This window comes from Nitrospinaceae bacterium (assembly GCA_018669005.1).
Lineage (GTDB): Bacteria > UBA8248 > UBA8248 > UBA8248 > UBA8248 > UBA8248.
The window spans coordinates 1-57,378 of the sequence record JABJAL010000020.1 but is presented as its reverse complement, the minus strand read 5'-3'; the positions used below and the strand labels follow the sequence as shown (position 1 = coordinate 57,378).

Sequence of the window (57,378 nt, the reverse complement as noted above, 5' to 3'; positions counted from 1 at the left end):
CGTGCGCTCTGGAACATGGGTGTGAATCCTTACCTTCTCCGGGTTTATCAAATCTGGAAGGGAATTAGCGACGATGAATACAGGGCTGCGCTTGAGGGGCTCTCTTTTTATGAGCCGCAGGGAGGTGTGAGCTGATGGCTGAGGTTGTCGGTGTTTATGCAGCTACCCATACCCCTCTTTTCCTTTTGCGGCATGATGAGCCTTCGCAAGAGGTGCGCGATGAGGTTTTCGCCTGCTACGAGGGTATCGGAAAGGCGATGCTGGATCGGGGCGCCCAGGCGCTAATCGTTTTCGAAAACGATCACCTCCACTCACTTTTCCTGGATCGGCATCCCTCGCTGGCGGTTGGTGTGCAACCCGTGTTTCGTAATGTGGCGAGCGAGGCGTATATGCCAGAGCCGGATGGCGGCCGGAGGGGAGATCCCGATCTCGGTCTACATTTAGTGGAATCGCTACTTGAAAGCGACTTCGATCCGGCGATGTGCCAGGAAATAGATCTCGATCATTCGATAGTCTCGCCGCTTGTCCTGATGGGCGACCCGGCAATTCCGTTGGTGCCGATACTGCAAAATACCGTTGCGCCGCCTCTTGCTCCGGCCCGCCGGGCCTATCAACTCGGAATTGCCGTGCGCCATGCGGTTGAGGCCTACGATAAGGTGGAGCGCGTGGCCGTTCTGGCAACCGGCGCGCCAGCGCATTGGATTGGCACCCCGGAGCTTGGCCGTATTGATGAAGAGTGGGACATGTCGGTCATCCGGCCGCTTGAGGCGGGTGATGCCAAGAGCCTTGCCGGATGGAGCCAGGAGCAAATCGATGCTGGGGGAAACGGTGGAAACGAGCTACGAAACTGGCTATCCGCCGCCGCTATGGCAGGTGACACGAAGGCGAAGCTTCTCTGTTATCGCCCGGAGCCCAAATGGTTCATAGGCGTTTCGGCCCTTGAGTGGCCAGTGGGTCCCGCGCTCAAATAATCCTTACGAAATAGTCTTAGTTTTGTTCTGCAAAGCCCTTAAAACAGCCTCAGGCGTTGCCGGAAGATCGGTGATCTCCGCGCCGATGGCGTCGCACAGCGCGTTTACAACAGCAGGAGCCGTTGGGTTTACGGATGGCTCTGCCACGCCCTTGACCCCGAAGGGGCCTCTTGGCTCGTTGGTTTGGACAATTATTGAGGTGAATTTTTCCGGCATGTCTGTCGGTGTTGGAATGTGATAATCCATGAAATAGGGGTTTTGCACACGCCCATCCTTCATCTGGATCTCTTCCATAAGCCCCAAGCCGTAGCCCATGCTCGCACCGCCTTCTATTTGCCCTTCAACGTTCATCGGGTTGATGGCGGTTCCCACGTCATGCGAGGCGGCAAGATGTAGAACGCGGTATTCACCTGTTTCTATATCCACCTCGACCTCGGCACACTGTGTAGCGAAAACATAGCACTCAAAGCCCTTGCCCTGATGGGTTGTCTTGTCCACGCCGAGGTCTTGCGACTTGTGGGTGCCCTCGCTGACAACTAATTCGGATGCCTTGTGGCAGGCTAGGGCGACCTCTTTAAGCGGAATCTTTCGATCTGGCGAGCCCTCGACATAGACCATGCTGTTTCTGATACGTAAATCCTCGGGGGCGGCCTCCATCATGCCGGCGGCTTTGTCTAGAAGCTGCGCTTTCACCTTGCTTACCGCAATTTTGACTGCCTTGCCGCCGAGATGGGAAATGCGGCTGCCCGTTGAGCCCGGATCAAACGGAGAAACTGAAGTGTCACCGTTGATAAGTGAGACATGCTCCATCGGGATGCCTAATTCCTCTGCGGCCACTTGTCGGAGGACAACGTTCGAGCCCTGGCCAACGTCTGTGATGCCGACGATGACGGTCAGGGTGCCGTCTTCGTTCACGCGGGAGAAGGCGGCGCTGGGTGTGGCATTGCCGAAACCGGCAACCGGATAAATCATCGCGGCCATTCCGCGTCCCCGTCGTTTCGTGCCGCAGGCGGATTTTGCGCCGCGACCAATGTTGTCCCAGTCCACCGCCTTCGTGGCGGTGTCCATCGTCTCGCCTAGTCCGCAACTCGTGATGGCATCGCCACTATGGGCCGGGTCGCCTGTTTTCATGGCGTTGCGACGTCTTAGCTCAAGCGGGTCCATGTTCAACTTGCGTGCTATGAGGTCCATGTGGCGCTCGCAGGCGTAGCACGTTTGGGTGGCGCCGAATCCCCTGACGGCGCCGGCGAAACCGTTGTTGGTATAGGTGAGAGCGAATTCGGCGCGAATGTTGTCTATCTTGTAGGGGCCCGGTCCCATGAGCGCCGCTTTGGCGGCCACGCCACCACCTGCCGAGGCATAGGCCCCGCCGTTCAGAAGCAGTTTGATCTCGACGGCGGTGATCTTTCCGTCCCGCGTCACACCGGTCTTGTAGTTCATCTTGAAGGGGTGGCGTACGGTCGAGGCGGTGAATTCCTCCTCGCGAGACATGCGAAATTTCACGGGTCGCCGGGTGCGCATGGCGCATATCGAGGCGAAGGCCTCAAGCATAATTTCGTGTTTGCCGCCGAAGGCGCCGCCAGCGGTGGCGCTCAGGACGCGAACCTTCGTGAGGGGCAGGCCAAGAACCTTGGCCAGATCGCCCCGGATACGAAACGGAGTTTGGGTCGATACGTGGATCGTCAGGCGACCGTTGCTTTCCAACTGTGCCATGCAAAGATGTGGCTCTATCGAGGCATGCTCCTGCGCCTGCGAGTGGTAGCACTCCTCGACAACGATGTCGGCCTCGGCAAATCCGGCCTCAACGTCGCCCCGAATTACTTTTCCCTCGGTAACGAGGTTGCCCGTGGGATGCGTTTCGTGGACAAGGGGGCTGCCCTCCTCCAAGGCTTGCTCTGCGGTCAGCACGGCGGGCAGGTCTTCGTATTTGACGTTGACCAGACGGGCCGCCTCTTCGGCCTCCTCCCAACTCTCGGCACAAAGGGCGACAACGGGGTCTCCCTCGTAGCGCACCTTATCATCACAGAGGAGTCGTTGATCGGGAAAGGAGGGTCCGTAGCGATTGTTGGGGATGTCCTCGGCGGTAAGGACACATACGACGCCCTTTGCACGAGCGGCCTTGGCGGTATCCACGTTGAGGATGCGTGCATGGGGCCTACCGGCACGAACCACTGCACCGTAAAGGAGCCTGCCTGGTTCGATGTCCTCAACGAAGAGTGCATCACCAGAGACCATATCGTTCCCATCATCGCGGGCATATCTTTTTCCGAGAATATCGTGATCTGCCACTTTTAAGGTCTCCGTTAAATAGAAAGATTAGGCTAGAAAACATCGAGACGAAGACGCTCGCCTTATAAGTATGGTTTATCATACCATATCCTACAGCCGGGAATCTGTCGTAGGTAGATGTGAAGCGTAAGTTATTGTTACTGAATAAGATAAGGTATTTTGCCCGAGGATAGGTTGACTCATGGTAGTTGAAGTCGGAAACTGAACTTACACATATAGATTGATGATGTACACATAATGTGAACGGCATGACAGGAGTTTTGGTATGGGAGAGGCGAATCGCTCCGAGGGCCTTAGACGGGGGCTCGAAATACTCGGTATCTTCAAGGAGCATCAGCCTGAGTGGGGGGTGAGCGATATAGCCCGGGAGTTGGGCCTGCATAAAAATCAGGTTCACCGCACCCTCAAGACCCTGGTGGATGCCGGTTTCCTTCAGATGTGTCCGGACTCGACCAAGTATTCACTTGGCTTTGGCGCGTTTGAACTCGGGGTTGAGGCGGGAAGGCGCATCAATCTGGTTCCCGAGGCGCGACCCCTTCTTGAAAATCTGGCTTCTGAGATTCAGGCAACCGTTTCCATTCGTGTGGAGGACGGTGATGTGACTGTGGTTGTCGAGACCATCGAGAGCCCTGGCAGGCTCCGTGTGCACTCGCTCCATGGTAATCGGCGGACGTGGCATTTCGTTGGCTCAGGGGCCAAGCTTTTCTCGGCCTACTTGCCCTTCGATAGGCTTGATCGATTAATCCGGGAACATGGTCTGCGCCGATACACTGAAAATTCAATTACGCGAAGAGAGGATGTTGAAAAGGAGTTGGTGCGGATTCGAAAGCAGGGCTATGCCGTGAGTAAGGGGGAGCATTATCCCGATATCTTCGGTGTTGCCGCGCCCATTTTGTGTCCAAATGGTAATTTGCTGGCAATACTCGTGGCGGCGATGCCCTATACGGGAATATCGAAAAGTCGCCAGGATCAGATTATTCGAAAGGTTGTTCAGACGGGAAAGAAAATTTCGGTTCTTTTCAGAACGCGAGCTAAGAATAATGAGATAGGCCACTCGCGCGCCCCCGTAAACAAGGAGACGCGCACCGCTGGTGCCTCAGTCTGACATCAATTTGATCCTCGTGTCCCATAGTTTTCATACGTTTGGCGGCGTTTTTATGGTGCCCACGGGGGGGAAGATTTTAAAAAAGGGGAGTATTTTGGGAGAAGAATCGGCTACAAAAGACGACAGGCCCGGGAGGCCGCCATTCATTCTAGGCACGCCCGAGAATTATGACGCGGTTATCGCCGCGCCCGAGCATCACGAAGTGGTTTTTGAAAACGATAAGGTCCGGGTGGTTAATGTCCTGGTGAAGCCGGGCGAGCGCGAGAATATGCACACCCATAGGTGGTCGAGTGTTTTCATCATCAATAGCTTTCCGGAGGTTAATTATTATCTTGAGGACGGCTCCTCCACCCCGCGCACCGGCGGGAGGCGGGAAGGGGTGCCCCACTGGATAGAGCCCGAGGGCATCCACGCGGTCGAGAATATCGATACTCGGCCTTTCGAGGGCGTTCGCATTGAACTGAAAGATTGAAGAATAATGGGGATTGTTTGAGTTAGATAATTCTCATTTCGATGAGCCGGGCGGTTGCAACCGGTTTGTTGTTTTATGCCGCAAGAAAAGGGCTGTTTTTGGTGTGTTCAAGGGTGCGGTATCTTTTAGCTGGTTGGAGGGATTATTTTGGAGCCAATGAATCTGCTCTTCATCATGTCGGATGAGCACAGCGTCAAGGCGTCGGGCTGCTACGGTCATCCGATCGTGAAAACGCCGAACATCGACCGGCTAGCTGCCTCGGGCACTCGCTTTGAGAACGCCTACACGAACTGTCCCATTTGCACGCCGGCGCGCGCCGGATTCGCTACCGGGCGCTACATCCACGAAATTGGAAACTGGGACAACGCGCATCCCTATATGGGAGAGGTGCCAAGCTGGGGGCACCGTCTTCAGGACAATGATGTTCCCGTCATATCCATCGGAAAGCTCCACTACCGCAACACCGAGGACCCCACGGGTTTCGATGAGCAGGTGGTGCCCATGCACGTGCGCGAGGGGGTGGGCAGCCTGCCGGGCTCGGTGCGTGACCCACTGCCGGTGCAGGGCGCCAAGGCGCTTGCCCGCGAGATTGGAGGCGGGCCAACGAGCTATTCGAACTACGATCTCGATATTGTAGAGAAATCCTGCCACTGGCTCGAGAACGTGGCGCCCACGCAAACAGACAGGCCCTGGATGACGTTCGTCTCGATGGTGAGCCCCCATTTTCCGATGAAGGCGCCGCAAGAGTTTTATGACATGTATCCGGTGGATGAGATTCCGATGCCCAAGATGCATCCGGCCAGGGAAGGCGAGCGCCACCCTTGGGTCGATGCGTTCAGAAATTGCATTGACTCAGACTATTACTTTGACGACGAAAAGCGCCGAATCGCCATCGCCTCATATTTTGGTCTCTGCACGTTCCTTGATCACAACATCGGCCTCGTGCTCGATAGCCTCGAAAAATCGGGTCAAGCAGATAACACCCGCATTGTCTACGTCTCGGATCACGGCGAGAATCTGGGCGCCCGGGGCACCTGGGGCAAGGGGACGATGTATGAGGAATCCGCCGCCATCCCGCTCATATTATCCGGGCCGGATGTTCCCGAGGGAAAGGTGGTTTCGACCCCGGTGTCACTCGCCGATTTTTATCCGACAATTCTTGAGGCGGTTGGGGTCGAACTCGATGATTATGACACCTCGCTTCCGGGTGAATCCCTTTACGGTTTCGTTCAAGGGCCCGATAACCCGGATCGGGTGGTCTTCAGCGAATACCATGCCGCCGGTGCCGATACCGGCTCATTTATGATTCGCCGCGGGAAGTTTAAATTTAATTACTATGTGAATTACGAGCCCGAGCTTTTTGATCTCGAGGCCGACCCCGAGGAGTTGAATAATCTCTCATCGAGCCCTGAGCATCAGGCGACGCTCAAGGAGATGGAGGCGGAACTCAGAGAAATTCTCGATCCCGAAGAGGTGGATCAGCAGGCGAAGGCGGACCAGGCGGCACTGGTCGAGCGGCATGGTGGCCGCGATGCCATCATGAACCAGCCCGCCGGCGCGACGCCGACCCCTGAGAGAGCTTCTGGCAACAATTAATTTCAACGGGCTTCGAATTTTCCTGCGAACATTCATTTTTTTAATAAGGAGAAGAGTATGGCCGAGTGTCCAAATTATTTTTGGCCCTGGTTTTCCGAGGAAGAATATCAAAGACGCTACACGCTCATCCGTGAGGGCATGGCGGCTGAGGGTCTTGACTGCCTCCTCGTCTACGGCGTCAGTCGGGGTATGGGCATGGAGCCCGGCCAGACGAACCTAGTCTACCTCACCAGTGTGGCCTCGTGGAGCCAGACCTACCTCGTATTTCCCCTAAACGAGGACCCGACCATGTTTATCATGAGTTCGAACCAGGTCAAAAATATTCGTGACAACTCGGTCATAAAGGACGTCAGGCCCGGCGGCATGTTCACGCGCACAGGCGGCATGGGCGGTTCCGCGGGCCCGGTGGCCGAGCGCCTCAAAGAACTCGGGCTTGAAAATAAGCGTATCGGAATCGTCGGCGACACGGGCTGGCTGAATATCAATTTGCCCCACGAGGCGCATGTGCTCATCACTGGGGCACTTCCCACAGCCGAATTCGAGGTTGTTACCAATTGGTATGAGAACCTTCGCCTGCCGAAGAGCGAGGAGGAAATCGAGCGCATGCGCCGGTCGGCGGCCGTCACCGACGCCGTCTACGATGTCATGGTGACGGCGGCGCGCCCGGGAGTTCGTCCCTGCGATCTGTATAAACTCATGGGCCAAACCGCGCTGGGCATGGACGCCCGGCTGACGCTGGGCCACGTGGGCCGCACCCCGATGAGCGATCCCGACATGGATTACCCTCATTACTATCCACTCACCACGCCCATCGAAATGGGCGATGTGGTGATGACAGAAGTATCGGCGGGCATCGGCGGCTACTACGGAAAAATTTGGGGGACTTTCTTCATGGGCGACCCCACCCCTGAGTACGAAAAACTTTTTCAACTAGGGACCAAGACCAGTCACGATCTTCATGCGGCCATCAAGCCGGGGGTCCGGGTCGGGGATCTCACATCAATTTGTCTAGACGACACCCAAAAGGCGGGCTACAAGGCCAAGACCAGCATTACCGGCTGGTCCACCTGGAACGAGCCCCCCGATGTGCGGGGCGCGGGGGACACCGTGACGGACCCCGATTTCGTATTCCGGAGAAATACCTGTCTCAGCGTGACGGGCTGGCCCTCGACGGAGGATGAGAAAATGGGCATCTGGCTAGGGGACGTCTGCCTCGTCACTGATAATGGTGCCGAGAATTTTCAGAAATACCCGATACGAGAGATTCACGTTGTGAAGTGAGATTTTGATATTCATGATGAAAGGCTAACTAGTATAACCCACATCAGTGGTAAAATGCCCTTCTAGTAGCTCTCCTTTTCCGGGACCTATCCATGACACAAAATTCATGAACGAGACGGCGCTGGCGGGGATGTTCTCGATCTTCACGGCGATGTCCACGGGAACGTTCTCGGTAATCGTGCGGCGGGGGGGCCACCACGCCAACGCGGTCACGGGTGTTTTGATCGGGCTTATGGTGACGGTGCCGCCGCTGGCGGCGCTGTGTTGGGCGCTCTGGGAGCCCGGCTGGTGGAACCCGAGGGTGTGGGTGCTCCTCGCGGCGGGGGGATTGCTGGGCCCGGCCATCGCGCGGGTGCTCTACTTCTCGGCGATTCACCACCTGGGGGTGGCGCGGGCGATGCCGCTGCTCTCGACGATGCCCCTATTCGCGGCGATCTTCGGGGTGGGGATGCTGGGCGAGCGGCCCGGGCCGTTTATCTGGGCGGGCACGTTTCTCATCGTGCTGGGCTGCATTGTCATCACCCACAAAAAGGCAGGCGATAAAAGCTGGAGCCGGGGCCACCTGTGGATTCCGATTCTGGGGGTGATGATGTTCTCGACCTCCCTCGTTTTCCGCAAAGCGGGGGTCGAGATGGTGGGCTCGCCCCTGATGGCGATCACGGTGATGAGCGCCTCGGGGATGGTGTTTCTCGCCCTGCTCGCGCGGCTATTGCCCGCCGGCCAGCGGCCTCAGCTCGACCGCCCGGAGGCCTGGCGCTTTTACACGGCGAGCGGGGCGATTAACGCGCTCGCGATGTTTTTTCTTTTTGTCGGGCTCAGCTACGGGGATCTGACCATCGTGACCCCGCTCTCGGCGACGGCGCCGCTGTTTTCATTGCTGCTGAGCCGGTTTGTGCTCAAGGAGGACGAGCGCGTGACGTTCATCATCGTCGCGGGCACCTTGCTCATCGTCCTCGGAGTGGGAATCATCTCCTGGCGCATTTTCTAGCCGTTCACCCCCGGTGCATCGCCGCCCTCTATGCGTCGCCCCGGGGGCGCATTTTTGCTAAACGGAGAGTTCTGCCGCTAGTTCGGCTTCGGACATATAGCGAATATCACGCGGGTCGTCTCGGTCACTTGGTGCCATCGTTGGTTCTCTTGCCTTCCATCTTCAGAGTTCTTCACCTAAATCTTAAAAAGCTTCTTCGCGTTGCCCGAGAGGATTTTCTCCTGATCTTCTGGGGAGAGGCCCGAGAGGCCGGGAACCTCCCGCGCGGGGCCCAGGTCGCCCACGTCCCAGGGGGCGTCGGTGCCGTAGAGTATCTGATCCGCGCCAATGGTTTTGACGGCAAACTCCAGGCAATCGGCATTGTGAATCACGGTGTCGTAATAAAATTTCGATAGATATTCATCGGGCGATTTAGCGCCTTTGGCCCTCGGCTCCCCGCGCACTTCCCATCCGTGATCCCAGCGGCCCCTGATCCACGGGGTGAAGCCGCCCAGATGGGCAAGAATGATCTTGAGATTCGGAAACCGGTCAAAAACCCCGCCGAACATCAGGCAGGCGGCGGCGATGGTGGTGTCGAGCGGGTTCGAGATTAGGTTGTGGAGGTAGTAGTCCTTCATCCGATTTTCCCGGCCAATGATGTCGCCCGGATGAAGCAGAATCGGAACGTCGAGTGAGACTACCTTGTCCCAGAAAACATCCAGCGCCGGATCGTCGAGGTTTTCCCCCCGGATGTTCGTGCCAATTTTTACGCCCTTGTGGCCAAGTTTTACCGCGCGATCAAGCTCGGCGGCGGCGGCGGGCGGGTCTTGCAGCGGGACGGCGGCGATACAGCTGAACTTGTCGGGGTATTTATCGACAAGGGCGGCGAGGCCCTCATTCTGCGAGGCGGCGATCTCTCCCGCCATTCCGGCCTCTAAAGGATAAAATGTCATTCCGGTAATGGCCGAGAGAACCTGGTGGTCGATGTCCATCTTTTTCATGTCCGAGAGGCGAATCTCGGGATCGACTGCCTCGGGCGGGATGCGATTCTGGGTCTGGCGAACCTTGCTGGAGAGTTCATCTTCGCGGACGAGGGTTTCCCATTTCTCGCCCTGCTCGATGCGTAGGATGGGTGCGTATTTTCCGGCGCGAAGGTCTTCCAGAATCCCTTCCGGGACGATGTGTGCGTGATGGTCGATGATCAAGCTGGGCTCCTTATCAATACGATACCAAAGACGTAGTTTATTCCACCGGCGGCCAGATTCGCTGTCCCAGGGTGGGCGATTTCGGTGCGTGGACGAGGTTATTCACAGCCTCTCTTGAGCGCGGCGTGCCCTCAGTGGTGAAATTCTTTTGTAGCGATTCGATGGAAGTCCATTCGTACATGATTGCATGATGGGCCCATCCGGCGACCGAAATGAGATTTCGCGCTCCGATGCAACCATCCATTTTCGTCAGGCGCGGCATACGCACCTGGGAGTACCACGAGCCGAGTTCTTCTTCGTACTCTAGAGGGGTGTTGAATGTGCCGACCTGGATGGCGGGGCCGGGCGTGATGCCGGGCGCACGGGTGCTAACCTCGTAGCCCTCGATGCGGTCGCGCTCCATGAAGATGCACTGGCGCGCGCCGATCCGCCGGGTGAGCATTTCACGCTCATCGCTGCCCCATTTCTCGGCGAGTTGGGCGGGGCTGGGGTCGAGGAAAGTGGTGGGGAGTTCGGCTCCGAACAGGAGGAGGTAGTCGTTTCCGGTGGGTATGGCGGGATCGTCGGTCCAGGTGAGGACTTTGGCTTTATGGGCTTCATGCGCCTCGTCCCAGATATTTTCGACATGGGCCGCCCATAGGTAGCCGGGCCGCTTGAGAGCCGCGGGGAGGTGCACTTCATGAAGCCAGGCGAGATATTCCTCGCGTCCCTCTTCGGGAAGATCGTACCAGATTGCCCAAATGCCTCGGTCCATCAGAAGTCTCCTTTAATAAGGTCTGAAAATTGAGTGAAAAAATTAATCGTTTGGCTCGGGGAATTTGTCGGGCCAGTTGTCGAGAATATTTTGCAGAAATGATTTGAGTTTGTCTGGATCCGGCCGGAGGCGACTGATGTCCCCGGCAACTTCGACCTCATCGAGGGGTAGCTGGAGCGAATCGTGGTAGCGGTTACGCATGTTGAAGTAGCTGGTCACGAAGGTGAGCTCGACAAACTCTTGGTCGGAGAAATGTTTTTGCACCTCGGCGGCGATGTCGTCGCGGTGTTTGGCTGTGTTGAGGGTGACGTGTTCGGCCCATAGGACGGTGGCCTTTTCACGATCAGTGAGCAGGGGCGAGTCCATATAGTTATCGGAACCAATGGCCTCGACCATTTCATCGGTGATGCCCAGCGCCCGGCCGAGCATGGTGTTGTGGAGAAGTCAGTAGTCGCAGCCGTTTAGCTGGCTGGTCTTGATGGTGGCAATCTCCTTGAGCTTTGAGGAGAGGACGGTCCCCAGGCCCTCGCGCATCAAGGTCTGTACGAGGGGGTAGAAAATCCGGGCGAGAAACGGCGAGTTGGCCGTTGCGCGCACGGAGTGGACATTGCGCTTCTGGAATTTGCCAAATATCTCGAAGGTGCGCGCTACCTCTCCTTGGGCATCCTCGGGGGTTAGCAGCGGAACTCTTGCCATCTTCGTTTCTCCTTATATCTGTTTTATGGCGATTTCGTAAAACCATCTTAATCAGGCCCGTCCTGGTTCCCGATGGCTCCAACTTCCTTTATGATAATCGGACTAAATAAAATTTTCGACTGACCCAATTATAGGAGCCCGAGACGTGTACACCGCCACAAAAGGCAAAGTGCTTCCGACCACCATGGCTGGCTCGCTCCCGCGGCCAGCTTGGTTCAACAGAAATCTAGCCGGCCAGCCCCTTCGCGCCGCGATGGTCGATAGTCTTCACCGCGAGCAGTACCTTGATGCGGTCTCGAGCTTCATTCGCGACCAGGAACGTGCGGGTCTCGATATCGTCTCGGACGGCGATGCGCGCTTCGACAACGACGTGGGTGGACGCTCGTGGGTCAGCTACGTCATGGAGCGCCTCGACGGTGTGTCGGATTACCATTCCGCACAATATAAATATCCACGGCGGAACTCACAAGCGATGGGCAGCCTTCTCTACGAAGTGCACAATTCGAGGGTGCTCCCTATTGTCATGGAAAAGATTGGCCCCGGCCACATTGAGCTTACCCAGCTTTGGCGCTGTGCCCAGCAGATGACCTCCCGACCCGTTAAAATTGGGATGGTGAGCCCCGAGCAGGTGGGCCGGATGATCCCCAACGTCTACTACGAAGACAAAGCCGAGCTCATAGGCGTTCTCTGCGACATTATGAACGCGGAGTTTCACGGGTTGGCTGCGGCTGGCGCCACCGTTTTTCAGGTTGAGGAGCCTTGGGTCCACCGTTTGGATTTTCAATCCTCGAATATTGAGGCCGAGGCCCAGGAAAGTATTGGCTTCTTCAACCGAAGCGTTCGCGGGCTCAGGGATAAACTTGAGCTTTGGGTTCACACAAGCTGGGGAAATCCTGCGCAGCAGCGCGGCGGGGGCTTTGAGGAAAGCTATGAGCCGGCCCTTGCCTACATGAACGAGCTTGAGGCGGATGTGCTCACCTTTGAGTGTGCGAGCACCGGTGGGATGGATCTTTCGTCCATCGCCGAGCACATCACCGGGCCCAAGATCGGAATTGGCGTCATCAATGCGCGCACCCTTGAGGTTGAGCGTCCCGAGGACGTGGCTTCTTTGATACGAAAGGCGCTTGAGGTTATTCCTGCCGAGCGGCTTTGTATTACGACCGACACGGGGTTCGGGCGCGAGGGAATGGGCCGGCGGCATGCCTTTTATAAGATGGTCGCTCTGGCCCGAGGCACGAACATCGTCCGCCGGGAGCTGGGCGTGCCCGAGACCTATGTGCCTGCGGCAGACCCCATGTTTGCCATCGTGGATGAGGAGTAGGGCGAGCCTCCTTAGCATTTGGAGATTCCGCCTCAATTTGTAGTGGGCCAGGGTTTTAAATTACGTTATTTTATCTGTCATCTTTTTACGCAATAAGGAAATGGGGGCGCTAATGGGCATCAAGGGGCTGACAAAGAATCCTATCGGCTTGGCGATTGTCGGCTGCGGTCGTGTGGGGCAGATTCGTGGACGTTGCGCGGCAGAATATCCAGGAGTCGAGTGGATAGGCTGCTGCGACATAGACGAGGGGCGCGCCAAGGCGGTTGCCGAGGAGCTGGGAGCCGATTTTTATTGCACCGACTATAAGGAGCTTCTGGGGCGCTCGGAGGTCAACGCCGCTGTACTTGCAACAGATGAGAACGAGCACGCGGGAACCCTATGGGCGGCCATCGAGCACGGCCACAGCATCCTCGTGGAAAAACCGCTGGCGACCAACGTGGTCGAGTCCGCGGGGATAGTCGAGGCCGCCGATAAGGCCGGCGTCGATCTCCTTGTGGGCTACACACAGCGTTTCCGTCGCCGCTGGCTGACCGCCCGCGAGCAGGTCGCCCAGGGCATGTTGGGCGATATTACCTCGGCCACGACCCGCGCTTTTTTAAACGGGTTGACGGGTCCCACCCGCCTCGAGGCCAACGAGGACCGCTCGAGGCTCACGCCGATGGTGGTCTCGGGCACCCATGCGCTGGACGTAATTTTCTGGGTGCTTGGTGAGGGGAAAAAGCCTGCCGAGGTCTATGCCCGCTCGGTCGATAAATCCTTCGCCGGCTTGGGCACCCAGGATTCGACCTTCAGCATATTTACCTTCGATGACGGGACCCTCTGGAGTATGTCCTGTTGCTGGGCGCTGCCTAAAGTCTGGCCTGCCTCGACCTACAGCCTTGAAATCGGGATTGTCGGGACCGAGGGCGTGTTAACCATCGACGACACCCACCGGGATATGGTGATGGCCTCCGAAAAACCATGGCAGAGTCATCGCGGCAGCAGCGACCAGAAGAACGTGACGTTCTTGTGCAGCTATCCGCCGGGCGATATGTCCAATGGTCAATTCTGGGGTCCCATGCGCGAGGAATCGAACGCCTGGCTCGCGCGGCTCTATACCGGTGTGGACACCCCCCACGCCACCGGAGCGGAAGGTCATCGCAATTTGATGATGACAATGGCCTGCGATCTTTCGGCGAAGCGGAAGAAGCCATTGTCGCTCCCCATTTCTCCCGAGGAGATCGAAGCGGAGCTTTAGGTTTATTTTCGATTGGATTGGAAAGTTTGGTACTTTTCTCTTTTTCGGTGAAAGGAATTCTCATGGCTAAGGTATTGAGTGTAAAAAATCTTCCTGTTGACGAAAAATATGAGCCTGGTTTCGAACTCACATTCGGAATCACCGACGAGACGACTGGAATCGAAACCGCCACGTTGGTGAAAACCCATTTCCCTCCCGCGAGCAGAAGCAAGCGCCACTACCATACCGATGGCGATTTGATCTGGTATTGCATTTCGGGAACGGCGGTTTGGTATATCGGCGAGGAGCTGGAGAAATTCGTGACCGAGCCCGGAGATTTTATGTTTATTCCGAGAGGCGAGGTCCACTGTACAGAAGTGGAGAGCGCAACCGAGCCCGTCGAGGGTGTCGGCGGCTACGGCGGCTGCTCGAATCCGTATAAAAGCGGCAAGGTGTTTATAGAGTAATTTCAGGCGAGATAAAAAATAGCTGATTTTGTGGAACTTATCGCTGAGGGTCGTTCTCCCATTTTCCATCGGGGAGGCGGCAGGCGGTGTCGTAGCCGCGCTGGATGAGCCTAGCGTCTCTTAGCTTCTGCTCGTATGCCCGGCAATACTGTCCCCTGGCATTTTTATAGGCAGGTCTGGCGACGACCGAACCCATAATTCCCGTTTCTGGGTTTGTCCATCTCACCTTCTCGCCCGAGCGGGCCGTTTCGAGTGTGTGATTGGTATTCTCCGATAGAAGGAAACGGTCGCTGTATTCAAGATATATCTTCGGTGCGTATGGGTAGTGGCCGTAATGGTGATGATGATGCCCGTAGTGGCCCAGAGCAAAGAGAAAATGTAGTCCCACGCCGAAATGTGTTCTACGCCGGGCCTCCGCGCTGCCAGCCGAAATCACAACAATAAGAAGTACAGCAAAAAAAATGGTAGACAGTATTTTCTTCATCGCCCCACGCTCCCCAGTTAAGCCAATTTGATACACAAATATCAGGCCTTCCCGCTTAGCTTCAGAGGTAGAATACCAAAAAATCGATGAATTTGGCAGGGAATTTTCCTGCTGAAAATTCCCTGCCGGTGGGGTTTTGTGACTTTAGGCTCTCGAGGGCGGGGTCTCGTAGGAAGGAAAAGCCTCTTCAATGGTGTCTTCGTATTCATTCCGCCGATTTTCAGGCACTCGAAGCAAAAAACCTATTTTCCATACGGGTGGTGTCGTCTTGTTTTCTGATATCCACGCCACCGTAGCCTCGCAGTCCATGAAGGTGTTGCCGTTGATCTGAATCGAGCATGGGATTGTGGTGCAAACCTCAAGAGGAATAGACGACTCAATCATCAATCCGCCAAAACTGATGTCCTTGTATGAAATGATTTTTCCGCTGAGTGCAGGTGCATCGAATATTGCTGTGTTTGCGTCAATGCTTTTTCTTTCGTGAACTCTTTCTTCTATCGTTGTAGGCATCGGGCGTCTCCATTTATTCGAGTATCATGTTCTTGCTAAGCGAAATGTTTTTGTGCATAAGGAAGAAGAAGACGAATACGGTCAGTGCAATTTCTTTTGCTATGGAAAATGCTCGATTACAATGTAGCAAGAAATTCAGGACAGGCTTTATGTTTTCAATTCAGATAATCAAAATAGTTTAAATATCAAAATGAATTTATTTCAAAAAAGAGATCGCCGTCACATATGTCATTATGGTGTATGATTGTAGTATGTTGTTGTTAAGTTTTATCGCGGATGTTTTAATCTGAGATGAGTGGCGAATGATTTCAACGAATCCCTAGAGGGGATAGTTTCCATGAGCGGTAACGTTGAAACCGAAAATGATCCTGCAGGAGCAAAAGCTCCCCAGGGACGCACCTTAAAAGCCCGTCCTATCATTCCCGCTAATTTATTGAAGCTGATTCATAAGCTTCAAAAAAATTATAATTTTTTCTCAGAAATGAGCGAGGGGGAAATCAGTGATTTCCTTAGAATGTGCAAACAGGAAACCTATGAGCCCAGTGCTGTTATTTTTAAGGAAGGCGCTTCTGCCGACCATTTTTATCTCATTGTGTCGGGTGAGGTTGTCATTGAAATGGATGACAAGGAGGTGGCGCGGCTTCATGCTGGTGAAGTGCTTGGCGAAATGGCGCTTTTGGAGAACATTCCGCGCACAGCAACCGCTACTGCTTCAGAGACCACGATATTGTTCTTTATCCCCGTACGAGTTCTGAATACCCGGATGCCCACCTTGGCCTACAAGGTCTTGCTTGGTGTCGCCCAGCAGATGTCGGCGAGGCTTCGGGAAGCAAACGAAAATATCGTTATTCCCAAAAATATCGAAGAAAATGATAAAACGGCCGATGGATGGCCAAAATAGTATTGTAAGTAAGCTCATTGCCCGGCGGATACCTTGAGCTGGGTCCGATTTTTCCACTTCTGTATGCGACGGACGCCTTGCCGGTGGTTCATTCTCCATTGTAATCTGACCTTATCGATACAGCTTCCAATATGATCATGAAAATGACGGTAGTTCTCCTTTTGGTAGGCGGCCTGCACTTTTTTATGACGATAATATTGGATGTTGACCTGTATCTGCTCCCGGCCATTTTGTCGGGTTTTATTCTTTTTTTTCTTGAAGGAGGTGTATGTGATGGGTGAGCGAGTTGGGATAGCCGGAATTGGCCTCATGGGGTCGGCATTGTCTGCGCATCTTATAGAGGCGGGTTTTGAGGTTCAGGGCTTTGATGTTGACGGTAAAAGAGTGGATGAATTTGCCGAACGGGGGGGCATCCCCGTGTCGTCACCCGCAGAGGCAGCCAAGGGGGCGAAGTGGATGGTCACATCACTCCCCACGAGCGATATCGTCAGGGAGGTGGTTTTTGGAGATGGGGGTATCGTCGAATCTGCTGGGGAGGGATTTATTCTTTGCGATGCGTCGACTTCGCGGCCCGAGGATTCCGAGCGTCTTGGCGCAGAACTCGCCGAGCGAGGAATCCATTTTCTTGACTCTGCTGTGAGCGGTACAAGTACGATGGCCTGGGAGAAAGATCTTATCATAATCGCAGGTGGTGATAAGGCGGATTTTGATGCCTGTAAACCTTATTTTTCCGCCATGAGCCGCGGGGCCTACCACATGGGCCCCATAGGTTCGGGTTCAGTGTGCAAATTGATCATCAACTTGATTCTTGCTGCCAATCGCCTGGCACTGGGAGAGGGGTTGGTGCTCGGAACGAAGGCCGGGATGGATATGGAAACTCTCCTTACGGTTCTAAAGGATGGCGCTTGCAGCTCGAAGACGATGATCGACAAGGGCCCCAAGATGCTTGATGCGGATTATTCGCCTCAAGGGTTGGTGCGCATCTCGCTCAAAGACTCGCGGCTCATGCTTGAGCAGGGCCAGCGTTTCGGCTCGCCGATGATGGTGACGAGCGTGTGGTCTCAGGTAGCGCAGGCCGCCTACAACAAAGGGCTGGCGGAGAAGGATTCTGTCGCTTTCTATGAGGTGTTGCGCGAGATGGCGGGCCTGGATAATCGAGCTGTATAGGGGAGGTGAGTTCCGTGGATAACACTACTTTAAATTTTGATGGACAAAGCGTCATTGTGACAGGAGGGGCGACGGGTATTGGCGAGTCGTGTTCGCATCTTTTCGCCCGGCAGGGCGCCTCTGTCACTGTGATGGATTTTGATGAAAAGGGGGCCGAGCGTGTTGCGGGCGACATTCGGGGGAAGGGGGGAGACGCTGCGACATCGATAGTGGATCTCACCGACTTTGAGGCGACCCGGAAGGCGGTGGAGGCGGTTCACAGCCGAGTTGGGCGTTTGGATGTGCTGGTTCACAGCGCTGGCGGGTTTCCGCGATACATCAGCCTTATCGACATGCCTGTTGGGGATTGGGAAGGGGTTATGGACGCCAATCTAAAGTCGATGTTTTATCTGCTCAAGGCGGCGGCGCCATTGATGATAAAGGCGGGGTATGGGCGCATTGTAACGCTGTCGAGCGCGGCGGCGCGATCGAGCAATCATTCTCCGCACTATACTTCGGCGAAAACGGGGGTTTTAGGTCTGACGCGGCAGGCTGCGCGTGAACTGGGCCCGAATGGGATTACCGTGAACGCGGTGGCGCCTGCAAGCGTAAACACCCCGAGGACGATGGCCATGCGAACGGAGGCGCAGACGGCGAAAATTGAGCAGACAACGCCTCTTCGGCGCATGTGCGAGCCCGAGGAGATTGCATGGCCTATTTTATTTCTGTGCAGCCGCGAGGGTGGGTATATAACGGGTGTTACGCTTGATGTGAATGGCGGGAGCACAATGGTTTGAGGTGAAGAAATGCGCTACCGGAAGCTGGGAAATACGGGTCTCAAAGTTTCGGAAGTTTCGTTTGGCGGCGGGGCCGTCGGCGGCCTGATGACGGACAATGAGCGGGAAGAGGAGCATTTTCGCGTGGTGAGGCGGGCGTTGGAGCTGGGGATTACCCACTTCGATACGGCGTCCTCCTATGGCGATGGGCGCTCGGAGTCGAATTTGGGACGTGCACTTGAAAAGCTGGAGGCGGAGGTGACGCTCTCAACCAAGGTGCGTCTGGGGGCCGATAGGCCCGGGGATATTGCAGGCGCAGTGGTTGCCTCGGTCGAGGAGAGCCTCGCGCGCCTGCGGCGAAAATCTGTGGACCTCATCCAGCTCCACGACCATGTGGCGCCCGAGGGCCAGTGGGGGGATATCTCGATTACGCCTGAGGAGGTGCTTGATCCTGGCGGGGTAGTAGATGGCTTTAAGATATTGAAAGATAAAGGGAAAGTCCGTTTTTTCGGCTTCACCGGCCTCGGGCGGCCCGAGTCCCTCCACGTCCTCGTTATGAGCGGCATGTTGCACTCAATCCAGGTCTACTACAATTTGCTTAACCCGACAGCCGCCTATCCTGCCCCCGCGGGCTATGAGCCGCTCGACTACGGTGGACTCCTCCTAAAAGCCGCCGAGCAGGGGATGGGCATTTTTGCCATTCGCGTTCTTGCACGGGGCGCCCTGGTGGCTAGCCCGAAGACCGGCGGAAAAGAGCCGCGCTCCCTCTCGCCGGGCTCTGGTTATTCCCGTGATGTTGAAAGGGGCCAAAAGCTGGCCTGGCTTGCCGAGGCAGAGACTTGTTCCCTCTCCCAGGCGGCCTTCCGGTTCGCACTGATGCGGCCTGAAATCTCGGCTGCCCTGGCCGGTTGCGCCAGTGTAGCCGAGGTCGAGGAGACGGTCGCATGCTCAGGAGCTCCCGGCCTTTCAGAGGCATCTGTTGAGCGCCTCGCCGGGCTCTGGGCAAGCGACTTCGCATAATGGCGCGGTCGCGCAAGTTTGTAGGCTCGATGAGTTTGATATCGATTCGGAAATATACCAATTTTAAAGTTTGAAACCGAATTTTTTTATCCGTTTTTTCTAGGGAGGGGAGCACTCACATGCAATATCCATTTACAGATGAACAACTGGCAATCGCAGAGTTGGCCCGCAATTTTATGGAGCGCGAGGTGGCCCCCGTCGGCGGTGAGATAGATGCCCGCCCGGACCCCAAGGATTGCTATCCAAAAGAGTTGATCAACAAGGCCTCAAAGCTCGGGCTTCGCACGATAGCGTTGCCTGAGGAATATGGCGGGATGGACGCTGATATCTTCACAAAAACGCTCGCCCTCTGGGAAGGCGCTCAGATAGAGGTTGGAACGATTAAATGCCTGAGCCAGTGCTGGAAAGCCACAACAATTCTCTCGAAGGCCGGCACCAAGGCTCAGAAGGACCATTGGTTTCCGAAATTCGCCGCCGATGATAATGCCGTTTGCTCCCTCGCCTCGACCGAACCCGACCACAGTACCGAAAATCGCCTACATGGCGGCGATCCCAAACTCGGCATGCGGACAACAGCCGTTAAAGACGGAGATCATTTCGTCATCAACGGTGCTAAACGCTACACCTCACTCATTGGCGAATCGAAGTTGATTGTTTTTTATGCGCGGACCGACCCCGATGCCCCGATGAATAAAGGTGTAACCGCATTTCTTCTCGATGGCTCTGAGGAAGGAATTTCTTTTGGCCAAACTCATAACAAAATGGGCTACCGCCTCTACCCGAATAGGGAGAGTTACTACGACAACGTACGTGTTCATAGGGATAACGTTTTAGGAGAAGTAAACGGCGCCGCTGCCGTCCGAGCCCATGCCTTCCGGGGTAGTGCCGAGCTCGCAGCCTGTAATACGGGTCTTGCCCGCAGTCTTTACAAAATTTGTTATGAACATGCCAAGGAACGTGTTCAGGGCGGCAAGCCCATCATCGAGCACCTGACGATTCGCCATATGCTTGCCGAGATGATCATGAACATCGAGGTGGCAGAACAGTTCATGTGGCGAATCTGCTGGGGGGCTGAAAATGACGAGACATTCACCTCTCGGTTTACCCGATCTGGCAAGGTATTCAGCGATAAGGTGGGTCTGAAGACCATCGAACTGGGGCTCGATGTTCTCGGTGGAATGGGAATAATGCGCGAAGGGCCGAGTGAGAAAATTGTGCGAGACATCCTAACGTTCCTCCATGGGGATGGAACGGATTCTGCCACCTTGCTGGAGGCGGCGAATACATTGGAGAGCCCTGCCTAATCGTTACTTGCGACATGTGTTGCTTCAAAATAAGAAAGAGAAGGATTTGTGAAAAGTCCCGGAAAGATTGTCGTATTTCCAGTAATTATTTTAACCCTTCTGGTGGGCGCCCTTTGGTTTGTCCAGAAGGATTTTTCAAGGTTGCCCGTCTATGGCGATCTCCCTGATTTTTCTTTGATCGACTCGGAAGGGAAGTCAGTAGAATTAAGCACTTTGAAAGGAAAGGTATGGGTATCTGATTTTATTTTTACCCGTTGCGAGGATACATGCCCCCTCGAATCTGCAGAAATGGCCAGTCTACAGAAAGATTTTGAGAGTGAACTCAATTTCCGGCTCGTCAGCATCACCGCCGATCCGGACTTCGACAGCCCTCTTGTCCTGAAGAAATATGCCGAACGATTTAATGCAGACCCCCAGAAATGGTTCTTTCTTACGGGGGAGAAGAAGAGAATTCAAAATCTTGTTATGAAAGGGTTCAGGCTGGCTATCGCGATTAGCGGCGCTTCTCATCTTCCGATTTTCAATTCAAAAAATAGCGTGGCGACGATAATTGGAAATATTCTGGTTCCGACAGCCTCTGCACATGCAAACCATGACCATGGGGAAAATAAAAAACTAGGTGTTGAAATTACTCACAGTTCACGTTTTGTTCTCGTGGATCAGTCGGCACAAATTAGAGGTTATTATCACAGCAACGATCCTGATTCCTTGAAGAAATTAAGAATAGACATTCGAAGCTTGCTTTAGAGCATAATTCAAGAGATCAAAAAAAATATTGGATAAAGAAAATTGATTGGTTATCGGATGAAAAAAATAAAAGTCCCGTGGTGTATGGCTTTGGGGTTGAGCGGGAGCTTGTTTTTCTCTCCCCTCAGAATAAAGATGTAAAGCGTTAAAAGTAGATGTATGACTATAATAAAGAATTAATGTTAGAATACGGCCAGTTATTTGGATGAAGTCGAGCTTTTTATTCCTTTTGGTGTTGTTGCGTGGCAGCGGCATATAGGGTGCCGACCTTGTGACTAACACCCTGAACGAGGGGAGTAATCGCCAATGTCTGATGAAATTGATGGAAGTGGTGTTCCGATCCAAGACCATCCTCACTATATCGCCAATCTAAAGGGAAATTACGGTTTTTTTGCCGATATGCAGGATGATGAAATTTATCAATTTCTTCGTTTATGCCATCGGCAAGAATTTGACGAGGGGGCCACGATTTTCAATGAGGGAGATGACGCTGAAGATTTTTTTCTTATTCTCTCGGGCGAAATCGTTATCACGGCCGGAGGGCAGGAATTCTCACGTTTGCGAACGGGGCAAATATTCGGTGAGATGGGCATTCTCGAACATGAAGGACGAAATGCCTCTGCCAGTGTTTCGGAAAAGGCCGAAGTGTTTTCCGTGTCTCGGGAAATTTTAGAAACCAAAGTGCCCGCTCTTGGATTTAAGATAGCCTGCAATATCGCACTGCAGCTCTCCAGTAAGCTTAGGCAAGCAGACGAGCAACTAAAAAATCCCCCCGCCGCTGGTGGGTAGCCGGAAGGGGGAGTTCGTCTTGCGTAATTATCCTTGGATTTGAATTCTCTTTTTTATTTATTCGATTTCGTAGGTGGCACCCACATTCCCTTTTTGATGGTTTCGTTCATCTTGTCTTCATGTGTGGGGAGGGAGGTGCCGCTCGATAGGCGCTGAGAGGCCTCTTTGTCCATGAGGTCAAATATTCTCCGTTCCCTATCCTGCATCAAACGGCTCCATTCACGGAGTTCTTTGTTCGGGGTGGTTTCAGTGGTCGATCCGATCATTTCACGGAACAATTCTCTTCTATAGTTCATCATCTCGCGGCTCTTTCCGGGCGCGGAAAAAGGGTACGCAAAGGTGCGATCAGCAATTTTTATATTGGGCGGATTTATTGTTTAAGTAATCCTGATACAAAATGAGGTGGAAATCAAGACATAAAATACTTTAACCCAATGCCTGAAAACATCATTTGTTTTAGGGGGTAAGTGATATTTGGTGCCAAATATTGGGGAAATTACTACTTCATTACATGTCCATGACAAGATCTAGACATATTGAAAAGGGGTGTTTGTTAGGATTCTTGTCAGTGGTCAACGCTCACCTAGGACCCTGCCAAGTAGTTCTCAAGATTTTTTCTCAAATCCTCCCTTACAACCTTCCTGGCCACCGAGTGGGGCGCCGAGCCCCGCTCTTTTTTTTTATGGAATCTGAGCTGGGAATTGAAATTTCATGTTGATGAAAAGTGTGTTTCAAGGGAAATGAAATGTGGTGTTTTGGGTTTGATTTCAGCTAGTTGAGGATATTTCCCGGATAATTTCTTCCAGGATTTCATCTGCCCTCTCGTTGGGGACCTGGCAGGTCCCGGCCGCCTCATGGCCGCCGCCGCCCCGCTCAAACATTCGCACCCCGATATTATATGGGGAGCTCCTATCAAAAATGGATTTTCCAACAGCAAATACTGTGTTCTTTTTCCCCTGGCCCCAAATGACATGAATCGAAATGTTGCTCTCGGGAAACAGGACATAGGGCCAAAAGCGGTTTCCCGCAAAGATTACATCCTGCTCCCGAAGATCGATTACAAGCGTTTTTTCGTTGTGGCGTGCACAGGACTCAAGTTGCTCCTTGAATTTCTCCTCAAGAACGAAGTAGCGATCCGAGCGCTCGGTTACGTCAAAATGATTCATCACCTGCTCGATAGGTTGTTTGCGGCAATTGTCTGTCAGATTTAGCATTAGCGCCTGGTCGGTTTTCTCAAAATTCCTGAATCGCCCAAGTCCGGTTCTGGGGTCGAGCAAGAAATGAAGAAGTATCCAGCCGCGCGGACGCAGTATTTCTTCACGCGTAAAAAGACCCGAGTCCGTCTTGTTGACGGCCGCGAGCATCTCTTGCACATAGCCCGGAAACACGGACTCTGCCCCAAAGTGGTCGTACACCACCTGGGCGGCTGATGGCGCATTTGGGTCGAATATGTAGTTTCCCTTCGATGGTACGCGATTTGCCTCGCTTAGATGGTGATCAAAAACGAGGTAGGCGCCTTCTGTATAAGGAAGGTTCGTGATGATGTCGCGGTCGCTGACATTCACCTTGCCATCTTGCATGTCCTTGGGATGGGCGAATTCAATTTCATCGATCATTCCGAGTTCTTTAAGAAGAACCGCACCTACCAGGCCGTCAAAGTCATGGCGGGTGATCAGGCGAAATTTCCTCTGGTAGCTCATATTACGATCCTCTGGCATTTCAGAATACAATCCGCTGGAGGGTGGTAGGATGTCAATGCCCAGGTATGTACTTTATCCCCTGCTGGAATTGCGCCCCCACAGGGGTTGCGCCCCCATAGGGGTTGCGGTCAGACGTATGGCCAATTAGTTTGATGTTTCAAACCTTTTGAAGGGAGAAAATAGGTGGCCATCGGTCTGATTGAAAATTTCCGGGCCGTGTTTTATGCGCCTTTCTATGCGGCATTTTCCCTTGGGGCCTATGAGGCCGAGGGCGTCGAGGTGGCGCACAAAAAATCCTCCGGGCCTGCCCAGACATCGAAGGCCGTTCTTTCTGGAGACGGGGATGTCTTCTGGGGCGGTCCCATGCGCGTGCTCGTGGCAGGAGATTCGAATCCTGATTGCGGTCTTGTCTCGTTTTGCGAGGTCGTGGCGCGGGACCCGTTTTTTCTCGTTGGTCGCGGGGCGGTGCCGGAGGGAGGGTTTTCCGGATATGCCGGAAAGAGGATTGCCACCGTGAGCGAGGTGCCAACGCCATGGATGTGTTTTCAGCATGATCTTCTCCAAGCGGGAGTGGAGCCGGGGGCTCTTGAGCGTATAGCCGATCGTTCAATGACGGAGAACGCCGAGGCCCTCCGCGCAGGTGAAATTGATGCGGTCCAGGTGTTTCAGCCTTTTGCCGAGGAGTTGCTTGTAGAAGGGAATTTCCAGATATGGTTTGCAGCGGCCTCTCGCGGGCTGACGACATACACCGCCTTTAATACAACAAAAGAATTCTTGGAGCGTGAGCCGGATGCGCTTTTGAAAATGACCCGGGCCATGTACCGCACCCAAAAATGGATTGACAACAACAGCGCCGAGGCATTTGCCGGGTGCATTGCTTCCTACTTTCCCGAAATGTCTCATGATCTTCTGTCCCGGGCTATTGCTCGCTATAAGTCACTTGGTATATGGAACAAAACACCTATGCTGGAGCGCGAGGGCTACGAGCGGCTCCGGGCATCGTGCATTTCGGGCGCTCTGATCCGGGAGGGGATCCCATATGATGCGGGCGTCGATATGAAATTCGCCGAATTGGTTATTGATGAAGATCCGGACACGCTCTAGGGTTGGATTTATTTATGAATCATTCATGAGGAGAGAGTATGAACACTGAGAGCGCTAAATCACTCGCCGATAGAATCGCCGCAAAACGCGGCAGGCGCTATCCGGCCCACGAGTTTATTGCAGAAAAATTTCCAGACTACATGGAGGCGCTTCTCAATCTGGACGAAGTTATCCGCGAAAAAGACCGTCTCTTTGATGAGAGGATGCACGAGCTGTTTCACATTCTCGCTCTCGCCGTGGCGGGCTCGAACCCCCATAACCAGCCCCACCTCCGCCAACACCTTAAAAAGGGTTTGCAACTCGGGCTTAAGCCCGAGGAGATTGGCGAGGCGCTGATGGTGTGCGTGAATCCTTGCGGGGCCAAGGTGCTGACCTACGGCGTCACCTGCATGCTAGAGGCGATGGAGGAGCTAAAAGCCGAAGGCTGGGAGGCGCCCGAGTAAACTTGAGCTACGCCGTTGCGTTAATGACAGCTTCTCGCGGGGGCGTATAAATTCCAATATAGGTTATCGGCGTCAGCGCCTCGACACCGTGGAGGACCCCCTTGGGGATATGAACCACGCCGGGCGCCTCAATCTCGCGGGTCTCGCCTTCGACGGTAAAGCGGGCTTTTCCTTTCTGTAAATAGACAAGCTGCTCGTTGTCGTGGGTATGTTCTTGTGTAGTGCCCGCCTCCCGCTCGATATAGACGAGCATGACATCTTTACCAACGACCAATTGGCGCTTTCGCCCCGGCATGTCTTGCTCATCAATTTGGTTTAAATCGTAGAAATATTGCATGGTGATCTCCTTGGGCTGAAAATTAGTAAAACTTGATTTGCAAGGCTCAAATGTAGCCTATTTGAATTTGATTTGCAGACTTTCCCTCCAAGGGTTGCGCCCGCCTCGCCTTCCCATTTACCTTGTAGGTATTCAACGATTCATCCTTCGACGGCCCGCTATGAGACGGGCAGGGACGCCTTGTAGGCCGGTTCCGTGGAGAAGGGTCACATCCATCAGGAGATGAAATGTCACGTTTACCAGTTATGTCAGTTGATGAATACAGCGACAAGCAACGGAAAATTCACGACCGGATCACTTCGGGCAAGCGCGGCGGATTTCGGGGGCCTTTTCATATGTGGGTCCACAGCGCGGGTTATCTCGATGTTCTCGAAAAGGTGGGGGGGTTCCTGCGCTACGATAGCGCCTTGTCCCCGCGCCTTAGCGAAATGGCGATATTGATCACAGCGCGTTTCTGGAAGGCGCAATACGAGTGGTTCGCTCATGAGCCTCATGCCCTGAAGGGCGGCCTTGACCCCGAGATTATCAAAGCGATCTCCGAGAGTCGGCGACCCGAGAACATGCAGCCCGATGAGGAGGCGCTCTATGATTTTTGCACCGCGCTGCATGAGACTCACGAAGTGAGTGACGCCGTTTTTCAAAAGGCCCTCGATCAGTTCGGTCAAAATGGTGTGATCGACGTAATCGGACTCATCGGTCACTACACAGGCGTGTCGATGACGCTGAACGCCTGCCAGGTGGAAATTCCCGATGGAAAAGAAAATCCCCTGAAATAATTTCTTGTGCATCGGAAAGGGTGAAAGACAATGGCTGGAATGAAAGGGTTTGACTTGAGTGGTTCTGCCGCGTTTGTCACAGGCGCGAGTCGTGGTCTCGGGCGCGCCGTTTCATTAGCGCTTGCAGAGGCCGGGGCCGATGTTGCCTTGGGCGCAACCAGAGCCGATCTTCTTGAGGAAGTGGCCGGGGAAATCCGGGCTTTGGGCCGTCGCGCTTTTGTTTGTCCGCTCGATGTGGCGGATCCTGTCTCGGCGAGGGAATCGGTCGAAAAAGTGGCGGGAGAGATGGGTCGCCTTGATGTGCTCGTTAACGCGGCGGGAATCTGTCCCCGGGTAGGCCTTCTTGATACCTCGGATGATGAACTTGAGAGCACATTTGCCGTAAATGTTTACGGCACCTTTCGCCTTTGCACTTCTGCGGTTCCCCATATGCAAAAGCCGGAGGTTCAAAAATCAGGCGGCGGGCGCATCGTGAATTTCGGCTCCGTTGCCGGTCTCCGCGCCCGGCCCGGCCTGCCCGTTTATGCGGCAAGCAAGGCCGCTGTCCATAACCTCACTCAGGCCATGGCGGTGGATTGGGCACCACTCGGTATTAGGGTAAATACAATTGTCCCTGGCCAGTTTGACACTGACATGGGAGAGCCCTTGATGAGCAATCCCGAGGCGCTTGCCGCTTATGTGAAAAAAATGCCGATGGGCCGTGTTGGCCAGCCCGAGGAGATGCCTCCGCTAGTGATCTATCTTTGCTCGCCAGCTTCTTCCTATGTGACGGGCGGCCTTTTCGTCATGGATGGTGGACTTACTCTCCAGTAGTCAGTCACCTACCTTGCAGTCGATATTTTTTGAAAGGGAAAAACATGGGGCCTACCTACCGCATCGGTGTCGATGTTGGTGGCACGTTTACCGATCTTGTCATCGCCGATGACGGCGGGCGAATTATATGCCTGGCCAAGGCGGCCTCGCGCCCGTTTAGCCCCGAGGAAGGTGTTGTCGAGGCTCTGGGGCGCGCTGCCGCCATGTTGAATATCGACACGAAAACACTTCTTAGTGCCTGTGGGTGTTTCGTCCACGGCACGACGGTTGCGACGAATGCCCTGCTCACCGGAAAGGGAGCTAGAGCCGGACTACTCACGACAGAGGGTTTCCGTGACGCACTGACCATCCGTAGGGGTTTGCGTGAAAATGTTTGGGACCATCGGGCACCCAATCCGCCCTTGCTGGTTCCGCGTCATCTCAGCCTTCCGGTGGTTGGGAGAATCGGCCGGGGAGGGGAGGAGACAGCTCCGCTCGATGAGGCCAGTGTCGATCTGGCGGCGGAGATTTTTGTGCGTGAAAAAGTCGAGGCCATAGCCGTTTGTCTGTTCAACGCCTATCTAAACCCATCCCATGAAGAGCGTGCTGGCGAAATTCTTGCCAAAGCGCTTCCGGACGCCTACATCACCCTGTCATCGCACACAGCGCCAATCATGGGTGAGTACGAGCGCACCTCGACGGCGGCGGTCAGCGCCTTTCTTGGCCCGCGCATTTCTGGTTATCTCCAGGAACTAGAAAATGCGCTTCGGAATATGGGCTATGAGGGGCCCCTCATGCTCCTTCAGAGCAACGGTGGGATGGCGACCGTGGCCCACTGCCGCCGTCATCCGGCCTCCCTTGTTCTCTCCGGGCCTGCAGCGGGCGCGGCGGCGGGGCGAATTTATGCCGAGGCGGGCGGGGTCAAAAGCGCCGTTTTCTTCGACATGGGCGGTACCAGTTGTGATGTTACCCTCCTGCGCGATGGAAAGCCGGGGATGGTGGATCAGTCCGCCGTCGGCGGCTATCACGTGGCGCTTCCCTCTGTTGAGGTACACACCATCGGCACCGGGGGCGGCGCCATCGTCTGGGCGGATCCGGGCGGAGGGCTCCGTGTGGGGCCCGATAGCGCGGGAGCCGAGCCGGGTCCTGCGAGCTATGGAAAAGGTGGTGAGCGGCCCACCATCACGGATGCCCATCTCATTCTGGGTCGGTTGGACCCGCGCGGGCTGCTGGATGGCGAGATGCCGTTGAGCGCGGAGAAAGCCGAGTCAGCCTTCGCAAGGGTGGCCGAGGCGCTGGGGATGAGCGTCCCCGAGGCGGCGGCGGGCGCGGTTCGACTGGCGAGCCGCCAGATGGCGGGCGCAGTCGAGACAATATGTGCGCGGCACGGGGCCGACCCCCGGCAGATGGCCCTCGTCGCGGGCGGCGGGGCAGGAGGGCTCTCGGCGGCGGCGGTGGCGCGCCACTGCCACATGTCGCACATCATCGTTCCGCGCGAGGCGGCAGGGGTGTGTGCCGTCGGGATGGCGGGGAGCCCGATTCGATATAACCGATTGAAAAGCCGAACGTTGCGGCTAGATGAGACCCCCGCCTCGGTCCTTGAGGGCGAAATCAATACCCTCAGGGAAGAGCTCGCACGCGATATTGAGAGCGCCGGAAGCGCCCCAGGGGATTTCACCCTCACCTCGGCCCTGGACATGCGCTACCCCGGCCAGGCCTGGCACCTTTCTGTTGAGGTCGAGTGCACATTAAACGATGGTGCAGCCACTAGCATTGCCGAGCGCTTTCACGAGACCCACAAATCAACCTACGGCCACCATCGCCCCGGCGAGCCCGTCGAGATTACCGGCTTCAGGGTCCGTGCCGAGGCCGAACAACCACCCCTTGTTTTTGACACAGCGCCCGGTGCCGACGTCGTGGCGCAGCCTCAATCTCATCGCCGCGCTTATTTCGAGGCAACCGGTAGCTGGGAGGAGGCCGCCGTCTGGCGCGGAAGTGATTTAATCGCCGCCTCCGTTGTCGAGGGCCCGGCCATCGTCGAGGAGCCGACCACCACGATTCTCATCGAGCCCGGCGATACCCTTCGCCTGGGCGGCGGTGGCGCATTCATTATCGAAGTCGCCCCGGTTGGGGCCGCCCCGGCTAAAGCCGTCGAAGTTGAGTCCCCAAAAAATGTGAAAACCGGGGCCACAGACCCCATCAGCCTTGCCATCTTGCAGCAGCGCCTCGACGTCATTGCCCGCGAGATGGGCATCATCATGCAGCGCACGGCCCGCTCGACCATCTTTAGCCAGGCACACGATTTCTCATGTTTTATTTGCGACCCCGAGGGCCACCTTGTTTCCCAGGCCGACGGCCTGCCCATCCACACCGGCAGCGGCGGTTTTGCCGTACGGGGGGTGTTAAAAGATTTTGCAGGCGACATTAATCCCGGCGATTTATTTCTCTTAAACGATCCCTACATGGGGGGCGGCAACCACCTGCCCGACTGGACCGTCATCGCCCCGGTGTTCGTGGGAGGCGATCTGGCCGGATTTGTCTCGAATCGAGCGCACCAGGTCGATGTGGGCGGCGGCGTCATCGGGACCTATAATTCTGATGCCACAGAAATTTTCCACGAAGGATTCAGGATCACCCCGGTAAAAATCCACGAGAGGGGCGAGGCGCGCGCCGATCTTATCCGTCTTATCCTCGCCAACACCCGCGCCCCCGAGGTGATTGCCCACGATTTTGCCGCCATGGTGGGGAGCACCCACATTGGCTCAAAACGCCTTGCCGAGATTGGCGCGGAAATGGGGCAGGCCGCGCTTGTTGCCGGGCTCTCGGGGCTTTTGGATTACTCCGAGGCCCTGATGCGCGCCGAGCTTGAGGTGATACCCGACGGTGTTTACACCGCCACCGAGTACATGAATACCGATTGTTTTGAGCCCGCCGAGATTCCCGTAAAACTCACGCTCACGAAAAAAGGCACCGACATCACCGCAGATTTCACGGGCTCGGCTCCCCAGATGAAGGGCTACAAGAACAGCCCCATCGCCAACACCTGCTCGGCCCTTTATGTTGGCCTCTCCTCGATGATGGACCCGCTCATTCCCCACAACGAGGGCACCTACCGGCCCATCAAAATCATTGCGCCCGCAGGCACCGTCGTGAACGCCTCGTTTCCGGCCCCGGTGACGCTTTGCACCGTCTTTCCCTCGCACGAGATTGCCCAGTGCGTCTGGAAGGCGCTGGCAGATGTCGCGCCGGGCCGCGTGTCTGCGGCCTGGGCCAAAACCGCCTACCCGGTAACGGCGGGCTTTGATGTGCGCGGCGAGTTTTTTGTTGTCTACCACTGGGGGGGCGGCCCCGGCGCGGGGGCAGTCGAGGGCCGCGACGGCTTTCCCCTCATCGGGAACATGCCCACCCTGGGGGCGCTCACCATTCCGAACTTAGAGCACTACGAGCAAGACTACCCGGTGCGCTTTATCAGGCAAGAGCTTCGCATGGACGGGGGCGGCCCCGGCCGCTGGCGCGGGGGCACGGGCGTTTACTATGAGGCCGAAATCGATGCCCCTGTTTCGTGCTCAACGAGGGGGGAATCTTGCCGAACGGTCACGACTTTTGGTCTTCATGGCGGCGGCCCCGGCGCCATCGCGCGCGTTATGTTCGGTGAAAACGGCAAACTTTCCGACCTTCCCCAGTACGCCAACGTCGATCTTCCCCCCGGCAGGCTCCTTATTGAGGGGCCGGGTGGCGGCGGGTTTGGCGAGCCATTTGATCGCCCCTTTGAGACCGTTGCTGCCGATGTGAAAGACGGAGTTGTTTCGGTTAAAAGCGCGCGGGAGGATTATGGCGTGGTTGTTGACCCCGAGACGTTTGAAGTTGATGAGAAGGCAACGGGGAAGGTGAGGGGGGGGCAAGATGAGTATTTCAACTCTTTATAAATACAAGTCATTGAGCACAACGGAAGAGTTGAAACACGCCAGAAGTCTGATCTGTGATAGTGAAATATATTTTTCCTCGCCACTGGATTTTAACGATCCATTTGATTGTCGGCCTGGATTTAGAATTGGAGAAACAGAAGAAGACAAAGAAAAATTTGTTGGAGAATTAATAGAAATTACCCCCGAACACATGGCAATGATAGATAAGACAAAATTAGAGACGACAATTAGAAATAATTTTTTAAAAGAATGTGAAAATATGGGAGTAGGTCTATGTTGTTTCAGTGAAATTAATGATGAAATTTTAATGTATTCGCATTACTCAAGTTCACACCAAGGATTCTGTTTGGAGTTCGAGGTGCCAAATGAAACTTCTTTTTTTGGAAGTGCCCGAAAGGTTAACTATTCAAATGAATATCCAATAGTCGATCCTCTCTCTCATTCTCCCGAGAAAGATTTGGAAAATATGTTCTTATCTAAATCAAGGAAATGGGAATATGAAAAAGAACGAAGAATTTTTGCGTTTAATTTAGCAAGCACTACTCGGAAATTTCCAGAAGAACTTTTGAAAGGTATAATTTTTGGTTGTCGGATGGAAGAGGATTACAAGATTCTTTTTCGTGAATGGGAGAAGAAAAGAAGTTCGCCACTCCAATTTTACGAGGCGCGAATCAAGGAAAAAGAATACGGGCTCGATATCGATCCGGTTGATTGATGGAGATGGGTGTTCTCGTTTTTCCCTCACCCTAACCCTCTCCCGGGGGGAGAGGGAACATCGGTTCTTCCCATCCCCCCCGCCATGCTATCCTTTCCCCATACAATCATCCGATTCATAAACGCGGAGGCTTATTAATGCCGACCGAATACGCCTGGTTCCTGCCAACGGGGCAGTACGGGGACGGCCACAAGATTAACGCCAAGGTGGCCGAGCGCCCGCCGACGGTGGAATATCTGAGCGAGGTGGCAAGAGCCGCCGAGGGGGCGGGGTTCGTGAACCTGCTCGTGCCCACGGGGACGCATTGCATGGACGGCTGGGTGATGTCGGCGGCCATTGCGGAGCGAACGGACAAGATTAAATTCTGCGTGGCGTTCCGGCCCGGATTAATGAGCCCGGTGTTGACGGCCCAGCAGGCGGCAACGTTCGACATCATAACGGGGGGCCGCCTCACGGTGAATGTGGTGACGGGCTCAACGGCGGTGGACCAAAAGCGCTATGGCGATTATTTGAACCACGATGAGCGTTATGCGCGAACCGATGAGTTTCTCGATATCGTGAAATCTGTCTGGCGCGGGGAGGGCCCGGTTGATCACAAAGGAGATTTGTACGAGGTCGAGGGGGCTGTGATCTACGCAAAACCCGTCAACAAGCCCTATCCGCCGATTTACCTTGGCGCAAGCTCGGATGCCGGGCGGCGCTGCGGGGCGCGGCATGCCGATGTGCACATGATGTGGACGGGCGAGGTCGAGGAGGCCGCGCAGGATGCAGAGGATATGAAAAAACGCGCCGCCGAGTTTGGAAGAGCGGACGAGATAACACTTGGCTTAAGGATGCACATCGTCTGCCGCGAGACAAAGGCCGAGGCCCGCCGGGCGGCCGAGGCGATGATTGAGGGGACGGATATCTCGAACATTCAGGTGTGGTCCGACATGCGCAACAAGACCGAGAGCGAGGGCCAGCGGCGCATGAACGCGCTGGGCGCAAGGGACTCTCTCTGGGTGACGGATACGCTCTGGATGGGGGTCAACGCGGTCAGGGCCGGGGCCGGGGCAACCCTGGTGGGCACCCCCGACATGGTGGCGGGCGCTTTGCGCGAATACGTAGAGGCCGGGTGCGGGACGTTTATCCTCTCGGGCTGGCCGCATTTGGAGGAGGCCGAAATTTTTGGCCGCGAGGTAATGCCCCTCTTGAAAGACACCGAGCCTGTGGTGTTGTAATCGTCGCTTTTCCTTGCTGTAATTTATTTTCTGAAAAAAACTATAGCCGCTCGACCGTGCCGCTTTCTGCCAGTGCGCTGGCAGCTTCATCAAACACGTCTATCGTTTTGTCGATGTCGGCCTCGGTGTGCGCTGCCGAGGTGACGCCCCCGGTGTAGCTCATCAGATCAACGCCGCGAACGCGGAGGGCGCGCTGGAGGGCCGCGACCGTTTTGGGCGGGATGCTTTTTAGCTCGGCGGCGCCGAGGCCATCGATGGTGCCGGGGCGCTTCACGGGGCCGAGATAGATGTGGCAGGTGGACGAGGGTCCGTAGGCGGCGCCTGCGATTTCACGGCGCAGTAGGACGCGGTTCATTCCCTCGCGGAGGCGGGCCGCCATGGCGTCGGCATGGCGCTGGGGCTCGCCGGTTTTGAATATGCCGAGCGCGGCGATGCCTGCGGCGGCCGATAGCGGATTGGCGTTGAAGGTGCCCCGGTGGAAGACGCCAGCGCGCTTGCCCTTGAACTCAACGGCTGGGTCGAGGAGGCGCATGACCTCGGGGCTCCCGGCGACGGCGCCGCCGGGCAGGCCGCCCGTCAGGTTCTTGGCCAGGGTGGTGATGTCGGGGGTTACGCCGGATAAAGCCTGCATCCCGCCCGGGCTCCAGCGAAAGCCGGTGATGACTTCATCGAAAATGAGCAGCGCGCCGCTCTTATCGGCGAGCTGCCTCAGGTCTTCGAGGAAATTATCGGGGATAGGCACCGTTCCCCACGAGGCGCCAGAGGGCTCTAGCACGATAGCGGCGATGTCCGGGTTGGCATCGATGGCGGCAGCTGCGCTTGCCGCGTCGGCCTGGCAGAGGACCGAGGCGGCGTCCACGGCGGGGAGGATGCCGTGGCTGTGGGGCTCACCAAAGGGCAGCTTGATGCCGACCGAGGTGTCATCGCCCCAGCCGTGGAAGTGGCCCTCGAAGCGGAGGATTTTCTCGCGGCCGGTGGCGGCGCGGGCGAGGCGAAAGGCCAGGGTGTTGGCCTCGGTGCCCGAGCCCGTGAAGCGTATCTGTCTTGCCGAGGGGTAGAGTTCACTGATGAGCGTGGCCCATTCGACCTCAAGGGCGGTCAAGCCCGAATAGAGGGTGCCCCGCGGGGCCTGGCGCACGATGGCGCTGGTGATGGCCGGGTGGGCGTGGCCGAGAAGCAGGGCGGCGCTGCCCATCGAATAGTCGATGTACTCGTTGTCGTCTGCGTCCCATTTGCGAGAGCCCTGGGCGCGCTCGATAAAGAGGGGAAACGGGTCGGCGGCGCGGAGCTCGCCATTGAGGCCACCGGGGAGCCTGGTGCCTGCTTTGGCGAAAAGCTCTTTTGAGCCCGCATGAGTACTCTCAAAATTATCGCTCACTACAGTTATCTCCAATGGGTAGGGCGTTTAGCGTTTTGTTTTTTTCTTTTTGTTCTTCTTGATATTACTCCGGATAATTTTGGCTCTTTCCGAAAATCGTTTTCCGTCCCTCTCGTTGGTTTTGTAGAGAAGGGCTAAGGATTCGAGAGTTAGAGCGATGGCCGGGTGGTTCTTGCTGAATTTTTTCTGCCGGATACGCAGCGCTCGTTTTAGTAAATCTGCCGCCTCGCGGAATTTGCCGGGGTCAACCTGAAAAATGTAGCTGGTTGCCAGTTGATGAAGACTCTTGGCCACCTCGGGATGATCTGAGCCATATATCTTCTCGCGAATTTCAAGGGCACGCTGATGATGTGCCACGGATTTTTCGAATTCGCCCTTGCGCAGGTAAAGGTTCCCTAAAAAGGCGAGGCTTGAGGCGACGCGAGGGTGCTTGGGCCCAAGTGTTTTTGTGTGAATGTCGAGTACCCGCTTCAGGATAGGTTCAGCCTTGTCATATTTTCTTTGCTTGAGGTAGAGACTGGTAAGATTATTCAGGGAAAAAAGCACTTGCGGGCTCCTGTCGCCCAGAATTTTTTCCCGCATTTTCATGGAAGCGATATAGAGAAGTTCGGCCTTCGGCAGTAAGCCTTGTATCTGATAGATATCAGCGAGATTATTCAGACCTACTGCGACATGGAGATTGTTGGGCCCCAGGTTTTTCTGAACGATAGCCAAAGAGCGCCGAAGGAGTCCCTCGGCGACTGGCAGATTTCCCTTGATTCTCAGGGAGATGGCCAGATTATTGAGAGTCTTGGAAATCACGATGTGCTCCTTGCCCAGATATTTTTCCTGTAAGGCGAGCAGGCGCTTAAGAAGAGGTTCTGCGGACAGGAATTTTCGTTGCGGAAACATCGACAATGTCAGGAACTCGAGGGTTTCGGTGATCTTGGTGTGCCCGGGGGGCAGGGTTTTGTCAAAAACCGCGAGGGCTCGCCGGTAGAGAGGCTCGGCCTGGCTGTATTTTTGTTGAAGTCGGTAGATGTCGGCTAATTTCTTGAGGCTCCGACCCACTTTGAGATGGTAGCGACCAAGCTTTTTTTCTCGGATGGCGAGGGCACGCCGGAAAAAGGCAGCCGCTTTTTTTTGTTTGCCCTGCGATTGAAGAAAGCCGCCGATGTTGTTGAGAGTGTCGGCGACTTTTGGATGCTCGGCGCCCAGCGCTTTCTCGCGAATCTTGAGTGCGCGGCTGAATAACGAGAGCGCCTCGGCATTGCGCCCTTTCATTTGCTGAACAATTGCCAAGTTACCAAGGGTCGATGCCAGGCGGGGATGTGCGGGGCCGAGTTTTTTCTCGAGAAGCTCGAGAGCGCGGCGCAGGAGGGGTATTGCGGTGTCTATGTTCTTGGCGTTTAGGTGTTTAGTTGCCTGGGCCTCGAGTTGTTTCGCCTCTGTGAGAGGCCCGGTAGCCGCAAATACGGGGGCTGTGATTAATCCCGCAGAGATTATTTGTATCGCGAGTAATTTTAGTGTTGATGTCATGCTTCTTATTCTCCCGCGGGTGGTTTTTATTAGCGTGCGCCGATCGTACCTGTCCATACTACTTAATCACCCCTTGTGATTGAAAGTGGTTTTCTCGATGGGCAAAAAAAACCGGCCCCCCCGCCCCTTGGCAACTAAGCCGGGAGGAAGGAGAGCCGAAATGCAATCAATGTTAGGGTGTAAATGCGCTTGCTTCAGCGCTTTCGGAAGTTCTTGTTGCGCCCAAAAGAGTTGATGCATCAAATGCAAGGACCGCGAAACGGTAGCTATTGCTGCTAATGAGTAAACCGCTGGGAACCTGGATGCCGGACTGTAGCTGAGTGGCGGTTGCCATGGTGGGTCCAGACACACCGTCGAAAATAAACTCGATAGCTCCGGTAGTAATGTTCTCGGCGATGATTTGGTAGTACGCCGCCGAGGCTCCGACGGCCGTGAGCTGGCTCGATGTCAGCGCGGTGCCGATGATGGTGGGTGTGGTGCCCGAACCCGAGACGGTCGGCGCCGAAGGATTCGGAAGTAGTGCCGCGACGCCCGAGAAGAGCACAGTCCTCGTAATGCTCGGGGTGGACGTGTTCGGCTCGAAGACCTCAAATTTATAGGTGCCGGTAATGCCCGTTGTCGGAATCGTTCCCAGCAGGGAACTGGTGAGATCTTTTTCGAAAAACTCCTTCCGCACGTCTTCGGACATGAGGGAGCCTAATTTAAATGTCTCCTCCGGGAAAACCAATGCCTGGAAGGTTTGGAAAATAGGGATAGGAATGTTGGAATTTGGCACCGTCACTTTGACATCTACCGTGCTAATCCCGTTGCTGTCCTTGACGAATATATAGGTGAACATCTCGGCGGTGGTGCCGTCCGGCGCCGTTGAGAGGAGAACACCCACGATCTGCCGATCGAGGGAGTCCCTGAGAATCACCGGCGGTTCTTCTGCCTCCACCGTAGTTGTCTGAACAGTGGTGGTGAGTGTGCTATCGCCTACTGACCCAGAGATGATGCTTGCAGCGATTTCCTCGGCAGTGGCGCCCTCTATGATCAAATTGATGAGGGTGGTGTCCGTCGCTAGGGAATCGAGCGGAACAAATGTCGAGCCGTCGGGAGCAGGGCCGACGAAGCCACCAGGAGGAGGTGCGATAAAGGCGCCGGGATCACCGCCTTCGCCGGGAGCGCCGCCCGGATCTCCCGGAAGGCCGGCAAAGCTAGTGCCTGGTGGTGGTGGGCCGGCGAATCCACCCGGAACCGGTCCACCAGGACCGCTGAAGGCACCGGCCGCCTGGGCCTGTGCGACGAACGCCTGTGTCTGAGTGGTTACTGAACTCGTGATAGCGGCGATGTCTATATTTACTGGCCCGCCGGGACCACCCGGCCCGCCGGGTCCTGCTTGAAATGCCTGAGCACCCGCCTGGGCGATAGATTGGGCAAACGAGGCAACGTCAAATCCACCCGGCCCGCCCGGACTACCCGGCCCGCCAGGTCCACCGGGACCGCCCGGACCGCCTCCTGCGGCTGCGGCAAATGCCGCCGCAGATGCCGCGCCCTGTGCGGCGGCTTGAACGATAGCGGCTATATTCGTTGGTCCACCTTGACCACCAGGACCTCCTGGTCCTGCCTGCATCATTGCCTGGACCATTGCGCCAGTCGCTGCTTGTGCGATGGCGGTGGTGTTGATTGTAAATGCCGTGGGAGGACCGCCCGGTCCGCCGGGTACGCCGGGGGCACCGGGTACATTGGGGGCACCGGAGGCACCGAGTTCGCCAGCCGCTCCGGTGGAGCCGCTAAACAGCCCGGCAAGGGACTGACCCTGGGCCTGCGCCTGCTGGATGGAGGCGGCACCCGATACCACGCCCGCCGATGACGCCTGAACTATTACCGAAATGTTGATTCCCGCAGCGGCGGCGGCCTGAACGGAGCCGGTCGATGTCGCTGCGGCGATTGCGTTCACGTTCGCGCCGGATGCGGCGGCGGCCTGCACGGCCCCCGTCAATGCGGCCTGAGCCACGACGCCAGCGTTAGCCGCGCCGGCCCCCTGGGTCAGGCCCTGGGACATCGCCTGGGCGATGCTGCCAACGTCCATGCCGCCCGCTTGGGCACCAGCGATGCTGCCGGCGGAGGTTCCATGCGCGACGGCGCCGATGTTGGCGCCCCCTGCCTGCGCTCCGGCCATTGCACCCTGTGCCATCGCATTCGCGATAGCACTCGCGAAGCTAGCCGCACCCGCGGGGGCACCAGGAGCGCCTGGAGCGAACTGTGAGGCGGCCTGCATCGCGCCTGACGATGCCGCCTGGGCGATCGCCCCGACGTTGGCGTTATTTAATTGTGCGGATGCCACGGCGCCTGAAGCGACGGCGGTGGCGATTACGGTTACATTTGCGCCTGCTGCCTGGGCAGCCGCGATGGCGCCGCTTGATGCGGCTTGTGACATGGCTCCGGCGTTGCCGCCCATGGCCTGTGCCGCTGCAACGACGCCCTGCGCCGTAGCGTTGGCGATGGCTGCCACGTTCGAGCCACCTGCGACGGCGGCCTGCATCGAGCCCTGGGCCGCAGCATTCGCGACGGCACTTGCGTTGGCGCCCGAGACCTCGGCGCCCTGCATCGCGCCCTGCGCGGAGGCATTGGCGATGGCGGCCAAATTCGCGCCCGAGGATTGCGCCGCCTGCATCGCGCCCTGCGCGGAAGCGTTGGCGACGGCGGCCATGTTGGCGCCGGAGGACTGTGCGCCGAGGACGGCCCCGTTGCTTGCGCCCGCGGCTGCGGCGTTGGCGTTCGCACCTACTGCTTGGGCGCCCTGAATCGAGCCTTGAGATGAGGCGTTAGCGGCGGCTGCCACGTTGGCGCCTGAGACTTGCGCGCCGGAGACCGCGCCGTTCGCGGATGCGTTGGCGATGATACCGGCGGCACCACCCGCGCCAGCGGCTTGCGCGCCTGTCATCGCACCTTGGGCAGCGGCATTAGCGACAGGACCAACGTTCACGCCTGCCGCCTGGGCGGCCTGCACGGCACCGCTCGCTGCGGCTAGCGCAGCAGACCCGGCGGCATCACCTGCCACCGATACGGCCTGAGGCGTGCCGGGATTTGTAATGGTTGTCGCGGCGGCGTCGGCCTGATTCTGCGCCGGGGTGGGCGGCGCGGGGGGCGAGGCGGTTGTCGCGCCGGGTGCGGCGCTGGAGCCGTTGCCGGGGGTGACCGTGACCCCTGGCGGCGCCTGGGCCGGGGTGGCTGCAAGCGGGGGTGTGCCAGGGGTTGGCGTCGTCGCTGGTGGCGGTCGGTCGGAAACGGTGGCGGCTCGCATGACAACGTTACCCGCGTTCGCGCCTGTGTTCGAAGTGACCCGTGATGCGCCGGTGGGGGTGACGTTCATGTAAACGTCTGTTCCCCGGAGTCCGGCAACGACGGTCGGTGTGACAATTGAGAATTTCGATTTCGGGTTGCTGTTCTTCGCCGTCTTAACGTGAATTGTTCCCGACTTCACTCGCAGCTTGATCGAGCGGTATTTGGTCTTCGGATTGTAGATCATTTCGTCGATGGTGAGCGCTGTGTCCTCACTGATGGTGAGTGTGCTGCCATCGTCGAAGAGCAGTTCGATTCGTGCGTCGAGCTCAGTTTCTCCTACATCCTTATAGAGAATCGCCTCGTTGCCCGTGATCTTGATTGATTTTTCTGAGCCGGGGTGCGTGAGGGTAGCATCGCCCTGGAATGATTTGACCTGTCCGATGTCCTCGGAGGCGATGAGTCCTTTTTTCTTGAGGAGGCGTTTTTTATCGCCGATGACCGCGCCCGGTTTGCCGCCTACCTGAAGGTATCTCAAGGTCAGGAAGTCGGCGCGTGTGAGGGGATCTGAGGCCTTGCTGCCAGCAAAGCTATTCTCTCCCTTGGCTGCAATTTCCGCCACCACAGCTTCAAAATTTGCCTTGCCCTTGGGAACGTAGGCGGCGGCGGCGTCAGAGCGCGTGTCCTTGTTGAGAAAGTTTCGTTTGATATATCTGCCCTTGGTCATAGGGCCTGAGACCTGGGCCGTTGAGCCCTTGACGGCACCCTCGGAGGCAGCCTTTGTCACGGCGGCGACATCGGCCCCCGCAGCAATGGCGGCCTTGACGGCACCCTGCACCGCATCCTGGAGGGGGACTGATGCGGCAGCGGCGGCGGCGGCTAGCGTTTTTGCCGCCTCCGGGGGTTTGATGCCTGATTTAATTAGACCAGTGGCGATTGTCTGCGCCACGTTGGAGGTAACCGGATCGCCTGAAAAAACCTCGACAGGTATGATGCCTCGTCCCTGTAGTGCTTTAAGCGCAGCTGGGGCATTGGCCGCCGACACTTTGAGCGCCTTGGCCAGCTCCATCGCTAAGTCCGCAGCATTGTTGGCCGCGTTGGCATTCGATACACCAAGCGCCAAAATGCTACATACTAAAAAACCTGTGAGTTTTCTTGTGATTCGGCGGCTATGCATTCCTCTCTATCTCAGGTGAGGCCCCACATCATGGCGAGGTATGTATTAATGGGTTATCCCAATAATGTACCCTAATGAATATATTAGAATTGAAATTAAATTCTCTATAATGTTTCGTCATTTTTACTTAAATACTTTAAATAGCTAAGTTTTCCCTTGAAACTTTAACGACTTAGAAGAGGAGTATCAAGAGATCGAAATCACAAAAAATTAAAATAATGAAAGCGGGTGAGATTTGAAATTAAGATAAAAATATATTTAATATTTTTGTTTGGTTTCTTGTTAATTATCATTATAAATTCTTTTCGAACTTTCGAGGAAAGGTATCATTTGAATCTAAGGATTTGTTAAATATCTGGGCATAGGCGGCTGTTTGTAAATGGAAGGAGATTTAATCTATGAGAAGATACCCATATGGCCAGTGAAAAACCGGAATTCAAGTGGGAGAGCATCAAGGTGGGTATGGTCGCGGGCGAGCGAGATATTACCGTCTTGCCCGAAATGGTGGCGGCCCACCTCGAGGGGGTCGAGGCCAGTCGAGATTGGTATGAGTCGGATTCCACGTTTGGCGGGCCCATTGCCCCGCCGATGATCTTCATTAATGACGTGCTTCAGATCATTGCCGGTGATGTTTCGCGCGCCTACTTCCTCGGGAGCGTGGCGGACTATCTGGTGAAAGTGCCGGGTCTTGATGAGGAGCTTCGCGTCGGGGGCGATCCCGCCAACTACTTCACGGCCGGCTCAAAGGTGCGGCTCGCCATTGAGCCCGAGTCTGTCATTTCCGTTCGCGACAGTGAGAGGTAGAACTTTATCCCATGAGAATTGTAATCCCAGACGACAATTTTAGTCTCTTCACCGGCACTGCACAGCTCGAAAGACTTAAAGGCTTGGGTGATGTGCGCCACTACGAGGACAACGCGCCGGATAGAGAAGCCTTGCTTGAGCGCCTGGGCGATGCCGAAATTATCATCACCACGCGCTATCAGACTGATTTTAAAACCACAGATCTTCTTGAGCACATGCCGGACCTCAAGATGATTGCTGTCATGGGCACCAGGCCCAGGCAGGTCAACATGAAGGTGGCCAATGCAAAAGGCGTTACCGTCTCGTGTGTCCCCGGTGCAAGTAGCGTATCTATTGCCGAGCACACGATCATGATGGTCCTCGCGCTGGCCAAGCGCCTGCCGGTTCTCATGCCCGGCATGCGGGCAGGCGAGTGGCCCCGCGCCGACGGCACCGAGATTGAGGGCAAGACGATAGGGCTCCTGGGCTTTGGCCACATTGGCACCAAGGTGAGCCGCAAGGCGGCAGGGCTGGGAATGCGGCCTATCGTCTGGTCGCGCTCAATGACCCCTGAGCGGGCCGCTGAGTGGGGAGCCGAGTCGGTGAGCTTCGATGAATGTCTTGCTGCGGATTTTGTTTCCGCCCACCTCCATGTCAACGATGGTACGCGGGGAATCATTTCGCGCGAGGCGATAGCGAAGATGAAGTCGCATGCCTATTTCATCAACACCTCGCGTGCGGCACTGGTGGACGAGGGGGCGCTGATCGAGGCGTTGCGCGAAAATAAAATTGCTGGCGCAGGCGTCGATGTATTCGAGCCCGACGAGCCGCTCCCCGTAGACTCGCCCTGGCGCTCACTCGATAACGTCGTGCTCTCGCCTCATTCGGCCTGGAACACCGATGGCACGGTGGGTCGGTTTATTTCCTTGCCGGTAGACAATATCGAGGCGTTCCTCAAAGGTGCGCCCCAGAACGTTGTTACAGAAGATGTGTAGCAGTTTTAGTAACCCCTATCCTGAAATCTTTAGTTCGAAACTTAAAACCCGAAAGAGAGAAAAAAATTGTTCAGCGCGCTAAAAGGGCATAAGAGCCTTGAGACCGGAAAACTGGTGGACGACCTGGAGCACCCCTTCACCTGCCCCGAGACGGGCGGAGCCCTTCAGGGTCTCTATGACCTCCAATGGATTGGCGCCAATGTGGATCGCGACGAGGTGGCCCGCCGCCCGAAGGGAATTTGGCGCTGGTCCGAGCTTCTGCCGGTGCGCGATCCGAAGAATGTGGTCTCGCTCCACGAGGGAGATACCCCGCTGCTCCATGCCGAGCGGTTAGGGGCCGAGCTGGGTCTCGATCGCCTATTCATTCTCGATGAATCCCGCAACCCGACAGGCTCGTTCAAGGACCGGGGCGGCTCGGTGACGATCAGTAAATGCCGTGAGGTGGGGGTGGAGCAGATTATTCTCGCCTCATCGGGCAATGCGGCGGCGTGTTTTGCCGCCTATTGTGCCAAGGGGGGGCTTGAGTACATCGGCCTCGTGCGCGACGACAGCTCGATGGTCCACTGCGTTCAGGTGGGGGCCTATGGCTCGCTCACACTCATCGCCGAGGGCGATATGAGGGACGGCGCGCGGCTGGCCGAGGAGGCCTCAAAAGAATTGGGTGCGCTTCACGCCACACTGCCCCGAAATCTCTACCGGGTTGAAGGCAAAAAAACGGCGGCGTTTGAGATTGCCGAGGCGCTCGGCTGGCAGGCCCCTGATAGGGTCATTTGCCCCACGGCGGGCGGCACGATGACCCTCGCCATGGAGCAGGGCTTTAAAGAAATCTTCGAGCTTGGCTGGATCGATCGGATGCCGCGCATCGACATCGTGCAGACCGACGGCTGCGCGCCCATCCTCCGGGCATTGGAGTCGGGCGGCAAGGTCGAGCCCTGGGGGCCGCCCACGACGAAATCCGCCGGCCTCACCAGCCCTGCGCCCGCTTGTGGCGACCGGGTGGCGGACATCGTGAGAAAGAGCGAGGGCGAGGGTGTCGAGGTGACCGACGAGATGAACCTCCAGGCCGAGTTCATGATTGGCGCAAAGGAAGGTCTTTTCCTCCAGCCTGCGTCTGCCGCAGGTGTGGCGAGTCTTTTTTCAGGCGCGCGAAAAACCAAGGTCGAGCGCGATGAAACCGTAGTCTGCATCGGCACCGGCACCGGTAAGAACGCCCCCGAGGTGACGGGCGAGGCGCTTGGTGAACTTGGGCGCATCCCCGCGAATGTTGATGCCTTCATGGAAGCGCGCAACAGCTGGATGGCCGGGAAGAAGTAGGGTTTTATTTGTGTGCCTTTATTCCCGCTGATTAAGCAGTGCCTTCATTTCCTTAATTTTTTTTCGGTCGAAAGGAACCTCAAAGTAGCGCTCGAACCATTCCCCGGAGACTTCTATGCAATCGACGCTAGCCATCGCGATTTCTTTCGTCTCATCCTCAATTAAAGGATTGATATTTGCCCCGGCCTGAACGGCTAGGCTCGCCAATTGCTCGATCAGGGGTTTTAAAACGGAAAAATCGAAGAACGGCCCACAGTGATGCTCCGATCCCTTAGGAGCAAGCATCCGAAATCCTTTGTAAGTCGGATGAGAGGCGAGTTCGCTAAGGATATTGTAGGCTTCGGCGCGTTTTTTTCCAGTAAAGCCGTCATTTTCATCGAGTGCAGTGCGAATTTTAATTGGAGCAAATACTTTTTTTCGGGTGGCATCGTCAGCAGTTCGCCATTCCGAAATTTTAGTGCGGTCAAGGCCCAAAAATCCCAGTAAGAATACTGTCTCAAGTAGATCCCGCATTATCATCGCTGCGTTTTGGTAGTAGCCGGTTACGATGAGTTGAAGTGCAGCCGCGCAGCCGTTAAACAAACGCATTCCGAGAAGTCGGACGGCCTTTGTATCTTCATCTTCTTTGGAAGGAGGTTTTGCCGATAAAACGTTTAAGAAATCCATGATTCTTTCAGTGACAGCTACATGTCTTGATAAGTCTTCGTCTGCTTCAATCGCTTCATAGGTCTTCGTTCTAAGAAATTCCTCCCCTTGATGTAGCTTTTTAAAGTTTTCAGGAATTGGGCTCACTTAAGCAAGACCTTCCTTTTTCAGCATTCGCGCTGACTCGGCAAAACAGGCCAGCGTCTCCTCGACGATGCCCTGTGTGTGGACGGTGCCGGTGAGGGCGCGGTCGCCATTAAAATCGATCCCGTGAAGGATGAAGGCCTGTCGGAGCGTGCGGCTTTTCTCGGGGAACTTGGCGTTTAGTTTTTCCCAGGGAACATCGGCGACGGACTGATCATCCCCGCCCTTGGGCGGCGCGTCGGCGCCAAAGAAAAATTTCCAGTCGCTGTGCTCCCCGTACACCTTCCAGGCGATTTTTTCCTGCGCGAGAATTTCGTTCATCCCGCGCCGCAGGGCGGCGGCGGCCTCGTTGGCGGTGCGAATTGCCGAGCCATCGGCGATGGATGCGAGCATGGCCACACCGGCGGCGGCCGAGAGGGGATTGGCGTTAAAAGTGCCGTGGTGGGGGATTTTCGTCGCGTGCGTCTCCTCAGGTGTTTCTTTTGTTTCGAGGTGGCGCATGATATCCGCCCGGCCTGCGACGCAGCCGCCGGGAAGTCCCCCCGCGAGAATTTTCGCAAAGCTCGAAAGGTCGGGCACGACGCCATAAAATTCCTGCGCCCCGCCGGGGGCGACTCGGAAGCCCGTGACCACCTCATCGAAGATCAAAACCGCCCCGGCTTTCGTCGTCTCCTCTCGAAGCGCCTCTAGGTATTCTTTTGAAACCGGCACCGTCCCAAAATGCGGCCCCGTGGGCTCTAGAATGACAGCGGCAACGTCATTGCCCGACAGGGCCCCGCGCACGGCCCCGATATCGTCCAGCGGACATACCGTAACCTCGTCCACCACCCCTGAGAGTTGGCCCGCCTCGGGCTCTGCCGTGTAGGGCGCGCGCACCCCGATCTCAAGGCCCTCGTGCCAGCCGTGAAAGTGGCCCGCGAATTTCACGGCTCGCGATTTTCCGGTGAAGGCTCGCGCGAGGCGCAGCGCCATGTGGGTGGCCTCGGTGCCCGAGGCCGTGAAGCGCACCCGCTCGGCGCAGGGAACCAACCGGCAGACCCACTCGCCCCACTCGACCTCTTTTTCATGGCAGGCGCCGTAGTGGGTGCCCCGCATGGCCTGATCGCGTACGGCGTCCCGAACATGCGGCGGATTCTGGCCGAACAGCAACGCTCCGTGGCCCATCCAATAATCTATGTAGCGGTTGCCGTCGGCATCCCACTTGAGGGCCCCCTCGGCCCGCTCGACATAGATTGGAAAGGGTTTCATTCGCCGGCTGTCGTGGGTGACGCCGTCCGGGAATATCTTTTGTGCGCGTTCAAATAGCGCCTGGGAGGCGGGAAGCGCCTCGATGTAACTGTTCTCGAGGCTCGATGGGGCGGTCGGTTTTGGCATGGATTCCTCCGTAAAGCTAATCGTCAGCCCAGCTGTTTGAACACTTCGCCGACTATGCGCATCCCTTCCTCGATAGTGGACTCGTCCACCGAGTAGGTGAAGCGAAGATGGTTCTCGCCTGTGGCGCCAAATTCCGAGCCGCTTCGCAGGGCGACGTTCGCATCCCAGACGAGCTGGGCCACCTCTTTTGAGGTGAGGGGGAATTCATAGCGCACCCAAAGATAAAAACCGCCCTGTGGGGTGACGGGGATCATGCCCGGGATATCCAGCGCCATTTTGTGCATGAGGCTGCCGCGCTTGAAGTATTCGGTGGCCATGTCGGCGACGCACTGCTGCGAGCCCCGGAGGGCGGCGGCCCCGGCGCGCTGGCCGAATGAGCAGATTGGTCCGTTGATCGAGCGATGGATGCCGAAAAGAAGCGAGGTGAGCTCCGGCGGCGTGACGATGTAGCCCACCCGCCAGCCGGTCATCGAGTAGGTTTTCGAGAGCGTATTGAGGAGGATGAGGCGCTCCTTGTGCTCGGTGAACGAGAGAAGGGGCACATGCTCGTAGCCCGGCTGAAGGATTTTCTCATAGGCCTCATCCGATACAAGGAGAATATCCTTTTCGGCGCATAGCTCGACGAGAGCGGCAAGGTCTTCTCTTTTGTAGACGACGCCGGTCGGGTTGTTCGGGTTGCAGATGAGCACGAGGCGCGTTCTATCCGTTATGGCGGCGCGCACGGCCTCGACATCGAGCTGGTATTCGGCGTTGTGGGGCACGAGGACGGGCTTGGCCCCGAGCTGGCGAACAACGTGAAGATAAAGCGAGAAGGTCGGGTCCATGAAGATGGCCTCATCCCCCGGGTCGAGGAAGGCTGTCATTACGGTGTAAATCCCTGAGCTTGCGCCGTTGGTGGCGAATACATCTTTAGGCGTGTATTCCGCTCCCGTCTCTGCGTACATTTTCTCGCAGACGGATTTGAGGAACTCGGGGTCCCCGTAGCCGGGGGCGTAGAAGGTGAAGCCGTCGTCGAGAGCTTGCTTGGCCGCCTCATTGATGTGCGGCGGGGTGGGGAAGTTAGGTGTGCCCGATTCGAGGCGGACCATGTCGGGTGGGCGGTGCGTGGTCATATATTTGGCCCGCTCGCCGCCGGCAACGCTCTGGACGTTTTTTGAGATATGTACCATCTGAAGACCCCGAAAATTTTAAAAAATGTTTGAACGAATGATGGGGTGATTATAGGCCATGCCCCCCTTTTTCGCCCCTGGCTGCGCATCTTTATGAAAAAATAATATAAAGACGTAATTAATATATATTCAATGATATATGGTGGTTTCGGTGCCACCTTCAAGGAGTTTGTGCAGATTTTATGCAAATGAATCCGCTTTACGCTTGTTATGGTAATAGCCGCCGGTGTGATGTCTCGCCGCAAATGGGCGATGAGGGCGAGGCAATCAATTATTGGAGGAGAGTTGCACATGAAAAGAATTTTGATCACGGGAATCGCCGGGGGCGTTCTGGGCGCCGTTCTTTTTTGGGTTTACCAGGTGAATTTTCAAGGCACCACAATTACAAATTTTATCGGAGCGCAGATAGTCCGTCAGGGTGGGTATTCACTTCCGCCTGCTGTGTTCGGTTGGGGGGTGCATCTCGGGGTTGGGTTGTCTTATGCATTTTTGTTGGCCCTTATTTCCGTCTATCTATTGCCTCGCCATTTTGTTTTGAATCGTACGCTTTTGCTCGCGGCGGCGCTGGTTCTGGGTTGGCTGACAACGCTTATCGCCGCGCCCGCCATTCAGATCACCATAAGCATTCTTGCCGCCAAGGGATTTCCTGCGAAACTCTGGCCGCTGAATCCGGCGAGTGGCCATCCGCTCTGGAATCATCTGTTATTTTTTGTCATCGTATGGGCGATAGATACGGGAGCGGCGTTTTATTCTAAAGACGATGGCGGCGGCGAGTTGGTCGCTAAAGCTCCAGGTGTATCCGAACAAGTGGCGAGGGGATAAAGGAATTATGCCGGAATTTTTAAAACGCTTTGCGCCGCTAGTGGTTTTGGCGGCAGGGCTGGGCGCTTTTTTCGCGCTCGGGCTTGATCGCTACCTGAGCTTTGGGGCGTTGCGCGAGAATCGCTTTTTGCTCATCGGGCTGGTCGAGGCCTACGGTTTTGCGGCGGCGGTTGCGTACATGGTTCTCTACGCGGCTGTCGTCGCTTTTTCCATTCCCGGCGGGCTGGTGATGAGTATCTCCGGGGGATTTCTCTTCGGCGCCCTTTGGGGGACGCTCTATATCGTTGTGGGTGCGACGGTCGGGGCGACGATTCTTTTCATCATCGCGAAAACGGTGTTGGGTGATTTTCTGCGTGCGAAGGCGGGGCCCTGGCTGAAAAAAATGGAGGCCGGTTTCCAGCGCGACGCGCTGAGCTATCTGCTCGTGTTGAGGCTCGTGCCGATTTTTCCGTTTTTCGTGGTGAACCTGGTCCCCGCTTTTTTGGGGGTACGGCTCTCAACCTATGTTATCGGAACCTTTGTCGGGGTCATCCCCGGCACCTTTGTCTTCGCCTCGGTGGGTGCGGGACTCGGGAGCATCTTCGATGGGGGAGGCGAATTCTCTCTTTCGGGGATCATGACGCCCGAGATTGTCACCGCCCTCGTGGGGCTCGGTGTGTTGTCTCTGATTCCGGTGGCCTACAAGCGCTTCAAGGGAATCTAAGGGCCCGTCACTAGGGATTTATCTGCTGGTAGGGCTTAACACCGCCAATTTTATCAAAACTGAATACGGTATAGGGCCGGCCTTTGCTCCCCATCCCCGGCGAGCCGGGCGGCATGCCGGGCACCCCAAGGCCAGCGAACTCGGGTTTTTCCTTCAAGAATTTGAGAATGACATCGCCCGGCACATGTCCCTCGATAATGTATTTGCCGATCATCCCGGTGTGGCATGATTGCAGTCGAGAGGGGACCCCAAGCTCCTGTTTGAGGACTCTGAGCTGTTTATTGGAAACGTTGTTTGTCGTGACTTTGAAGCCTTTTGATTGTAGGTGACCCACCCACCCCGAACAGCATCCTCACGTTGGGCTCTTGTAAACTGTAATCTCATTGCCCGTGGAATTTGACGGACTCCCCAAAAAGGTGATGCTGCCGACGATGATTGCGCCTAATAGAATCATCCACCATTTCATTTTTTGTATATGCACGAAATGCTCCTTTTTACTTTTTCCCCAGGATGGCGGCCCATATCGAATAATTTGGCAGATGGGGAGGGCACCCGGAAAAACTGCCTATGGCAAATTATAGATCGCCTTTCTTAAAGTTACATCCTGTAAACTCGAATTTCCAGAGTCTTGGTGATTGAAATTTATTTGGATTTGCCTTTTCCCCGCCTATCCTGAGAGCGAGAGGTCATCCTGATGGAGTGGGCATCTCTTTTATCCGATGATATATTTATTTTCTTATGAAAGGAGAACAAATGAGAACATTAGTTTCATTTCGCAAGCAACGAACCTCTGTGCTTTTTGTTTGCTTATTTCTCATTTGCGGTCTCGTCGCCGGGTGTGGTGGAAGCGCCAGATCCGTCCTGATAGATGCCGCCCAGGGGGGCAAACTTCAGGCCGTTAATATTCTTATTCAGGCCGGGGCGGATTTGAATGTAAAAGACAAGGACAACTTTACCCCTTTAATCTGGGCGGCGCATAAAAAACATGCTTCAATTGTTAAAGCACTCATCAAAGCTAATGCCGACCTCAATCAAAAAACCGATCTTGGGGACACCGCTCTGATTTGGGCGGTTCGAAACGATGACAGCGAAATTGCCAACCTCCTGATAAAAGCAGGTGCCGACTTAAACATCAGAAATGAAGAGGGCCACACGGCTCTTATTCGCGTTGTCCAGGAGGGCAATGTCGAAATGGCGAAAACATTGATAGACGGCGGGGCTGATATCAATGCAAAGGGCAAGAGCGGCGCTACCGCCCTGAGCCGGGCAATTACAGGCAAGAACCAATTGATCATGCAGATGCTCATCAAGGCGGGGGCGGACCTGGGCACGCGGGACGCATCCGGTAATACACCTCTCTTTTTGGCAATTCATAATAATAACATTAAAGCGGTAAACGCCCAGGTTGAGGCCGGGGCCGATTTGAATGCGAAAACCGAAAACGAAGACACGCCGCTCCTTCGAGCGGTTGCTCAAAGGCGCGCCGAGATAACGCTGGCCCTCATCCGGGCGGGCGCCGATGTGAATGCGAAAAAATTTGACGGAGACACGGCTCTACTCGTTGCCGTTTCCGATTGGCTTGACCACAATAAAAAGGAGTCCATCGAAATCGTCAAGGCGCTTGTCGCCGCAGGTGCCAATTTGTTCAGCAAAAACGTATTTGGCGAAACGGCTCTCATCGTTGCTCTAAAACGTAATCATATTGAGATATCCCGCATCATCTCGCGAAAAATTCAAGCAGACAGAATGAAATCCCTTTTTGGAAAAATTCGAAAAGAAGATAAGGACTATCGTGTTGTTGAAGAGGCGGCAATATATGACATACCCGAAAAATCGGGCCGTGCTCTAAAACGCAGTACTCTGGGTGAGAATATTCATGTGGTTGGCACAATTCCCGGGGGCTGGCTTCAGGTGTCCGAGAGTGGCAAAGAAATTGGGTGGATCCATAAAAAGTCGGTTGAAGGGTTAGGCACCCTCAAAAAAGGGGCGGGGGAACATGTTTCTACAATGGCGGGATGGCGCTTTGCTGGCTTGGGATACTATCTCGGAGGCACGGCGCACATAATGACGAATCTGAATTTCGTGATAGGGGCAAAGAACATACGCGCTATTTATCCCAGCGGGAAATCATTCTCAGGCGAAATTGTTGCGAGCGATCAGAAAAACAACATTGCCATAGTGATGCTTGAGAAATTTGGCCCTGAAAAAAAGGGATTTCACATAGATCCCGACACCAAGGCCCGACCCGGCATGCGGGTCCACGCCATCGGGTTTCCCGTGGAGACGAAGGTCAGCATCCTCTCGGGTGACATCGCATCCATTAGCGGACTCGACATGATGGCATCTAGCTTCACTGTCACTGCGCCCATCGAAGGGCCGAGTGGCGGGGGGCCCATTATCGATGATTTTGGCCATCTCATTGGCATTTCACGAAACAGGCGAAATGGCCCGAAATCGAAACACGTGTATTTTGGTTCGATAATATCCGCCGCCTCTACCGCCCTCGGCAAGGCCCATCTTATGTCCAAGATTATCGCTAAAAATGAACCAAAGAAGAAACTTACCTGGCGTGAAATATTCAGTGATTTCTCGACCCACGTTGTGAAAATCGAAGTGAAATAGCTCCCCTTTCTCTGCTGGTCACCCCCTTTCTCGCATCGACTCTGGTACAAAAAATATTGCTGGTTGCATGCGGGATTGACGCCAATTCGCACTCATTGCTTCCTCTCGCCGCATGGCGCGGATGCCGAGGTTTCCTGTAGTATGGCTACATTCAAAATGATTCATGTGGGTTGCGGATTTTAGGCGGAAGCCCAGGGTGGACATCTTCGGGCCCGCCCAGCGAAGGGAGGCGGGCTATGGAATTTGGTCTCATGTTGCGCGGCCAGTTCGAGCAGGGTGAAGACATGGGCGCGCGCTTTATGGAGTTGATGGAGCAGGCGCGCGTTGCCGATAAATTGGGTTATGCCTCAATCACCAAGGGCTCGCACTACAGCGCCTACCCGCTTCAGGATTTCCAGCAACTCCCCTTTCTGACCCGTGTTTCTGCCGAGGCACCAAATGTGCGCCTCAACGCGGGGATCGTCCTTCTCTCGCTCCACAAGCCACTCGACTTGGCTGAACAACTCGCCTCGATGGATGTGATGTCGGGAGGAAGGGTTATTTTCGGGGCGGGCCTTGGCTACCGCGAGGTCGAGTTCCGGGCCTTCGGGAGCACGCAGGGCGAGCGTGTCCAGCGCTTTATCGAAAATTTAGAGGCCATCAAGCGGCTCTGGACCGAGGAAAAAGTATCGATGAAGGCGTCTCATTTCGAGTTGCTAGAGGCCTCGTGCCCATTGAAGCCGCATCAAAAGCCCCACCCTCCGATATGGATTGGTGCGAACAGCGACCCAGGCATTCGCCGCGCCGCCCAATTGGGTGACTGCTGGTACATCAACCCGCACAATCGTCTCGACACGACCTTCCGGCAGATGGACGTCTACAAGCAGGCGCTCGATGAACTCGGCAAGCCGTTTCCCGAGGAGCTTCCCATGCGCCGGGAGGTATTCGTCGCTGCCTCGCGCGAGGAGGCCATTCGCATCTGTCGGCCCTATCTCGAAATCAAATACAAGTCCTATCACCAATGGGGCCAGGACAAGGCTATGCCCGAGGGGGACAACAATCTCGGTCTCGAATTCGACGAGCTTCTCCGCGACCGCTTCGTGCTGGGCTCGCCGGACGAGGTGGCCGAGCAGATTTTGTCGCTGTCTAAAGGGCTTGGCGTGAATCATCTCATCATGAGCATTCAGTGGCCGGGCATGCCGCAGAGCCTGGTGCTCGACACGATGCATATTCTGGCCGAGGACGTGCTGCCCAAGGTCCGGGAGGGGGAGTAGGACGGCGAATTAAGCGCCGGATTAACCATGTTAAAAAAATGGAGGAAAGATGCCAAATTTCATGATTGCTTATCACGGAGGAAGCCAGCCAAGCTCACAAGAAGAGGGCATGGCCCAAATGGAAAAATGGAAAGCATGGGTAGCAGGTCTTGGTGAAACTATCGTTAATCCAGGTACACCGCTGCCAGTTTCAAAAATTGTAACATCAAGGAGTGTTGAAGATGATAACGATCCAAATTCGATGAAAGGATTTGCGGTTGTTAAGGCAGAAAGCATTGAAGCTGCCATTGAAATAGCTAAATCAGATCCGTTTTTGGAAAATGGCGGGACAATGCGTGTTTCTCAAATGATGGAGATGAATTAGCAGGGTGCATGCTGATTTATTTAGGCAAATGGGAGGTCTGTGCCGATGAGCCGAAATATTGAGCCCGATGTTGATCCTGATCGTATCCGCACGGTACATCCCGCCGCGTGGCCGCAATGGCCCTATGATGAGCCGCCCAAGGTTAGAGAGCGCTCAGAGCCCCGCCATGCCATCACCTCGGATATGGACCTGCTCATTCCGATGCGCGACGGCGTTCATCTTGCGGCGGACGTTTACCGCCCCCGCAGCTCGGGGCAAAAATTCCCCGTTCTGCTTTCGCTCTCGCCCTACACGAGAGGGCTTCAGCTCACCGACGTGCTGCTCAATCAAAACGAGGCGGGCATCACCCAGTTCTGGGTTCCCCGCGGATATGTTCACCTCATCGTGGACGTTCGGGGCACCAACGATTCCGGGGGAAGCTATGACGACAAGGGAGAAAAAGAGCAGGCCGATTATGTCGATCTGATTGAATGGGCGGCTGCCCAGCCCTGGTCAAACGGTTCGGTCGGTATGATGGGCTGCTCGTATTTTGCAGAATCTCAGGTGCTGGCAGCCACGCATCAGCCCGATGCGCTCAAAGCGATCTTTCCCTATGACGCTTTCACCGATCTCTATCGCAACCGAAATTATCACGGGGGGATCCCCTATAGCGGGTTCATGTGGAACTGGTTCTCCTCGGTGGCGAACCTAAACCTCGGCGGCGAGCGGGTGGCCGATCCCTCGGGCATCAACAAGATGATCCGCGAGGGCATATGTTTCGAGCGCCCGCTGGACAGCGATTACTACAAGACGCGCTCGCCCTTCTATGATCTTGATAAAATCAAGATTCCTACCTATTTCGGCTGCGACTGGGATTTCTGGTGGCTCCACCTGCCGGGCGTGTTCGACGGCTGGGAGGGAGTGGGGGACATCCCCAAGAAGATGCTTGTCGGCCCCCGGCCCCGGCCCTGGCGACCGTTCAGCGCCTACCACGAGGAGGCACTGCGCTGGTACGATCAATGGCTCAAAGGCATGGACACCGGGGTGATGGAGGGCCCGCCCATTCAGCTCTACATTCAGGGCGAGGAGCGCTGGCGGGGCGAGGATACCTGGCCCATCGCGCGGGGGCAGTGGCGCAGATTCCATCTTGGCGGCCCGGCGGGCGGACTTGAGGGCACGCTGTCCGAGTCTCCTGATGGCGGCGGAGAGCGAAGCTATGTAAACGATCCCCTGGGCGAGGGCTGGCGATATGGCAAACCTCGGTTGGTTTATCGCTCGGGGCCCGTGGACGCCCCGCTTGAAATCACGGGTCCGCTCTCGCTCCGGCTTGTGGCCCGCTCCTCTGCTGAGGACACCGATTGGCTCGTCTCGTTTGCAGACGAGGGGCCGGATGGGGATTTTCGAATTTTAACGAGCGGCTGGCTTCGCGCCTCCCACCGGGCGCTGGACGCGGAGCGCTCAAAACCGGGTCGACCCTTTCACCCGCACACGAACCCCAAGTCCCTTACACCGGGAGCCGAGGAAGTATTCGAGATCGGCCTCGTTCCTACCTGCAATGTATTTCAGCCGGGCCACAGGCTGCGGCTTGAGATTTCAAGTTGCGCCTCGGCGGCCGAAAGAAGGAACTTTCATGACACCCTGCTTATTCGGGCGGAGAACACCGTCCTTGAGGGCCGGGATGCCTCCAGTCTCGATGTGATGGTGATACCGCGATAGCGTTTTTTTTTACATTTATTCAGAGAGGAATACTTGATGAGCATAATCAATAATTCGAATTGGGACCCTGACCGCATCAGGCACATGCACCCGGCCGTCTGGCCCCAGTGGCCTTTCAATGAGCCGCCTAAAACGCGCGAGCGCTCGGAGCCCAGCTATAATATCTCCTCGGATCTTGACCTGATGCTCCCCATGCGCGATGGGGTGCGTCTTGCCACCGATGTCTATCGCCCCCGCGCCGCAGGTCAGAGGTTCCCGGCGCTTATCTCGATGTCGCCCTACACCAGGGGGCTCCAGCTCACGGAGGTGCCCATTGGCCAGAACGAGGCGGGTATCACCGAGTTCTGGGTGCCGAGGGGTTATGCCCACGTGATTGTAGATTGCCGGGGATCGAATGATTCCGAGGGCAGCTACGATGACAAGGCGGAAAAAGAGCAGGCCGACTACATAGATCTTATCGAGTGGTGCGCCGAGCAACCCTGGTGCAACGGTTCGGTGGGTATGATCGGCTGCTCGTATTTCGCACTGGTCCAGCTTCTGGCAGCCACGCACCAGCCCGAGGCGCTCAAAGCAATCTTTCCCTATGATGGCTATACCGACATGTACCGCCATCGCTCGACGCATGGCGGTGTTCCTCATATGGGATTCTCCTCATCGTGGTTCAGCGCGGTGGCCAACCTGAATTTCACCAGCGGGCGGCTTGAGGACCCCTCGGGTCTTCAACATATGTTTAAAGATGGCCTCTCGCTCACCCATCCGTTCGATGGCGAGCAATACCAGAAACGGTCCCCTGGCCCAAATCTCGATAAGATCAATATCCCCGTTTATTTCGGGTGCGACTGGTCATTTTGGTGGCTCCACCTCGCCGGGGTGTTCACGGGCTGGGAAGGGGTGGGGGATGTGCCCAAGCGCATGTTAGTGGGCCCGCAGCCCAGGCCACGCCGCCCCTTCGGGGCTTATCATGAAGAGGCGCTCCGGTGGTACGACCAGTGGCTCAAGGGAATGGACACCGGGGTGATGGAGGGCCCCCCCATTCAGCTCCACATCAGAGGCGAGGGGCACTGGCGCGGCGAGGAGGAGTGGCCTTTAAAGCGCTCGGAGTGGACCCGTTTTTATCTGGGAGGTCCATCAGGTACCTCGGAGGGAACGATTACGGACTCGCCGGGCAGCGGCGGGGAGCGCACCTACTCGCCCGATGTTTTTCAAAGCGAGTGGCGGCTTGGTGGACCAAAGCTTATTTATCGCTCCGGGCCGGTGGAGGCGCCAGTCGAAATTACAGGGCCTCTCTCGCTTCACCTTGTGGCGCGCTCTAGCGCCGAGGATTTTGACTGGTTCATCGCCTTCATGGATGAAGCCCCCGACGGCTCCGCTCAGATACTTACAAGGGGTTGGCTGCGCGCCTCGCATCGCGAGCTTGACGAGGCACGCTCCAAACCCGGCAGGCCGTGGCATCCCCATCTGCGCTCGGTGCCGCTCACACCTGGCCAGGAGGAGACATTTGAAATTGAGTTGATCCCCACCTGCAACGTATTCCAGCCAGGCCATAGGCTGAGAATAGAAATCGCCAGCAACGGCTCCATTCTCGATAGGCCTGGTTTTCATGAGGCGCTTCCGGTCAAGGCGGACGTTACGGTTCTTGAGGGAGCGGAGGGCTCCTATCTGTATGCGCCGGTGATACCCGCAGGCTAGACGCAATTCCGGCGTACGTGTATCGTGAAGAATTACAAAAACTTTTGTTTTATTGCCCGAGGACATGAAGTTATGAGTGGAAATGTTTTAACCGTGGATCTGGACTGGCAACTTGAAGGGAAAAGACTCAAGGCCTCGGCCCGCGGCAATGAGCTTGTCGTGGACCGCATCTACGAAGACGGCAGGGAGGGACAGGGCTTTCGCCCGACCGAATTGATACTCTCCGGCCTTGGGGCCTGAATGATGTCCAACGTTCTGGAGTTTTGCCAGAACATGAAAATCCCGATAGAGAGCTTTTCGATTCGGATGGAGGGTTTGCGCGATGTGAACCCTTCGCGAATATCCGAGATCAACGCGATTATTGATCTCAACGGCGATGTTCCCGAGGAGCGCCGCGCTACCCTGATGCGGGTGGCGAAGGGATGCCGAATTCACAATACGCTTACGAGGCCCCCGAAAATTGAGGTGAGCCTCTCTGTCAACGAGGTCAAATCGGCCTAGTTGGCTCTTGTCATGAATCTGTAGTGGTAGGCCGCTTTTTCCAAACTAATTCAGGGAGAAATAATCTATGACCAGCCCGCTGGTTTCCTCCTCCTGGCTGGAGGCGCATCTCGATGACCCGAAAGTGTTTGTTATCGAGGTCACATCCTCGCCAGAGGACACCGAATACAGAAAAGCCCATATTCCCGGCGCCGTTTGGCGCTTCTGGAAGGCGTTGTGTTGGCACGATACGGATCGCCAGTTCCCTGAGCCCAATGAAATGGCCCGGCGGCTGGGGGAGATGGGTGTTCCCGATGATGCCACCATCGTTTTGTATGGCGACCCGGTCCAGTTTGGCTCCTATGCCTTCTGGGCGCTCACAATGGGCGGGGCCAGAAATCTTCGTCTACTTGATGGCGGCCGCACCGGTTGGCTGAAAAGCGGACGCCCGGTGACGACCGATATACCCAGCTATTCCGCCACCCAGTACACCCCCGGCGCGGGCGACTCGTCCATGCGTATGGGGCGTGATGAAGTGCGTGATGGTCTCGGCAAGGCCGGTCGGTTTATGCTCGATGTCCGCTCCCCAGAGGAATACAGCGGCGAGCGTGTTATGCCGCCCCCCAATTTCGACCATGGGGCCGAACGCAAAGGGCGCATTCCTGGCGCGAAGTCTCTTTTTTACCGGAATGTCGTGAACGAGGACGATACCTACAAGAGCGAGGCTGAGCTACGCACGTTGTTTGAGTCCGCAGGTGTTCTTGAGGCGAAAGAGGTTGTTTCCTATTGCCGCCTAAGCCACAGGGCCACCCTCGTGTGGGTTGCCATGGAGCATATCCTCGGCATCAAGGGCACCCGCATCTATGACGGCTCGTGGACCGAGTGGGGGAGTATCGTCGGTTTTCCGATCGAAAAGTAGCGCGGGAGTAATTAGGAGAGGGCGTTTTTTTACCCTGCCC

The 57,378-nt window shown here is 56.0% G+C and carries 54 protein-coding genes (1 of these 54 only partly in view); 37 read left to right on the top strand and 17 right to left on the bottom strand.

Going from position 1 to position 57,378, the window contains the following annotated elements; translation table 11 throughout:
- Together HOJ95_02300 and HOJ95_02295 are read left to right on the top strand one after the other, a co-directional pair.
- A protein-coding gene (locus HOJ95_02300; GenBank protein ID MBT6393514.1) for a hypothetical protein crosses the window boundary here: on the top strand, positions 1–135 show its 3' end. 144 nt of this gene lie to the left of the window's left edge; only the last 135 of its 279 coding nucleotides appear in the window; the start codon falls outside the window, past its left edge; its stop codon occupies positions 133–135.
- Complete coding sequence (locus HOJ95_02295; GenBank protein ID MBT6393513.1) at positions 135–971, top strand: hypothetical protein; 837 nt, start codon at positions 135–137, stop codon at positions 969–971. The genes HOJ95_02300 and HOJ95_02295 overlap by 1 nt, the downstream gene beginning before the upstream one ends.
- 3 nt (positions 972–974) lie before the next feature.
- On the opposite strand, the gene HOJ95_02290 is transcribed toward HOJ95_02295, so the two are convergent.
- Positions 975–3,260, bottom strand: a complete 2,286-nt coding sequence (locus HOJ95_02290; GenBank protein MBT6393512.1) for a xanthine dehydrogenase family protein — start codon at positions 3,258–3,260, stop codon at positions 975–977.
- A gap of 265 nt (positions 3,261–3,525) precedes the next feature.
- Here HOJ95_02290 and HOJ95_02285 point away from each other — a divergent pair, with 265 nt between their 5' ends.
- The 5 genes from HOJ95_02285 (at position 3,526) to HOJ95_02265 (ending at position 8,702) form a co-directional block, all read left to right on the top strand.
- Positions 3,526–4,365, top strand: a complete 840-nt coding sequence (locus HOJ95_02285) for an IclR family transcriptional regulator (GenBank protein ID MBT6393511.1) — start codon at positions 3,526–3,528, stop codon at positions 4,363–4,365.
- A complete protein-coding gene (locus tag HOJ95_02280) occupies positions 4,352–4,837 on the top strand; it encodes a hypothetical protein (protein MBT6393510.1) in 486 nt (161 codons plus the stop codon). The genes HOJ95_02285 and HOJ95_02280 overlap by 14 nt, the downstream gene beginning before the upstream one ends.
- Before the next feature lie 141 nt (positions 4,838–4,978).
- Positions 4,979–6,433: a sulfatase-like hydrolase/transferase gene (locus HOJ95_02275; GenBank protein ID MBT6393509.1), complete on the top strand. Its 1,455-nt coding sequence runs from the start codon at positions 4,979–4,981 to the stop codon at positions 6,431–6,433.
- Positions 6,434–6,490: 57 nt separating this feature from the next.
- Complete coding sequence (locus tag HOJ95_02270) at positions 6,491–7,714, top strand: aminopeptidase P family protein (GenBank protein MBT6393508.1); 1,224 nt, start codon at positions 6,491–6,493, stop codon at positions 7,712–7,714.
- Positions 7,715–7,820: 106 nt separating this feature from the next.
- Positions 7,821–8,702, top strand: coding sequence for a DMT family transporter (locus HOJ95_02265; GenBank protein MBT6393507.1), 882 nt, complete (start codon positions 7,821–7,823; stop codon positions 8,700–8,702).
- A gap of 176 nt (positions 8,703–8,878) precedes the next feature.
- Here the strand turns inward: HOJ95_02265 and HOJ95_02260 are convergent, their stop codons facing one another.
- From HOJ95_02260 to HOJ95_02245, 4 genes are read right to left on the bottom strand one after another with little or no spacing between them, the layout of a single operon-like run.
- Positions 8,879–9,886, bottom strand: a complete 1,008-nt coding sequence (locus HOJ95_02260) for an amidohydrolase (GenBank protein ID MBT6393506.1) — start codon at positions 9,884–9,886, stop codon at positions 8,879–8,881.
- A 37-nt stretch (positions 9,887–9,923) separates the two neighbouring features.
- Positions 9,924–10,640 (bottom strand): hypothetical protein, encoded by a 717-nt coding sequence (locus HOJ95_02255; GenBank protein MBT6393505.1) that lies wholly within the window; start codon positions 10,638–10,640, stop codon positions 9,924–9,926.
- A 42-nt stretch (positions 10,641–10,682) separates the two neighbouring features.
- A complete protein-coding gene (locus HOJ95_02250) occupies positions 10,683–11,069 on the bottom strand; it encodes a carboxymuconolactone decarboxylase family protein (GenBank protein MBT6393504.1) in 387 nt (128 codons plus the stop codon).
- Between the two features lie 15 nt (positions 11,070–11,084).
- Positions 11,085–11,336: a hypothetical protein gene (locus HOJ95_02245; protein MBT6393503.1), complete on the bottom strand. Its 252-nt coding sequence runs from the start codon at positions 11,334–11,336 to the stop codon at positions 11,085–11,087.
- A 145-nt stretch (positions 11,337–11,481) separates the two neighbouring features.
- On the opposite strand from HOJ95_02245, the gene HOJ95_02240 reads away from it, so the two are divergent.
- The 3 genes from HOJ95_02240 (at position 11,482) to HOJ95_02230 (ending at position 14,340) form a co-directional block, all read left to right on the top strand.
- Entirely contained in the window at positions 11,482–12,657 is a 1,176-nt protein-coding gene (locus HOJ95_02240; GenBank protein ID MBT6393502.1) for a hypothetical protein, read from the top strand.
- A 112-nt stretch (positions 12,658–12,769) separates the two neighbouring features.
- Positions 12,770–13,894: a Gfo/Idh/MocA family oxidoreductase gene (locus tag HOJ95_02235; GenBank protein MBT6393501.1), complete on the top strand. Its 1,125-nt coding sequence runs from the start codon at positions 12,770–12,772 to the stop codon at positions 13,892–13,894.
- Positions 13,895–13,956: 62 nt separating this feature from the next.
- Positions 13,957–14,340 (top strand): cupin domain-containing protein, encoded by a 384-nt coding sequence (locus HOJ95_02230; GenBank protein MBT6393500.1) that lies wholly within the window; start codon positions 13,957–13,959, stop codon positions 14,338–14,340.
- 37 nt (positions 14,341–14,377) lie between these two features.
- Here the strand turns inward: HOJ95_02230 and HOJ95_02225 are convergent, their stop codons facing one another.
- Both HOJ95_02225 and HOJ95_02220 read right to left on the bottom strand, forming a co-directional pair.
- Positions 14,378–14,824: a hypothetical protein gene (locus HOJ95_02225; protein MBT6393499.1), complete on the bottom strand. Its 447-nt coding sequence runs from the start codon at positions 14,822–14,824 to the stop codon at positions 14,378–14,380.
- Positions 14,825–14,968: 144 nt separating this feature from the next.
- Positions 14,969–15,334, bottom strand: coding sequence for a PilZ domain-containing protein (locus HOJ95_02220; protein MBT6393498.1), 366 nt, complete (start codon positions 15,332–15,334; stop codon positions 14,969–14,971).
- Positions 15,335–15,671: 337 nt separating this feature from the next.
- Between HOJ95_02220 and HOJ95_02215 the strand changes: the two genes are divergently transcribed.
- From HOJ95_02215 to HOJ95_02185, 7 genes are all read left to right on the top strand, one after another.
- The gene (locus HOJ95_02215) at positions 15,672–16,235 is read left to right on the top strand and encodes a cyclic nucleotide-binding domain-containing protein (protein MBT6393497.1); all 564 of its coding nucleotides are present in this window, start codon (positions 15,672–15,674) and stop codon (positions 16,233–16,235) included.
- A 273-nt stretch (positions 16,236–16,508) separates the two neighbouring features.
- Entirely contained in the window at positions 16,509–17,402 is an 894-nt protein-coding gene (locus HOJ95_02210; GenBank protein ID MBT6393496.1) for an NAD(P)-dependent oxidoreductase, read from the top strand.
- A 14-nt stretch (positions 17,403–17,416) separates the two neighbouring features.
- Complete coding sequence (locus tag HOJ95_02205; protein ID MBT6393495.1) at positions 17,417–18,178, top strand: SDR family oxidoreductase; 762 nt, start codon at positions 17,417–17,419, stop codon at positions 18,176–18,178.
- 9 nt (positions 18,179–18,187) lie between these two features.
- Positions 18,188–19,177, top strand: coding sequence for an aldo/keto reductase (locus tag HOJ95_02200; GenBank protein ID MBT6393494.1), 990 nt, complete (start codon positions 18,188–18,190; stop codon positions 19,175–19,177).
- A 119-nt stretch (positions 19,178–19,296) separates the two neighbouring features.
- Complete coding sequence (locus tag HOJ95_02195; protein MBT6393493.1) at positions 19,297–20,481, top strand: acyl-CoA/acyl-ACP dehydrogenase; 1,185 nt, start codon at positions 19,297–19,299, stop codon at positions 20,479–20,481.
- Between the two features lie 48 nt (positions 20,482–20,529).
- On the top strand, positions 20,530–21,228 hold the full coding sequence (locus tag HOJ95_02190; protein ID MBT6393492.1) for an SCO family protein: 699 nt from the start codon (positions 20,530–20,532) through the stop codon (positions 21,226–21,228).
- A gap of 306 nt (positions 21,229–21,534) precedes the next feature.
- Positions 21,535–22,017: a cyclic nucleotide-binding domain-containing protein gene (locus HOJ95_02185; GenBank protein MBT6393491.1), complete on the top strand. Its 483-nt coding sequence runs from the start codon at positions 21,535–21,537 to the stop codon at positions 22,015–22,017.
- A 53-nt stretch (positions 22,018–22,070) separates the two neighbouring features.
- Here HOJ95_02185 and HOJ95_02180 read toward each other — a convergent pair whose 3' ends face one another.
- Both HOJ95_02180 and HOJ95_02175 read right to left on the bottom strand, forming a co-directional pair.
- A complete protein-coding gene (locus HOJ95_02180; GenBank protein MBT6393490.1) occupies positions 22,071–22,316 on the bottom strand; it encodes a hypothetical protein in 246 nt (81 codons plus the stop codon).
- 468 nt (positions 22,317–22,784) lie between these two features.
- Complete coding sequence (locus HOJ95_02175; GenBank protein MBT6393489.1) at positions 22,785–23,717, bottom strand: exopolyphosphatase; 933 nt, start codon at positions 23,715–23,717, stop codon at positions 22,785–22,787.
- 183 nt (positions 23,718–23,900) lie between these two features.
- On the opposite strand from HOJ95_02175, the gene HOJ95_02170 reads away from it, so the two are divergent.
- Complete coding sequence (locus HOJ95_02170; GenBank protein ID MBT6393488.1) at positions 23,901–24,821, top strand: ABC transporter substrate-binding protein; 921 nt, start codon at positions 23,901–23,903, stop codon at positions 24,819–24,821.
- Positions 24,822–24,859: 38 nt separating this feature from the next.
- Entirely contained in the window at positions 24,860–25,264 is a 405-nt protein-coding gene (locus tag HOJ95_02165; GenBank protein ID MBT6393487.1) for a carboxymuconolactone decarboxylase family protein, read from the top strand.
- 7 nt (positions 25,265–25,271) lie between these two features.
- Here the strand turns inward: HOJ95_02165 and HOJ95_02160 are convergent, their stop codons facing one another.
- Positions 25,272–25,601, bottom strand: coding sequence for a cupin domain-containing protein (locus HOJ95_02160; GenBank protein MBT6393486.1), 330 nt, complete (start codon positions 25,599–25,601; stop codon positions 25,272–25,274).
- Between the two features lie 227 nt (positions 25,602–25,828).
- Between HOJ95_02160 and HOJ95_02155 the strand changes: the two genes are divergently transcribed.
- The 5 genes from HOJ95_02155 to HOJ95_02135 all read left to right on the top strand — a co-directional run bounded on the left by HOJ95_02155 (position 25,829) and on the right by HOJ95_02135 (position 33,030).
- Positions 25,829–26,377, top strand: a complete 549-nt coding sequence (locus HOJ95_02155; GenBank protein MBT6393485.1) for a carboxymuconolactone decarboxylase family protein — start codon at positions 25,829–25,831, stop codon at positions 26,375–26,377.
- A gap of 30 nt (positions 26,378–26,407) precedes the next feature.
- The gene (locus HOJ95_02150) at positions 26,408–27,190 is read left to right on the top strand and encodes a glucose 1-dehydrogenase (GenBank protein ID MBT6393484.1); all 783 of its coding nucleotides are present in this window, start codon (positions 26,408–26,410) and stop codon (positions 27,188–27,190) included.
- Positions 27,191–27,234: 44 nt separating this feature from the next.
- Positions 27,235–31,095, top strand: a complete 3,861-nt coding sequence (locus HOJ95_02145) for a hypothetical protein (GenBank protein MBT6393483.1) — start codon at positions 27,235–27,237, stop codon at positions 31,093–31,095.
- Positions 31,073–31,810: a DUF2971 domain-containing protein gene (locus HOJ95_02140; protein MBT6393482.1), complete on the top strand. Its 738-nt coding sequence runs from the start codon at positions 31,073–31,075 to the stop codon at positions 31,808–31,810. The genes HOJ95_02145 and HOJ95_02140 overlap by 23 nt, the downstream gene beginning before the upstream one ends.
- A gap of 137 nt (positions 31,811–31,947) precedes the next feature.
- Positions 31,948–33,030: an LLM class flavin-dependent oxidoreductase gene (locus HOJ95_02135; protein MBT6393481.1), complete on the top strand. Its 1,083-nt coding sequence runs from the start codon at positions 31,948–31,950 to the stop codon at positions 33,028–33,030.
- Positions 33,031–33,070: 40 nt separating this feature from the next.
- Here HOJ95_02135 and HOJ95_02130 read toward each other — a convergent pair whose 3' ends face one another.
- The 3 genes from HOJ95_02130 to HOJ95_02120 form a co-directional block, all read right to left on the bottom strand.
- A complete protein-coding gene (locus tag HOJ95_02130) occupies positions 33,071–34,408 on the bottom strand; it encodes an aminotransferase class III-fold pyridoxal phosphate-dependent enzyme (protein ID MBT6393480.1) in 1,338 nt (445 codons plus the stop codon).
- A 27-nt stretch (positions 34,409–34,435) separates the two neighbouring features.
- On the bottom strand, positions 34,436–35,926 hold the full coding sequence (locus tag HOJ95_02125) for a tetratricopeptide repeat protein (GenBank protein ID MBT6393479.1): 1,491 nt from the start codon (positions 35,924–35,926) through the stop codon (positions 34,436–34,438).
- A 172-nt stretch (positions 35,927–36,098) separates the two neighbouring features.
- On the bottom strand, positions 36,099–40,367 hold the full coding sequence (locus HOJ95_02120) for a FecR domain-containing protein (protein ID MBT6393478.1): 4,269 nt from the start codon (positions 40,365–40,367) through the stop codon (positions 36,099–36,101).
- 414 nt (positions 40,368–40,781) lie between these two features.
- Between HOJ95_02120 and HOJ95_02115 the strand changes: the two genes are divergently transcribed.
- The 3 genes from HOJ95_02115 (at position 40,782) to HOJ95_02105 (ending at position 43,459) form a co-directional block, all read left to right on the top strand.
- Positions 40,782–41,171 (top strand): TOBE domain-containing protein, encoded by a 390-nt coding sequence (locus HOJ95_02115; GenBank protein MBT6393477.1) that lies wholly within the window; start codon positions 40,782–40,784, stop codon positions 41,169–41,171.
- 11 nt (positions 41,172–41,182) lie between these two features.
- Positions 41,183–42,145: a D-2-hydroxyacid dehydrogenase family protein gene (locus HOJ95_02110; protein MBT6393476.1), complete on the top strand. Its 963-nt coding sequence runs from the start codon at positions 41,183–41,185 to the stop codon at positions 42,143–42,145.
- A gap of 66 nt (positions 42,146–42,211) precedes the next feature.
- Positions 42,212–43,459 carry a threonine synthase gene (locus HOJ95_02105; protein MBT6393475.1) on the top strand — a complete coding sequence of 416 codons (1,248 nt, stop codon included), beginning with the start codon at positions 42,212–42,214 and terminating at the stop codon, positions 43,457–43,459.
- A gap of 18 nt (positions 43,460–43,477) precedes the next feature.
- On the opposite strand, the gene HOJ95_02100 is transcribed toward HOJ95_02105, so the two are convergent.
- From HOJ95_02100 to HOJ95_02090, 3 genes are read right to left on the bottom strand one after another with little or no spacing between them, the layout of a single operon-like run.
- Positions 43,478–44,251: a hypothetical protein gene (locus tag HOJ95_02100; protein MBT6393474.1), complete on the bottom strand. Its 774-nt coding sequence runs from the start codon at positions 44,249–44,251 to the stop codon at positions 43,478–43,480.
- Positions 44,252–45,622: an aminotransferase class III-fold pyridoxal phosphate-dependent enzyme gene (locus HOJ95_02095; protein ID MBT6393473.1), complete on the bottom strand. Its 1,371-nt coding sequence runs from the start codon at positions 45,620–45,622 to the stop codon at positions 44,252–44,254. It lies immediately after the preceding gene.
- A 23-nt stretch (positions 45,623–45,645) separates the two neighbouring features.
- Entirely contained in the window at positions 45,646–46,791 is a 1,146-nt protein-coding gene (locus tag HOJ95_02090; GenBank protein ID MBT6393472.1) for an aminotransferase class I/II-fold pyridoxal phosphate-dependent enzyme, read from the bottom strand.
- A 291-nt stretch (positions 46,792–47,082) separates the two neighbouring features.
- On the opposite strand from HOJ95_02090, the gene HOJ95_02085 reads away from it, so the two are divergent.
- A complete protein-coding gene (locus HOJ95_02085) occupies positions 47,083–47,613 on the top strand; it encodes a hypothetical protein (GenBank protein ID MBT6393471.1) in 531 nt (176 codons plus the stop codon).
- Between the two features lie 7 nt (positions 47,614–47,620).
- Positions 47,621–48,316 carry a TVP38/TMEM64 family protein gene (locus HOJ95_02080; GenBank protein ID MBT6393470.1) on the top strand — a complete coding sequence of 232 codons (696 nt, stop codon included), beginning with the start codon at positions 47,621–47,623 and terminating at the stop codon, positions 48,314–48,316.
- A 10-nt stretch (positions 48,317–48,326) separates the two neighbouring features.
- Here HOJ95_02080 and HOJ95_02075 read toward each other — a convergent pair whose 3' ends face one another.
- Entirely contained in the window at positions 48,327–48,650 is a 324-nt protein-coding gene (locus HOJ95_02075; GenBank protein MBT6393469.1) for a hypothetical protein, read from the bottom strand.
- Between the two features lie 419 nt (positions 48,651–49,069).
- Here HOJ95_02075 and HOJ95_02070 point away from each other — a divergent pair, with 419 nt between their 5' ends.
- The 8 genes from HOJ95_02070 to HOJ95_02035 all read left to right on the top strand — a co-directional run bounded on the left by HOJ95_02070 (position 49,070) and on the right by HOJ95_02035 (position 57,338).
- The gene (locus HOJ95_02070; protein MBT6393468.1) at positions 49,070–50,938 is read left to right on the top strand and encodes a hypothetical protein; all 1,869 of its coding nucleotides are present in this window, start codon (positions 49,070–49,072) and stop codon (positions 50,936–50,938) included.
- Between the two features lie 236 nt (positions 50,939–51,174).
- A complete protein-coding gene (locus HOJ95_02065) occupies positions 51,175–52,191 on the top strand; it encodes an LLM class flavin-dependent oxidoreductase (GenBank protein ID MBT6393467.1) in 1,017 nt (338 codons plus the stop codon).
- Between the two features lie 49 nt (positions 52,192–52,240).
- The gene (locus tag HOJ95_02060; GenBank protein MBT6393466.1) at positions 52,241–52,555 is read left to right on the top strand and encodes a hypothetical protein; all 315 of its coding nucleotides are present in this window, start codon (positions 52,241–52,243) and stop codon (positions 52,553–52,555) included.
- Positions 52,556–52,600: 45 nt separating this feature from the next.
- Complete coding sequence (locus tag HOJ95_02055) at positions 52,601–54,250, top strand: CocE/NonD family hydrolase (protein ID MBT6393465.1); 1,650 nt, start codon at positions 52,601–52,603, stop codon at positions 54,248–54,250.
- A 36-nt stretch (positions 54,251–54,286) separates the two neighbouring features.
- Positions 54,287–55,939, top strand: coding sequence for a CocE/NonD family hydrolase (locus HOJ95_02050; protein ID MBT6393464.1), 1,653 nt, complete (start codon positions 54,287–54,289; stop codon positions 55,937–55,939).
- Positions 55,940–56,011: 72 nt separating this feature from the next.
- On the top strand, positions 56,012–56,179 hold the full coding sequence (locus tag HOJ95_02045) for a hypothetical protein (protein ID MBT6393463.1): 168 nt from the start codon (positions 56,012–56,014) through the stop codon (positions 56,177–56,179).
- Positions 56,180–56,440 carry an OsmC family protein gene (locus HOJ95_02040; GenBank protein MBT6393462.1) on the top strand — a complete coding sequence of 87 codons (261 nt, stop codon included), beginning with the start codon at positions 56,180–56,182 and terminating at the stop codon, positions 56,438–56,440.
- Positions 56,441–56,507: 67 nt separating this feature from the next.
- Positions 56,508–57,338, top strand: a complete 831-nt coding sequence (locus tag HOJ95_02035) for a sulfurtransferase (protein ID MBT6393461.1) — start codon at positions 56,508–56,510, stop codon at positions 57,336–57,338.
- Positions 57,339–57,378 lie beyond the last annotated feature (40 nt).

Coding starts and splice junctions, on each gene's coding strand:
- HOJ95_02295 (MBT6393513.1), top strand. CDS start 135: ATGGCTGAGGTTGTCGGTGTTTATGCAGCTACCCATACCCCTCTTTTC.
- HOJ95_02285 (MBT6393511.1), top strand. CDS start 3,526: ATGGGAGAGGCGAATCGCTCCGAGGGCCTTAGACGGGGGCTCGAAATA.
- HOJ95_02270 (MBT6393508.1), top strand. CDS start 6,491: ATGGCCGAGTGTCCAAATTATTTTTGGCCCTGGTTTTCCGAGGAAGAA.
- HOJ95_02265 (MBT6393507.1), top strand. CDS start 7,821: ATGAACGAGACGGCGCTGGCGGGGATGTTCTCGATCTTCACGGCGATG.
- HOJ95_02255 (MBT6393505.1), bottom strand. CDS start 10,640: ATGGACCGAGGCATTTGGGCAATCTGGTACGATCTTCCCGAAGAGGGA.
- HOJ95_02250 (MBT6393504.1), bottom strand. CDS start 11,069: ATGCTCGGCCGGGCGCTGGGCATCACCGATGAAATGGTCGAGGCCATT.
- HOJ95_02245 (MBT6393503.1), bottom strand. CDS start 11,336: ATGGCAAGAGTTCCGCTGCTAACCCCCGAGGATGCCCAAGGAGAGGTA.
- HOJ95_02235 (MBT6393501.1), top strand. CDS start 12,770: ATGGGCATCAAGGGGCTGACAAAGAATCCTATCGGCTTGGCGATTGTC.
- HOJ95_02230 (MBT6393500.1), top strand. CDS start 13,957: ATGGCTAAGGTATTGAGTGTAAAAAATCTTCCTGTTGACGAAAAATAT.
- HOJ95_02225 (MBT6393499.1), bottom strand. CDS start 14,824: ATGAAGAAAATACTGTCTACCATTTTTTTTGCTGTACTTCTTATTGTT.
- HOJ95_02220 (MBT6393498.1), bottom strand. CDS start 15,334: ATGCCTACAACGATAGAAGAAAGAGTTCACGAAAGAAAAAGCATTGAC.
- HOJ95_02215 (MBT6393497.1), top strand. CDS start 15,672: ATGAGCGGTAACGTTGAAACCGAAAATGATCCTGCAGGAGCAAAAGCT.
- HOJ95_02210 (MBT6393496.1), top strand. CDS start 16,509: ATGGGTGAGCGAGTTGGGATAGCCGGAATTGGCCTCATGGGGTCGGCA.
- HOJ95_02200 (MBT6393494.1), top strand. CDS start 18,188: ATGCGCTACCGGAAGCTGGGAAATACGGGTCTCAAAGTTTCGGAAGTT.
- HOJ95_02195 (MBT6393493.1), top strand. CDS start 19,297: ATGCAATATCCATTTACAGATGAACAACTGGCAATCGCAGAGTTGGCC.
- HOJ95_02185 (MBT6393491.1), top strand. CDS start 21,535: ATGTCTGATGAAATTGATGGAAGTGGTGTTCCGATCCAAGACCATCCT.
- HOJ95_02180 (MBT6393490.1), bottom strand. CDS start 22,316: ATGATGAACTATAGAAGAGAATTGTTCCGTGAAATGATCGGATCGACC.
- HOJ95_02175 (MBT6393489.1), bottom strand. CDS start 23,717: ATGAGCTACCAGAGGAAATTTCGCCTGATCACCCGCCATGACTTTGAC.
- HOJ95_02165 (MBT6393487.1), top strand. CDS start 24,860: ATGAACACTGAGAGCGCTAAATCACTCGCCGATAGAATCGCCGCAAAA.
- HOJ95_02160 (MBT6393486.1), bottom strand. CDS start 25,601: ATGCAATATTTCTACGATTTAAACCAAATTGATGAGCAAGACATGCCG.
- HOJ95_02155 (MBT6393485.1), top strand. CDS start 25,829: ATGTCACGTTTACCAGTTATGTCAGTTGATGAATACAGCGACAAGCAA.
- HOJ95_02150 (MBT6393484.1), top strand. CDS start 26,408: ATGGCTGGAATGAAAGGGTTTGACTTGAGTGGTTCTGCCGCGTTTGTC.
- HOJ95_02145 (MBT6393483.1), top strand. CDS start 27,235: ATGGGGCCTACCTACCGCATCGGTGTCGATGTTGGTGGCACGTTTACC.
- HOJ95_02140 (MBT6393482.1), top strand. CDS start 31,073: ATGAGTATTTCAACTCTTTATAAATACAAGTCATTGAGCACAACGGAA.
- HOJ95_02135 (MBT6393481.1), top strand. CDS start 31,948: ATGCCGACCGAATACGCCTGGTTCCTGCCAACGGGGCAGTACGGGGAC.
- HOJ95_02125 (MBT6393479.1), bottom strand. CDS start 35,926: ATGACATCAACACTAAAATTACTCGCGATACAAATAATCTCTGCGGGA.
- HOJ95_02120 (MBT6393478.1), bottom strand. CDS start 40,367: ATGCATAGCCGCCGAATCACAAGAAAACTCACAGGTTTTTTAGTATGT.
- HOJ95_02115 (MBT6393477.1), top strand. CDS start 40,782: ATGGCCAGTGAAAAACCGGAATTCAAGTGGGAGAGCATCAAGGTGGGT.
- HOJ95_02110 (MBT6393476.1), top strand. CDS start 41,183: ATGAGAATTGTAATCCCAGACGACAATTTTAGTCTCTTCACCGGCACT.
- HOJ95_02095 (MBT6393473.1), bottom strand. CDS start 45,622: ATGCCAAAACCGACCGCCCCATCGAGCCTCGAGAACAGTTACATCGAG.
- HOJ95_02090 (MBT6393472.1), bottom strand. CDS start 46,791: ATGGTACATATCTCAAAAAACGTCCAGAGCGTTGCCGGCGGCGAGCGG.
- HOJ95_02085 (MBT6393471.1), top strand. CDS start 47,083: ATGAAAAGAATTTTGATCACGGGAATCGCCGGGGGCGTTCTGGGCGCC.
- HOJ95_02080 (MBT6393470.1), top strand. CDS start 47,621: ATGCCGGAATTTTTAAAACGCTTTGCGCCGCTAGTGGTTTTGGCGGCA.
- HOJ95_02070 (MBT6393468.1), top strand. CDS start 49,070: ATGAGAACATTAGTTTCATTTCGCAAGCAACGAACCTCTGTGCTTTTT.
- HOJ95_02065 (MBT6393467.1), top strand. CDS start 51,175: ATGGAATTTGGTCTCATGTTGCGCGGCCAGTTCGAGCAGGGTGAAGAC.
- HOJ95_02060 (MBT6393466.1), top strand. CDS start 52,241: ATGCCAAATTTCATGATTGCTTATCACGGAGGAAGCCAGCCAAGCTCA.
- HOJ95_02055 (MBT6393465.1), top strand. CDS start 52,601: ATGAGCCGAAATATTGAGCCCGATGTTGATCCTGATCGTATCCGCACG.
- HOJ95_02050 (MBT6393464.1), top strand. CDS start 54,287: ATGAGCATAATCAATAATTCGAATTGGGACCCTGACCGCATCAGGCAC.
- HOJ95_02045 (MBT6393463.1), top strand. CDS start 56,012: ATGAGTGGAAATGTTTTAACCGTGGATCTGGACTGGCAACTTGAAGGG.
- HOJ95_02040 (MBT6393462.1), top strand. CDS start 56,180: ATGATGTCCAACGTTCTGGAGTTTTGCCAGAACATGAAAATCCCGATA.
- HOJ95_02035 (MBT6393461.1), top strand. CDS start 56,508: ATGACCAGCCCGCTGGTTTCCTCCTCCTGGCTGGAGGCGCATCTCGAT.